Origin of the sequence: Streptomyces sp. NPDC047981 (assembly GCF_040653315.1) — a bacterium.
Classification (GTDB): domain Bacteria; phylum Actinomycetota; class Actinomycetes; order Streptomycetales; family Streptomycetaceae; genus Streptomyces.
On record NZ_JBEZNQ010000017.1, the window covers coordinates 57,672 to 113,831 of the forward strand.

General features: G+C 71.7%; 56 protein-coding genes and 1 riboswitch (2 of these 57 running past the window's edge). Of the genes, 15 read left to right on the top strand and 41 right to left on the bottom strand.

Annotation, left to right across the window (positions count from 1 at the left end; all coding sequences use genetic code 11):
- On the bottom strand, window positions 1–588 hold the 5' portion of the coding sequence (locus AB0E14_RS12995) for a gamma-aminobutyraldehyde dehydrogenase (RefSeq protein WP_362415644.1). Its footprint begins 927 nt before the window's first position; 588 of the gene's 1,515 nt are visible here — the first part of the coding sequence; its start codon is at window positions 586–588; its stop codon lies off the left edge, out of view.
- 175 nt (window positions 589–763) lie between these two features.
- Between AB0E14_RS12995 and AB0E14_RS13000 the strand changes: the two genes are divergently transcribed.
- A complete protein-coding gene (locus tag AB0E14_RS13000; RefSeq protein ID WP_362415646.1) occupies window positions 764–1,312 on the top strand; it encodes an NADAR family protein in 549 nt (182 codons plus the stop codon).
- Between the two features lie 104 nt (window positions 1,313–1,416).
- Here AB0E14_RS13000 and AB0E14_RS13005 read toward each other — a convergent pair whose 3' ends face one another.
- The gene (locus AB0E14_RS13005) at window positions 1,417–2,070 is read right to left on the bottom strand and encodes a DUF4190 domain-containing protein (protein WP_362415648.1); all 654 of its coding nucleotides are present in this window, start codon (window positions 2,068–2,070) and stop codon (window positions 1,417–1,419) included.
- A 75-nt stretch (window positions 2,071–2,145) separates the two neighbouring features.
- On the opposite strand from AB0E14_RS13005, the gene AB0E14_RS13010 reads away from it, so the two are divergent.
- From AB0E14_RS13010 to AB0E14_RS13035, 6 genes are all read left to right on the top strand, one after another.
- Window positions 2,146–3,174 (top strand): adenosine deaminase, encoded by a 1,029-nt coding sequence (locus AB0E14_RS13010; RefSeq protein ID WP_362415650.1) that lies wholly within the window; start codon window positions 2,146–2,148, stop codon window positions 3,172–3,174.
- Window positions 3,175–3,190: 16 nt separating this feature from the next.
- Window positions 3,191–3,883, top strand: a complete 693-nt coding sequence (locus AB0E14_RS13015) for a glycerophosphodiester phosphodiesterase (protein WP_362415652.1) — start codon at window positions 3,191–3,193, stop codon at window positions 3,881–3,883.
- On the top strand, window positions 3,880–4,665 hold the full coding sequence (locus tag AB0E14_RS13020; RefSeq protein ID WP_362415654.1) for an SAM-dependent methyltransferase: 786 nt from the start codon (window positions 3,880–3,882) through the stop codon (window positions 4,663–4,665). Before AB0E14_RS13015 ends, AB0E14_RS13020 begins: the two co-directional genes overlap by 4 nt.
- Window positions 4,665–5,849: a histidine kinase gene (locus AB0E14_RS13025; protein ID WP_362415656.1), complete on the top strand. Its 1,185-nt coding sequence runs from the start codon at window positions 4,665–4,667 to the stop codon at window positions 5,847–5,849. The genes AB0E14_RS13020 and AB0E14_RS13025 overlap by 1 nt, the downstream gene beginning before the upstream one ends.
- Window positions 5,846–6,523 (top strand): response regulator transcription factor, encoded by a 678-nt coding sequence (locus tag AB0E14_RS13030; RefSeq protein WP_362415658.1) that lies wholly within the window; start codon window positions 5,846–5,848, stop codon window positions 6,521–6,523. The genes AB0E14_RS13025 and AB0E14_RS13030 overlap by 4 nt, the downstream gene beginning before the upstream one ends.
- A gap of 103 nt (window positions 6,524–6,626) precedes the next feature.
- Window positions 6,627–7,790, top strand: a complete 1,164-nt coding sequence (locus AB0E14_RS13035; protein ID WP_362415660.1) for a serine hydrolase domain-containing protein — start codon at window positions 6,627–6,629, stop codon at window positions 7,788–7,790.
- On the opposite strand, the gene AB0E14_RS13040 is transcribed toward AB0E14_RS13035, so the two are convergent.
- Together AB0E14_RS13040 and AB0E14_RS13045 are read right to left on the bottom strand one after the other, a co-directional pair.
- Entirely contained in the window at window positions 7,769–8,338 is a 570-nt protein-coding gene (locus tag AB0E14_RS13040) for a hypothetical protein (protein ID WP_362415662.1), read from the bottom strand. The two genes, AB0E14_RS13035 and AB0E14_RS13040, sit on opposite strands and share 22 nt — an antisense overlap.
- A gap of 59 nt (window positions 8,339–8,397) precedes the next feature.
- Window positions 8,398–9,561: an extracellular solute-binding protein gene (locus tag AB0E14_RS13045; protein ID WP_362415744.1), complete on the bottom strand. Its 1,164-nt coding sequence runs from the start codon at window positions 9,559–9,561 to the stop codon at window positions 8,398–8,400.
- 194 nt (window positions 9,562–9,755) lie between these two features.
- Between AB0E14_RS13045 and AB0E14_RS13050 the strand changes: the two genes are divergently transcribed.
- Window positions 9,756–10,628, top strand: coding sequence for an AraC family transcriptional regulator (locus AB0E14_RS13050; protein WP_362415664.1), 873 nt, complete (start codon window positions 9,756–9,758; stop codon window positions 10,626–10,628).
- Between the two features lie 83 nt (window positions 10,629–10,711).
- Here AB0E14_RS13050 and AB0E14_RS13055 read toward each other — a convergent pair whose 3' ends face one another.
- Window positions 10,712–12,148 (bottom strand): gamma-aminobutyraldehyde dehydrogenase, encoded by a 1,437-nt coding sequence (locus tag AB0E14_RS13055; protein WP_362415666.1) that lies wholly within the window; start codon window positions 12,146–12,148, stop codon window positions 10,712–10,714.
- A 190-nt stretch (window positions 12,149–12,338) separates the two neighbouring features.
- Here AB0E14_RS13055 and AB0E14_RS13060 point away from each other — a divergent pair, with 190 nt between their 5' ends.
- From AB0E14_RS13060 to AB0E14_RS13080, 5 genes are all read left to right on the top strand, one after another.
- The gene (locus AB0E14_RS13060) at window positions 12,339–12,845 is read left to right on the top strand and encodes an Lrp/AsnC family transcriptional regulator (protein ID WP_362415668.1); all 507 of its coding nucleotides are present in this window, start codon (window positions 12,339–12,341) and stop codon (window positions 12,843–12,845) included.
- Entirely contained in the window at window positions 12,830–14,209 is a 1,380-nt protein-coding gene (locus tag AB0E14_RS13065; RefSeq protein WP_352191864.1) for an aspartate aminotransferase family protein, read from the top strand. The genes AB0E14_RS13060 and AB0E14_RS13065 overlap by 16 nt, the downstream gene beginning before the upstream one ends.
- Before the next feature lie 233 nt (window positions 14,210–14,442).
- Window positions 14,443–15,171 carry an ATP-binding cassette domain-containing protein gene (locus AB0E14_RS13070; RefSeq protein WP_362415671.1) on the top strand — a complete coding sequence of 243 codons (729 nt, stop codon included), beginning with the start codon at window positions 14,443–14,445 and terminating at the stop codon, window positions 15,169–15,171.
- Window positions 15,153–16,298 (top strand): hypothetical protein, encoded by a 1,146-nt coding sequence (locus AB0E14_RS13075; RefSeq protein WP_362415673.1) that lies wholly within the window; start codon window positions 15,153–15,155, stop codon window positions 16,296–16,298. The genes AB0E14_RS13070 and AB0E14_RS13075 overlap by 19 nt, the downstream gene beginning before the upstream one ends.
- A 46-nt stretch (window positions 16,299–16,344) precedes the next feature.
- Entirely contained in the window at window positions 16,345–17,448 is a 1,104-nt protein-coding gene (locus tag AB0E14_RS13080) for an LOG family protein (protein WP_362415675.1), read from the top strand.
- Here AB0E14_RS13080 and AB0E14_RS13085 read toward each other — a convergent pair.
- The 13 genes from AB0E14_RS13085 to rpsB all read right to left on the bottom strand — a co-directional run bounded on the left by AB0E14_RS13085 (window position 17,445) and on the right by rpsB (window position 32,103).
- Entirely contained in the window at window positions 17,445–18,773 is a 1,329-nt protein-coding gene (locus AB0E14_RS13085; RefSeq protein ID WP_362415677.1) for a HAMP domain-containing sensor histidine kinase, read from the bottom strand. The two genes, AB0E14_RS13080 and AB0E14_RS13085, sit on opposite strands and share 4 nt — an antisense overlap.
- Window positions 18,774–18,808: 35 nt before the next feature.
- The gene (gene cseB / locus AB0E14_RS13090; RefSeq protein WP_362415679.1) at window positions 18,809–19,504 is read right to left on the bottom strand and encodes a two-component system response regulator CseB; all 696 of its coding nucleotides are present in this window, start codon (window positions 19,502–19,504) and stop codon (window positions 18,809–18,811) included.
- 127 nt (window positions 19,505–19,631) lie between these two features.
- Window positions 19,632–20,528: an endonuclease/exonuclease/phosphatase family protein gene (locus AB0E14_RS13095; protein WP_362415746.1), complete on the bottom strand. Its 897-nt coding sequence runs from the start codon at window positions 20,526–20,528 to the stop codon at window positions 19,632–19,634.
- A 280-nt stretch (window positions 20,529–20,808) separates the two neighbouring features.
- Window positions 20,809–21,915 (bottom strand): hypothetical protein, encoded by a 1,107-nt coding sequence (locus AB0E14_RS13100; protein WP_362415681.1) that lies wholly within the window; start codon window positions 21,913–21,915, stop codon window positions 20,809–20,811.
- Window positions 21,916–21,955: 40 nt separating this feature from the next.
- The gene (locus AB0E14_RS13105) at window positions 21,956–22,993 is read right to left on the bottom strand and encodes an ABC transporter ATP-binding protein (RefSeq protein ID WP_362415683.1); all 1,038 of its coding nucleotides are present in this window, start codon (window positions 22,991–22,993) and stop codon (window positions 21,956–21,958) included.
- Complete coding sequence (locus tag AB0E14_RS13110) at window positions 22,993–24,615, bottom strand: iron ABC transporter permease (protein ID WP_362415748.1); 1,623 nt, start codon at window positions 24,613–24,615, stop codon at window positions 22,993–22,995. The genes AB0E14_RS13105 and AB0E14_RS13110 overlap by 1 nt, the downstream gene beginning before the upstream one ends.
- A 38-nt stretch (window positions 24,616–24,653) precedes the next feature.
- Window positions 24,654–25,733 carry a thiamine ABC transporter substrate-binding protein gene (locus tag AB0E14_RS13115; RefSeq protein WP_362415750.1) on the bottom strand — a complete coding sequence of 360 codons (1,080 nt, stop codon included), beginning with the start codon at window positions 25,731–25,733 and terminating at the stop codon, window positions 24,654–24,656.
- 86 nt (window positions 25,734–25,819) lie between these two features.
- A riboswitch (TPP riboswitch) is annotated at window positions 25,820–25,926 on the bottom strand.
- Window positions 25,927–25,955: 29 nt separating this feature from the next.
- Complete coding sequence (gene rlmN, locus AB0E14_RS13120) at window positions 25,956–27,062, bottom strand: 23S rRNA (adenine(2503)-C(2))-methyltransferase RlmN (protein ID WP_362415685.1); 1,107 nt, start codon at window positions 27,060–27,062, stop codon at window positions 25,956–25,958.
- A gap of 526 nt (window positions 27,063–27,588) precedes the next feature.
- Window positions 27,589–28,674, bottom strand: a complete 1,086-nt coding sequence (locus AB0E14_RS13125) for a phosphatidate cytidylyltransferase (RefSeq protein ID WP_362415687.1) — start codon at window positions 28,672–28,674, stop codon at window positions 27,589–27,591.
- Window positions 28,674–29,231 (bottom strand): ribosome recycling factor, encoded by a 558-nt coding sequence (gene frr, locus AB0E14_RS13130; protein WP_158990977.1) that lies wholly within the window; start codon window positions 29,229–29,231, stop codon window positions 28,674–28,676. Before frr ends, AB0E14_RS13125 begins: the two co-directional genes overlap by 1 nt.
- A 102-nt stretch (window positions 29,232–29,333) precedes the next feature.
- Window positions 29,334–30,098: a UMP kinase gene (pyrH, locus tag AB0E14_RS13135; RefSeq protein WP_362415689.1), complete on the bottom strand. Its 765-nt coding sequence runs from the start codon at window positions 30,096–30,098 to the stop codon at window positions 29,334–29,336.
- Window positions 30,099–30,256: 158 nt separating this feature from the next.
- Window positions 30,257–31,093, bottom strand: coding sequence for a translation elongation factor Ts (gene tsf / locus AB0E14_RS13140; protein ID WP_362415692.1), 837 nt, complete (start codon window positions 31,091–31,093; stop codon window positions 30,257–30,259).
- Window positions 31,094–31,215: 122 nt separating this feature from the next.
- Window positions 31,216–32,103, bottom strand: a complete 888-nt coding sequence (rpsB, locus tag AB0E14_RS13145) for a 30S ribosomal protein S2 (protein ID WP_362415694.1) — start codon at window positions 32,101–32,103, stop codon at window positions 31,216–31,218.
- Window positions 32,104–32,358: 255 nt separating this feature from the next.
- Between rpsB and AB0E14_RS13150 the strand changes: the two genes are divergently transcribed.
- Window positions 32,359–32,919 (top strand): peptidoglycan DD-metalloendopeptidase family protein, encoded by a 561-nt coding sequence (locus AB0E14_RS13150; RefSeq protein ID WP_362415696.1) that lies wholly within the window; start codon window positions 32,359–32,361, stop codon window positions 32,917–32,919.
- Here the strand turns inward: AB0E14_RS13150 and AB0E14_RS13155 are convergent.
- The 17 genes from AB0E14_RS13155 to AB0E14_RS13235 form a co-directional block, all read right to left on the bottom strand.
- Window positions 32,909–33,466 carry a helix-turn-helix domain-containing protein gene (locus tag AB0E14_RS13155; protein WP_362415752.1) on the bottom strand — a complete coding sequence of 186 codons (558 nt, stop codon included), beginning with the start codon at window positions 33,464–33,466 and terminating at the stop codon, window positions 32,909–32,911. The two genes, AB0E14_RS13150 and AB0E14_RS13155, sit on opposite strands and share 11 nt — an antisense overlap.
- A 53-nt stretch (window positions 33,467–33,519) precedes the next feature.
- A complete protein-coding gene (whiG, locus tag AB0E14_RS13160; RefSeq protein ID WP_362415698.1) occupies window positions 33,520–34,356 on the bottom strand; it encodes an RNA polymerase sigma factor WhiG in 837 nt (278 codons plus the stop codon).
- Between the two features lie 239 nt (window positions 34,357–34,595).
- Window positions 34,596–35,753, bottom strand: a complete 1,158-nt coding sequence (gene dprA / locus AB0E14_RS13165) for a DNA-processing protein DprA (protein ID WP_362415700.1) — start codon at window positions 35,751–35,753, stop codon at window positions 34,596–34,598.
- Window positions 35,750–37,363 (bottom strand): YifB family Mg chelatase-like AAA ATPase, encoded by a 1,614-nt coding sequence (locus tag AB0E14_RS13170; RefSeq protein WP_362415702.1) that lies wholly within the window; start codon window positions 37,361–37,363, stop codon window positions 35,750–35,752. Before AB0E14_RS13170 ends, dprA begins: the two co-directional genes overlap by 4 nt.
- A gap of 1 nt (window position 37,364) precedes the next feature.
- Complete coding sequence (locus tag AB0E14_RS13175; RefSeq protein WP_362415704.1) at window positions 37,365–37,730, bottom strand: YraN family protein; 366 nt, start codon at window positions 37,728–37,730, stop codon at window positions 37,365–37,367.
- A 105-nt stretch (window positions 37,731–37,835) separates the two neighbouring features.
- Complete coding sequence (locus AB0E14_RS13180) at window positions 37,836–38,144, bottom strand: DUF2469 domain-containing protein (protein ID WP_005311352.1); 309 nt, start codon at window positions 38,142–38,144, stop codon at window positions 37,836–37,838.
- Between the two features lie 55 nt (window positions 38,145–38,199).
- Window positions 38,200–38,667: an NUDIX hydrolase gene (locus tag AB0E14_RS13185; protein ID WP_362415754.1), complete on the bottom strand. Its 468-nt coding sequence runs from the start codon at window positions 38,665–38,667 to the stop codon at window positions 38,200–38,202.
- An 86-nt stretch (window positions 38,668–38,753) separates the two neighbouring features.
- Complete coding sequence (gene lepB, locus AB0E14_RS13190) at window positions 38,754–39,503, bottom strand: signal peptidase I (protein WP_362415706.1); 750 nt, start codon at window positions 39,501–39,503, stop codon at window positions 38,754–38,756.
- A gap of 63 nt (window positions 39,504–39,566) precedes the next feature.
- Window positions 39,567–40,535 (bottom strand): signal peptidase I, encoded by a 969-nt coding sequence (gene lepB, locus AB0E14_RS13195; RefSeq protein WP_362415756.1) that lies wholly within the window; start codon window positions 40,533–40,535, stop codon window positions 39,567–39,569.
- Window positions 40,450–41,511 (bottom strand): signal peptidase I, encoded by a 1,062-nt coding sequence (lepB, locus tag AB0E14_RS13200; protein WP_362415758.1) that lies wholly within the window; start codon window positions 41,509–41,511, stop codon window positions 40,450–40,452. Before lepB (AB0E14_RS13200) ends, lepB (AB0E14_RS13195) begins: the two co-directional genes overlap by 86 nt.
- On the bottom strand, window positions 41,504–42,352 hold the full coding sequence (gene lepB / locus AB0E14_RS13205; RefSeq protein WP_362415708.1) for a signal peptidase I: 849 nt from the start codon (window positions 42,350–42,352) through the stop codon (window positions 41,504–41,506). Before lepB (AB0E14_RS13205) ends, lepB (AB0E14_RS13200) begins: the two co-directional genes overlap by 8 nt.
- 71 nt (window positions 42,353–42,423) lie before the next feature.
- Window positions 42,424–42,774: a 50S ribosomal protein L19 gene (gene rplS, locus AB0E14_RS13210; RefSeq protein WP_362415710.1), complete on the bottom strand. Its 351-nt coding sequence runs from the start codon at window positions 42,772–42,774 to the stop codon at window positions 42,424–42,426.
- 129 nt (window positions 42,775–42,903) lie between these two features.
- Window positions 42,904–43,725: a tRNA (guanosine(37)-N1)-methyltransferase TrmD gene (gene trmD / locus AB0E14_RS13215; RefSeq protein WP_362415712.1), complete on the bottom strand. Its 822-nt coding sequence runs from the start codon at window positions 43,723–43,725 to the stop codon at window positions 42,904–42,906.
- Window positions 43,725–44,342, bottom strand: coding sequence for a ribosome maturation factor RimM (gene rimM, locus AB0E14_RS13220; protein ID WP_362415714.1), 618 nt, complete (start codon window positions 44,340–44,342; stop codon window positions 43,725–43,727). The genes trmD and rimM overlap by 1 nt, the downstream gene beginning before the upstream one ends.
- A gap of 85 nt (window positions 44,343–44,427) precedes the next feature.
- Entirely contained in the window at window positions 44,428–44,667 is a 240-nt protein-coding gene (locus AB0E14_RS13225) for an RNA-binding protein (RefSeq protein WP_005311361.1), read from the bottom strand.
- 2 nt (window positions 44,668–44,669) lie between these two features.
- Window positions 44,670–45,113 carry a 30S ribosomal protein S16 gene (rpsP, locus tag AB0E14_RS13230; protein WP_362415716.1) on the bottom strand — a complete coding sequence of 148 codons (444 nt, stop codon included), beginning with the start codon at window positions 45,111–45,113 and terminating at the stop codon, window positions 44,670–44,672.
- Between the two features lie 179 nt (window positions 45,114–45,292).
- Entirely contained in the window at window positions 45,293–45,886 is a 594-nt protein-coding gene (locus tag AB0E14_RS13235; RefSeq protein ID WP_362415718.1) for a hypothetical protein, read from the bottom strand.
- A gap of 385 nt (window positions 45,887–46,271) precedes the next feature.
- Between AB0E14_RS13235 and AB0E14_RS13240 the strand changes: the two genes are divergently transcribed.
- Window positions 46,272–47,021, top strand: coding sequence for a methyltransferase domain-containing protein (locus tag AB0E14_RS13240; protein WP_362415720.1), 750 nt, complete (start codon window positions 46,272–46,274; stop codon window positions 47,019–47,021).
- Window positions 47,022–47,054: 33 nt separating this feature from the next.
- Here AB0E14_RS13240 and ftsH read toward each other — a convergent pair whose 3' ends face one another.
- The 6 genes from ftsH to AB0E14_RS13270 form a co-directional block, all read right to left on the bottom strand.
- Window positions 47,055–48,980: an ATP-dependent zinc metalloprotease FtsH gene (ftsH, locus tag AB0E14_RS13245; protein WP_362415722.1), complete on the bottom strand. Its 1,926-nt coding sequence runs from the start codon at window positions 48,978–48,980 to the stop codon at window positions 47,055–47,057.
- A 171-nt stretch (window positions 48,981–49,151) separates the two neighbouring features.
- Window positions 49,152–50,705 (bottom strand): signal recognition particle protein, encoded by a 1,554-nt coding sequence (ffh, locus tag AB0E14_RS13250; RefSeq protein WP_362415724.1) that lies wholly within the window; start codon window positions 50,703–50,705, stop codon window positions 49,152–49,154.
- Between the two features lie 123 nt (window positions 50,706–50,828).
- The gene (locus AB0E14_RS13255; protein ID WP_362415726.1) at window positions 50,829–53,294 is read right to left on the bottom strand and encodes a [protein-PII] uridylyltransferase; all 2,466 of its coding nucleotides are present in this window, start codon (window positions 53,292–53,294) and stop codon (window positions 50,829–50,831) included.
- A 25-nt stretch (window positions 53,295–53,319) separates the two neighbouring features.
- Window positions 53,320–53,658, bottom strand: a complete 339-nt coding sequence (locus AB0E14_RS13260) for a P-II family nitrogen regulator (protein ID WP_101390346.1) — start codon at window positions 53,656–53,658, stop codon at window positions 53,320–53,322.
- A complete protein-coding gene (locus AB0E14_RS13265; RefSeq protein WP_362415728.1) occupies window positions 53,655–55,001 on the bottom strand; it encodes an ammonium transporter in 1,347 nt (448 codons plus the stop codon). Before AB0E14_RS13265 ends, AB0E14_RS13260 begins: the two co-directional genes overlap by 4 nt.
- Before the next feature lie 365 nt (window positions 55,002–55,366).
- On the bottom strand, window positions 55,367–56,160 hold the 3' portion of the coding sequence (locus tag AB0E14_RS13270; protein WP_362415760.1) for a hypothetical protein. It continues 682 nt past the right edge of the window; the window shows 794 of its 1,476 coding nt (coding positions 683–1,476); the start codon falls outside the window, past its right edge; the stop codon is at window positions 55,367–55,369.

Below are 56,160 nucleotides of genomic sequence, written 5' to 3' on the forward strand. Positions count from 1 at the left end.
GAACAGGAGGGAGGTGAGCGGCGTGAGTTCGGCCGGCTTCAGGACGATCGTGTTGCCGGCGGCGATGGCCGGGAGGATCTTCCAGGCGGCCATCTGGAGCGGGTAGTTCCAGGGGGCGATGGAGCCGACGACGCCGATCGGTTCGCGGCGGACGTAGGAGGTGTGGTCGCCGCTGTACTCGCCGGCGGACTGGCCCTGGAGGTGGCGGGCGGCGCCCGCGAAGAAGGCCGTGTTGTCGACGGTGCCCGGGACGTCGAACTCGGTGGACAGCTTGATGGGCTTGCCGCACTGGAGGGACTCGACGCGGGCGAAGTCCTCGGCGCGCTCGGCGAGGACGCCGGCGAAGCGGTGCAGCGCGTCGGAGCGCTCGCCGGGGGTCGCGCCCGCCCACCCGGGGAAGGCCTCGGTGGCGGCGGCGACGGCGTCGTCCACGTCGGCGGTGGACGCGAGCGTGTACGTGTACACGCTCTCCCCCGTGGCCGGATCGACGACACTGTGCTCGTCACCCGAGGTACCGGGGCGCAGTCGCCCGCCGATGTACTGTGCGCCGTCCGCGAAGCGGTCCGTCACCTGGAAGCGGTTGCCCATGACGCTCTCCGTTGTTCCAGCTCGAATTGAGTGCCGATCCTGACAGAGGGATATCGGGCCAACAAGTGATTCCGTTGTTGCCTTTTGGTTACGCGACGGAATCGGTCGACCATGTGTCGAGGACCATGGAAAATCTCCATACGGAATGTCCGTGGCGGCTGCCAGACTGCCATGCATGGGGCAGATCGAGACATTGACGCAGCAGGTCAGACAGGGTGAGAAGGTCAAGTTCCTGCCCTTCTGGGGCCACCGGCCGAGGCCGGACGGGCAGCTCTCGGCGAGCTGTCTCAGCCAGTGGTGGCCCTCACCCTTCGAAGTCGACGGCGTGCGGTACGCGACGGCCGAGCACTGGATGATGGCGGCGAAGGCCCGGCTCTTCGGCGACGCGGAGGCGGAGCGGGCCGCGCTGTCGTCCCGTACGCCCGCGGAGGCGAAGAAGGCCGGGCGTCTGGTGCGCGGCTTCGACGATTCGGTGTGGGAGCGGGAGCGCTTCGGGATCGTGGTGGAGGGCAGCGTCCACAAGTTCGGCTCGGACGAGGCGCTGCGCGCGTTCCTGCTCGGCACGGGAGGCCGGGTCCTGGTGGAGGCGAGCCCGCTGGACCGTGTGTGGGGCATCGGGCTCGCCGCCGACGACCCCCGCGCGTCGGACCCGGAGCGCTGGCGCGGCCTGAACCTGCTGGGCTTCGCGCTGATGGAGGCCAGGGAGCGGCTGCGCGGCGGCTGACGGACCCGGCGTCCCTCGGCAGGGCCCCGGCCCGCGCGAAAGGGCCCCGGAACACAGCGAAAGGGCCCCTCACTCGTCGAGTGCGGGGCCCTGCGCCGTGACGGCTAGCGGTTCTCGATCACCAGGCTCGTCGCGAACGGGTCGTCCGAGTCGTTGCCGTACTCCTCGCCCTGCGCGATGGCCCAGATGATGAAGCCCAGGAAGACCGAGCTGACCACGATGCCTATCGACCCGAGCACGATGCCCGCCGTCGCCATGCCGCCGTTGGTGGCCTCGCCCCGGGTGACCTTCTTGCGGGCGATGACGCCGAAGACCAGCGCCAGGATGCCGAGGATCACGCCGAGCCCGTACAGACAGAAACCGGCCACCGCGATGATGCCGAGCACCATCGCCGCCGTGCCCATGCCGTTGGACGGCTGCTGCTGCCAGCCGCCGGGCTGGCCGTAGCCGCCGCCCGTCCCGTAGCCCGGGTAGCCGGGGTAGCCGTACGACGGCGTCGGCGCGACGGGCGTGACCGGCGGCGCGGTCGGGTAGCCGTACGAGCCCGTCGGCGCGGGCCCGCCGGGGGCCACCGGCGGCGGCGGTACCTCGCCCGCCGGCATCGCCGTCATCGTGGGCTGGTCGTGCACCGGCGGACGGTCCTGCGGCGTGGGCGCGGGCGTCGCCGGCTTGCTCAGTTCCACCCCGTCGCGGTTCGGCGGAGCCCACGGGTCCGCCGGGTCGTACCCGCCCCTCGGCTGGTCGCTGTTCTCAGACATGGGCCTCCCCCATCGTGGTCACGCCATGCTACGACCTACCCCGGGCCGGGGTCCCGCCCGGCCTACGATGACCCGATGACCGATCTTCACACCTTCATCGCGGGGCTGCCCAAGGCCGAGCTGCACGTCCACCACGTCGGCTCCGCCTCCCCCCGGATCGTCGCCGAACTCGCCGCCCGGCACCCGGACTCCAAGGTCCCCACCGACCCCGAGGCGCTCGCCGCCTACTTCACCTTCACCGACTTCGCCCACTTCATCGAGGTCTACCTCTCGGTCGTGGACCTCGTCCGCACCCCCGAGGACGTCCGGCTGCTGACCTTCGAGGTCGCCCGGGACATGGCCCGGCAGAACATCCGGTACGCCGAGCTGACGATCACCCCGTACAGCTCGACCCGCCGGGGCATCGACGCGCACGCCTTCATGGCCGCGATCGAGGACGCCCGCAAGGCAGCCGAGGACGAGCTCGGCGTCGTCCTGCGCTGGTGCTTCGACATCCCCGGCGAGGCAGGTCTGGACGCCGCGGAGGAGACCGCCCGGCTCGCGGTCGAGCTGCGTCCTGAGGGCCTGGTCTCGTTCGGGCTCGGCGGCCCGGAGATCGGTGTGCCGCGCCCCCAGTTCAAGCCGTACTTCGACCGGGCCATCGAGGCCGGTCTGCGCTCCGTCCCGCACGCGGGCGAGACGACAGGGCCGGAAACCGTCTGGGACGCCCTGAAGGACCTGCGCGCCGAGCGCATCGGCCACGGCACCAGCTCCGTACAGGACCCGGAGCTGCTCGCGTACCTGGCGGAGCACCGGATCGCCCTGGAGGTCTGCCCGACGTCCAACATCGCCACCCGTGCGGTCGCCGACCTGGACCGGCACCCCCTCAAGGAGATGGTGGCGGCCGGAGTCCTGGTGACCATCAACAGCGACGACCCGCCGATGTTCGGCACGGACCTCAACAACGAGTACGCGGTCGCCGCCCGCCTCCTGGAACTCGACGAGCGCGGCATCGCCGCCCTCGCGAAGAACGCCGTCGAGGCCTCCTTCCTCGACCCGGCCGGCAAGGCCCGTATCGCGGCCGAGATCGACACCTACACGGAGAAGTGGCTGGCGGGCCGGTAGCCGAGACAATGGCCCCATGGACTCTGTCACTGTCGTAGGCCACCGCGGCGACCCGTACCGCGTCCGGGAGAACACCGTCCCCTCGATCGTCTCGGCGATCGAGGGCGGCGCGGACGCCGTCGAGATCGATGTACGGCTCACCCGCGACGGCGTCCCCGTCCTGCTCCACGACGACACGCTGAAGCGGCTGTGGGGGCACGACCGGCCGCTCTCCGCGCTCACCCTCGCGCAGGTGCGGGAGCTGACGTACGACGGCGTACCCACCCTCCGCGAGGCGCTGATCGCGGCCGGACCGCACCGGCTGATGCTCGATCTGCCCGGCGGGAACGAGGAGTCGGTCCGCCGGATCGTCGGCACGGTCCGCGAGTGCGGGGCGGCCGAGCGCGTCTACTACTGCGCGGGCGGTGTCGCGATGCTCCAGGTACGGGCCGCCGATCCGTCCGCCGAGATCGCGCTGACCTGGAACTCGCTCGCCCCGCCGCGGGCCGCGCTGCTCGACGCGGTCCGGCCGCGCTGGCTCAACTACCGCTTCGGCGTGCTCAGTCGGGATCTCGTGGAGCGGGTGCACCGGGACGGCCACCTCGTCTCGGCCTGGACCGCGGACACCCGGCGCACCATGCGTAAGCTCCTGTCCCACGGGGTGGATTCGATCACCACCAACCGTGTGGACGCGCTCGCCGCCGAACTGCGAAGGGGTACGCCGAGGTGACTGGGGACGACCGGATCCGGACCGACATCGCGCACAACGCCCGTGTCTGGAACTACTGGTTGGGCGGCAAGGACTACTACCCGGTGGACCGCGAGGTCGGCGACCAGGTCACCGGTTTCTACCCGAGCATCGGTGAAGTGGCGCGCGCGGACCGGGCGTTCCTCGGCCGCGTGGTGACGCATCTGGCGGGTGAGGCCGGCGTGCGGCAGTTCCTGGACATCGGTACGGGCCTGCCGACGGCCGACAACACGCACGAGGTCGCCCAGCGCGTCGCCCCCGAGGCGCGGATCGTCTACGTCGACAACGACCCGATCGTGCTGACCCACGCCCGCGCGCTGCTGACCAGCGCCCCGGAGGGCGTCACCGAGTACGTCGACGCGGACGCGCGGGACCCGCGGCGGATCCTGGAGGCGGCGACCCGCACGCTCGACCTGTCGCGGCCGGTCGCGGTGATGATGCTCGGCATCCTCAACTTCGTCCTCGACACCGCCGAGGCGCGGGAGATCGTCCGGACGCTGATGGCCGCCGTCCCCTCCGGTTCGTATCTGGTGCTGACGCATCCGACCCTCGAACCGGAGCTGGGCGGCGAGGGGAACGTGGCGGCGATGGCGTTCTGGAACGAGAACGCGACCCCGCCGATCACGGCCCGCACCCGCGCCGAGTTCGCCTCCTTCCTGGACGGCCTCGACGTCCTGGAGCCGGGGATCGTCTCGTGCGCGAGCTGGCGGTTCGCCCCGGCGAGCGAGGTGGCGCAGTTCGGCGCGGTGGGCCGGAAACCGTAGTGGGCATACGGGGGCGGCTGAGCGACTGGAGTGGACGTGCCCGGGAGTTCGCGGGCACGCATCCGCTCGCCGTGGACGTCGGGCTCGCGCTGCTCGTGCAGGCCGCGATGACGATGCCGTTCGTGGTGCCGCGCGCGCCCGAGCTGCCGCCCGCGACCTGGACGGCGTACGGCCTGACGACCCTCACCGTGCTCCCGCTGGTCTGGCGGCGGCGCGCGCCGCTGGCCGTCCTGCTCGCGATCCTGGCGACCAGCACGCTCTACGAGCTGGCCGTCGAAGGGCCCGGGCAGCCGCTGCCGTACACCGGGCTCGTCATCGTGCACACGATCGCCGCGCTCGCGCCGCCCTGGCAGCGGCGCGCGACCGTGCTGCTGCTGGCGGTCGCGGTGCCCGTGTCGGTGTGGCTCAACACCGGCTCGGCGCGCGAACTGACCTTCTCCCTCTTCGTGTTCGGCGCGGCGTACGTCTTCGGCCGGCTCACCGACACCCGGCAGCGGGCCCATCGCGTCGAGGCCGAACAGGCGGCGGCGCGCGAACGGGCCCGGATCGCACGGGAGATGCACGACATCCTCTCCCACGCGGTGAGCCTGATGGTGGTGCAGGCGGAGGCGGGCCCGGTGGCGGTGCGGGCGGCTCCGGAGCGGGCGGAGGCGGCCTTCGACGCGATCTCGGCGACGGGCCGGGACGCGATGGAGCAGCTGCGTCGGATGCTGGGGGTGCTGCGGGACGGCACGGACGGCGCGGCGCCGCCCCGGGAGCCGCAGCCGGACCTCGGCGGGCTGCCCACGCTCGTGGAACGGGTGCGGGCGAGCGGCCTGGACGTGACGTACCGGACGGCCGGCGGGGTCCGGGCCCTTCCGGCGGCCGTGGGGGCGACGGTCCACCGGATCGTGCAGGAGGCGCTGACGAACGTGGTGAAGCACGCGGGGGCGCGGAAGGCCGCCGTACGGCTGGCGTACGAGGACGGCGTCCTCGAGGTCGTGGTGACGGACGACGGGCGGGGCCCGAGGCGCGGCGGGCGCCCGGAGGGCGCGGGGCACGGGCTCGTCGGGATCCGCGAGCGGGCGGCGGCGCACGGCGGTACGGCGGCGACGGGTCCCGGTCCGGACGGGCGGGGCTTCGAGGTACGGGTGGAGCTCCCCGTGCCTCCCGTCGGGTCTTCGACGGAAGGGGTGGCACGGTGACGATCCGGGTGGTGGTAGCCGACGACCAGGAGCTGGTCCGGAGCGGTTTCTCGATGATCCTCGACGTGCAGCCGGACATCGAGGTGGTCGCGGAGGCCGGTGACGGCGCGGAGGCGGTGGAGGCGGTGCGCCGCCTCTCCCCCGACGTGGCGCTGCTCGACATCCGGATGCCGCGGCTGGACGGCATCGAGGCGTGCCGGGCGATCAGCGCGGAGACCGGGTGCCGGTCCGTGATGCTGACGACCTTCGACTCGGACGCGTACGTCTACGAGGCGCTGCACGCGGGCGCCAGCGGGTTCCTCCTGAAGGACGTGCGCCGGGACGATCTGGTGCACGCGGTACGGGTGGTGGCGCGGGGCGACTCGCTGCTGGCCCCGTCGGTGGCGCGCCGCCTGGTGGAGGAGTACACCCGCCCGACGCGACGCGAGACTCCCCGGCGGCCCGATCCGCGGCTCGACGCGCTGACGGCCCGCGAGCGCGAGACGTTGCTGCTCCTCGCGCGGGGGCTTTCGAACGCGGAGATCGCGGCGGAGCTGGTCGTGAGCGACCACACGGTGAAGACCCATGTGGGCAACGTGCTGGCGAAGCTGGGGCTGCGGGACCGGATCCAGGCCGTCATCTGCGCGTACGAGAGCGGTCTTGTCACGGCGGGCTCTCCCCCGCTCGGGGGATGAGCGGGGCGGGGGAAGATCCCCCGCTCCGGCGATCCGTGGATCGCCGCAGGTCGGCAGGGTGTGAGTCGTAACGGAACGACGGCTCACACCCACGGAGTTGACCATGAACGCACGCACCCGCGCCCTGCTCGCCACGACCCTCGTCCTGGGCGTCGCGGCCGGCCCGGGGATCCTGCCCGCGACCGCGGCCCAGGCCCCGGCCGTCGCGGCCGCCTCGGACCCCGCCCTGGAGGCGGCGATCGCCGGCCTTCCCTCGAAGGACGCGACGGCCGCGCTGGTACGGATCGGGGGGCGCGAGGGAACCTGGCGGGGCACCTCCGGCGTGCACGACCTGGAGTCGATGCGCCCGGCCGATCCGGACGCCCGCTTCCGCGCCGGTTCGGTGACCAAGGTGTTCACGGCGGCGGTCGCCCTCCAGCTGGCGGGCGAGGGGCGGCTCGACCTGGACCGTACGGCCCGCTCGTACCTGCCGGAGCTGATCCCGGCCCGGTACGGGACGGTGACGGTCCGCCAGCTGCTGAACCACACGCACGGGATCCCGGCACCGGACTTCGCCGGTGCGACGGTCGAGGAGTGGTACGCGAACCGCTTCGAGGTGCACGACCCGCGCGCGATGGTCCGCTCGGCGACGGCGAAGGAGCCGGAGTTCGCCCCCGGGACCCGGCAGCACTACCTCAACATCGGCTACACGATCGCGGGGCTGCTGATCGAGCGGGTGACGGGCGATGCGTACGAGCACCAGGTCCGGGCGCGCGTCCTGGCCCCGCTCGGGCTGCGCGGCACGTACCTGCCCGGGAGCGACCCGCGGATCAGGGGCCCGCACAACCACGGCTACCAGTCGATGCGGCTCGACGACGGCACGACCGGGCTGCGGGACGTGTCGGTGTGGGGTGCCTCGGACGGCTGGGCGGCGGGCGACCTGATCTCCACGACGGCCGATCTGGAGCGTTTCACCCGGGCGCTGTTCCAGGGCCGGGTGGTGCGCGGGCCACTCCTTGAGGAGATGTTCACGCTGCCCCGGGTGCCGGACTTCAAGAGCGGCAAGGACGCCGCGTTCTCCGTGGGGCTCTCGATGAAGAAGCTCGGCGGGCGGGAGGTGTGGGGGAAGACCGGTGGCCGCTGGGGCTACAACGCGGCGATCGCCTCGACCCGCGGCGGCGAGCGCACGCTGGTGTACAGCGTCAACTCCACGGACGCGAAGGGCCAGGACATGAACAGCGTCGCCCTGGCCCTGATGGTCGCGGCCTACGGGCCGCCGACGGCCTGAGGGGCCGGGGCACCCACGGGCACCTGCGCGGTCCCGAGCGCCTGCGCCGCCTCGAGGCGCTTGATCATCCGCCGTACGACGAGCAGCGGGACGATCCCGAAGGCCCCGAACGACATGTCGATGACCGACCACCAGAAGGGGATGTCGCGGATCGGCCCGCAGATCAGGGCGAGCGGGATGATCCCGGCGCAGGCGATCATCCCGAACTCGATCACCCAGATGTTGCGGACGGGGTCGCGGTAGGGCCCGTAGAAGGCGACGGCGATGACGAGGTGCGCGAAGGCGAGCCAGTCGGTGCCGTACAGCAGGAACGGGTACTGCGCGTCGGCGACGTCGAGTCCGGCGCGCACCCGCGCGATCCACTCCAGGAGGCCGGGGAACAGCTCCGCGACGGGCGCGGCCCAGGACGTCAACGCGTCTTCGAGGAGGTGGAGTTCGGTGACGAGCGGGAAGGCGGTCAGCCCGCTCAGCACCAGGCAGACGATGAAGAAGACCAGCCAGACACGGATACGCCGAAGAAGGGCCACGGGCCCGTTCGCCTCGTTCATGACAGCAGACTACGCCCCTCATGAACGTGTTCAAAAATGGGGTCGGGCGGTTCCGCGGCTCACAGCCCGACGATCGCGTTCCACCTCTTCGCGAACTCCGTCCGCTCCTCCGCGGTGGTGTCTCGGGCGATCGCGAGCCGCCCGCGCATCGCGTCGTCGGGGAAGATCAGCGGGTCCTCGGCGAGGGCGGCCAGCTCCTCGTCGTCGGAGTCGGCGAGGACGTCACGGGCGGCCGGGACCGGGCAGACGTAGTTGACCCAGGCGGCCAGCTCGGCGGCCACCTCGGGCTCGTAGTAGTAGTCGACCAGCTTCTCGGCGTTCGTCTTGTGCTGCGCCAGGTTGGGGATCATCAGCGACTCGGCCCACAGCTCGGCGCCCTCCTCGGGGACGACGAACTCGATGTCGGGGTTGTCGGCCTGGAGCTGGATGACGTCGCCCGAGTACGCCTGACAGGCCAGCACGTCGCCCGTCGACAGGTCCTTGATGTAGTCGTTGCCGGTGAAGCGGCGGATGTGCCGCTTCGCGACCAGCGCCTCGATCTGCTCGCACACCGTGTGGAAGTCGTCGGCGGTCCACCGCGTCACGTCGACCCCGTTGCCCTGCATGAGCAGGGCGAAGGACTCGTCGAGCCCGGAGAGCAGGGTGACCTTGCCGCGCAGGTCGGCGTCCCACAGCTGCTTCACCGAACGGAGCTCCCGGCCGAGCTTCTTGCGGTTGTACGCGATGCCCGTGATCCCGGACTGCCAGGGCACGGTGTGCAGCCGGCCCTCGTCGAAGGCGGGCGAGCGCAGCTGCGGGTCGAGGTACCGGCCGATGTTCGGCTGCGCGGCGCGGTCCATCTCCTGGACCCAGCCGAGCCGGACGAACCGGGCGGCCATCCAGTCGCTCATGACGATGAGGTCCCGGCCGGTCTCCTGGTGGTTCATCAGCGCCGGGCTGATCTTGCCGAAGAACTCGTCGTTGTCGTTGATCTCCTCGGTGTACCGCACGGAGATCCCTGATCGCTCCGCGAACGCGTCCAGGGTGGGCCGCTTCGAGGTGTCCTCGTCGTCGGTGTCGATGTAGAGCGGCCAGTTGGCGAAGTCGAGCACGCGGTCGCGCGCGGACAGGTCCCGGCCGGCCCGGCGCCCCGGCTCCACGTAGGCGGCCGGCACCCCGCAGCCGGCGAGCAGCGCCACGGCCCCGGCACCCCCGACCCCGCGCAGCAGGGACCGCCGGGACATGTTCTTCCTCGCTGTCGCTCTCATCCGAGCAGCATCCCGGCCGCGCCGAAGGCGGAGCAATGGACGGTCCGTGCGCCGGAGGGACCACGCCCACGACACCTTGTCGATCACCCGACACCTTCGGGCACAGGATGTCGGGTCCGGCACCCTGGGTGCTCCCTAGCGTGGTGGTCGTCAAGAGGAAGGAACCGGGCGTGCTGGAGAGGCTCAACCAGGCGATGGAGCACATCGAGCTCCACCTGGACCGGCCCGTCGACGTGGCGGAGCTGGCACGGATCGCGGCCACGTCGGAGTACCACCTGCGCCGGATGTTCTCCGCACTCGCGGGCATGCCGCTGTCGGAGTACGTACGGCGCCGGCGGCTCACCCTCGCGGGCGCGGAGGTGCTCGCGGGGCGGGAGACGCTCCTGGAGATCGCCGTGCGGTACGGGTACGGCTCGGGCGAGGCGTTCGCCCGGGCGTTCCGCGCCATGCACGGGGTCGGTCCCGGCGAGGCCCGGCGGACCGGCGCCGCGCTCAGCTCGCAGCCCCGGATGGCCTTCCGACTCGTCGTCGAAGGGAGCAGTGCGATGCGTCACCGCATCAAGGAGAAGCCGGCGTTCACGGTCGTCGGCCCGAAGGCCCGGGTGCCGCTGGTGCACCAGGGGCCGAACCAGGCGATCATGGACTTCGTCCGGGGTCTCGACAAGCCGACCCTGGAGCGCCTGGAGGCGCTGTCGGACCAGGAGCCGCAGGGCATCGTCGCGGTCTGCGACGACCTGGACCCGAGCCGCGCCGAGGGCACGGAACTCGACTACTACCACGGGGTGATCACGGACGCGGCGCCGCCGGAGGGCGTGTCCGTGCTGGCCGTCCCCGCCGGCACCTGGGCCGTCTTCACCACCTCGGGACCGGCCCCGCAGGCCATCCAGGAGCTGTGGCGGGACATCTACACGCAGTGGTTCCCGTCGAACCCGTACCGCGGCCGCCCCGGGCCCGAGATCGCCCGCATCCGGCTCTCGGCGGACGGCACCGAGGCCGACGCCGAGCTGTGGCTGCCGGTGGAGGCGGAGGGGCCGAGGGGTTAGACGGGGCCCCGGACACGACGATCGCGGTCCCGTCGCCCGAGGCGACGGCACCGCGATCGAGGCTCCGTGCGGAGCGAGGGCTCCTAGCCGAGCGAGGTCATGACGTGCTTGATGCGCGTGTAGTCGTCGAAGCCGTAGGCCGAGAGGTCCTTGCCGTAGCCGGACTTCTTGAAGCCGCCGTGGGGCATCTCGGCGACCAGCGGGATGTGGGTGTTGATCCACACGCAGCCGAAGTCCAGGGTCTTCGACATGCGCATCGCGCGGGCATGGTCCTTCGTCCAGACCGAGGAGGCGAGCGCGAACTCGACGCCGTTGGCGTACTCCAGCGCCTGCTCCTCGTCACGGAACGACTGAACCGTGATGACCGGGCCGAAGACCTCGTTCTGGATGATCTCGTCGTCCTGCTTGAGGCCGGAGACGACGGTCGGGGCGTAGAAGTAGCCCTTGTCGCCGACGCGGTGGCCGCCCGCCTCGACCTTGGCGTGGGCCGGGAGGCGCTCGATGAAGCCGGAGACCTGCTTCAGCTGGTTGGCGTTGTTCAGCGGGCCGAAGAGCACGTCCTCGTCGTCCGGCAGGCCGGTCTTGGTGTCGGTGGCGGCCTTGGCCAGCTGCGCGACGAACTCGTCGTGGATGGACTCGTGCACGAGGACACGGGTCGCGGCCGTACAGTCCTGGCCGGCGTTGAAGAAGCCCGCCACGGAGATGTCCTCGACGGCCTTGGCGATGTCGGTGTCCTCGAAGACCACGACCGGGGCCTTGCCGCCCAGCTCCAGGTGGACGCGCTTGACGTCCTTGGCCGCCGACTCGGCGACCTGCATGCCCGCGCGGACCGAGCCGGTGATGGAGGCCATCGCCGGGGTCGGGTGCTCGACCATGGCGCGGCCGGTCTCGCGGTCACCGCAGATGACGTTGAAGACGCCCTTGGGGACGATCGCGCCGATGATCTCGGCCATCAGGACGGTCGAGGCGGGGGTCGTGTCCGAGGGCTTCAGGACCACGGTGTTGCCCGCGGCGAGCGCCGGGGCGAACTTCCACACGGCCATCATCATCGGGTAGTTCCACGGCGCGACCTGGGCGCAGACACCGACGGGCTCGCGGCGGATGATGGAGGTCATGCCCTCCATGTACTCGCCGGCCGAGCGGCCCTCGAGCATCCGGGCGGCACCCGCGAAGAAGCGGATCTGGTCCACCATCGGGGGGATCTCTTCGCTCGCGGTGAGGGCGATCGGCTTGCCGGTGTTCTCGACCTCGGCGGCGATCAGCTCCTCGGCGCGCTCCTCGAAGGCGTCCGCGATCTTCAGCAGGACCTTCTGGCGCTCGGCCGGCGTGGTGTCGCGCCAGGCCGGGAAGGCGGCCGCGGCCGCGTCCATGGCGGCGTCGACGTCCGCCTGGCCGGAGAGCGGAGACGTGGCGAAGACCTCGCCCGTGGCCGGGTTGACCACATCGATGGTCCGTCCGTCCGTGGCGTCCCGGAACTCCCCGTTGATGTAGTTACGCAGCCGGCGCAGCTCGGTGGTCACTTTGCCACCCCTCCTGTCACGTTCGGTCGCACGTCCTCGTGCGGTGTCCCATTTGCCGAGACACCCCAAGCGTAGTCGGTTCCCTGACGCTTTCGACAGGTCCAGCACGCGCCAACTTCGGATTCAGTGAGATTCGAGCATCCAAACAACGAATTTCATCGCTCCGGGGTTGCAAGACCGACGAGTCTCGGTGCACAGTGAGTGCGTGGCCAGTCAAAGCACGAACTCCAGAACCGGTTCCGGTTCGTCCCCGACGATCGATGCCGTCTCCCTGGCGATCATCGAACAGCTCCAGGAGGACGGCCGCCGTCCGTACGCCGCGATCGGCAAGGCCGTGGGGCTGTCCGAGGCAGCCGTACGGCAGCGCGTCCAGAAGCTGCTCGACCAGGGCGTCATGCAGATCGTCGCCGTCACCGACCCGCTCACCGTGGGACTCCGGCGCCAGGCGATGGTCGGCATCAACGTCGAGGGTGACCTGGATCCGGTGGCGGACGCGCTGACTGCCATGTCGGAATGTGAGTACGTGGTGATGACCGCGGGCTCGTTCGACCTGATGGTGGAGGTCGTCTGCGAGGACGACGACCACCTTCTGGATGTGATCAACAAGCGCATCCGCACCCTCCCCGGCGTGCGCTCCACCGAGAGCTTCGTCTACCTCAAGCTCAAGAAGCAGACCTATATGTGGGGAACTCGATAATCGTGACCCAGGACCTGTCCAAGACCGCGTACGACCACCTGTGGATGCACTTCACGCGCATGTCGTCGTACGAGAACTCTCCCGTGCCCACCATCGTGCGTGGCGAGGGCACCTACATCTTCGACGACAAGGGCAAGCGGTACCTCGACGGACTCGCGGGTCTCTTCGTGGTCAACGCCGGTCACGGCCGCAAGGAACTGGCCGAGGTCGCGTACAAGCAGGCCCAGGAGCTCGCGTTCTTCCCCGTGTGGTCGTACGCGCACCCCAAGGCCGTGGAGCTCGCCGAGCGCCTCGCCGACTACGCCCCGGGCGACCTGAACAAGGTCTTCTTCACCACCGGTGGCGGCGAGGCCGTCGAGACCGCCTGGAAGCTCGCCAAGCAGTACTTCAAGCTGCAGGGCAAGCACACCAAGTACAAGGTCATCTCGCGCGCGGTCGCCTACCACGGCACCCCGCAGGGCGCCCTGTCCATCACCGGTCTGCCGGCCCTGAAGGCCCCCTTCGAGCCGCTGGTCCCCGGCGCGCACAAGGTGCCGAACACCAACATCTACCGCGCCCCGATCCACGGCGACGACCCCGAGGCCTTCGGCCGCTGGGCCGCCGACCAGATCGAGCAGCAGATCCTCTTCGAGGGCCCCGAGACCGTCGCGGCCGTCTTCCTCGAGCCGGTGCAGAACGCCGGTGGCTGCTTCCCGCCGCCGCCCGGGTACTTCCAGCGGGTCCGCGAGATCTGCGACCAGTACGACGTGCTGCTCGTCTCCGACGAGACGATCTGCGCCTTCGGCCGCCTCGGCACGATGTTCGCCTGTGACAAGTTCGGCTACGTGCCGGACATGATCACCTGCGCCAAGGGCATGACCTCGGGCTACTCCCCGATCGGTGCCTGCATCGTCTCGGACCGCATCGCCGAGCCGTTCTACAAGGGCGACAACACCTTCCTGCACGGCTACACCTTCGGTGGCCACCCGGTGTCGTCGGCGGTCGCCATCGCCAACCTCGACATCTTCGACAAGGAAGGCCTCAACCAGCACGTGCTGGACAACGAGGGCGCCTTCTTCTCGACGCTGCAGAAGCTGCACGACCTGCCGATCGTCGGCGACGTCCGCGGCAACGGCTACTTCTACGGCATCGAGCTCGTCAAGGACAAGGTCACCAAGGAGTCCTTCACGGACGAGGAGACCGAGCGCGTGCTCTACGGCTTCCTCTCGAAGGCGCTCTTCGAGAACGGCCTGTACTGCCGTGCCGACGACCGTGGCGACCCGGTCATCCAGCTGGCCCCGCCGCTGATCGCCGACCAGGGCACCTTCGACGAGATCGAAGGCATCCTGCGCTCGGTGCTCACCGAGGCGTGGACCAAGCTCTGACGGTTCCGCCCCGGGGAGGCACGGCCCTCCCCGGCACAGGACCTCACGCCGCCCTCACGGCGTGACCCCGGCCCGGGTGTGCGGCCATCCGAGTGGATGGCGGCCGCCCGGGCCGTGTGCTGTCCGTACAAACGGATCTGAATCCTTACGGTGCCCAGTGACCGACAGGCCCGTCCCTTCGTTCCCTCGGACGGGGGAACGCAAGTATCGGATCCGACATCGAGGTGTACGCGATGGCCCCACCGGACAACGACGTGCTCTGGGCGCGTTCCCTGCACTGCACCCTGGAGGGCTCCGACGTCCTGACCGGCGTCTCCCTCGGCGTGCGCGAGGGAGAGATCCTCGCCCTGGTCGGCCCGCGGGGCAGCGGCAAGACCACGCTGATGCGCTGCCTTTCCGGACAGACGGTGGCCCAGCAGGGCGAGGTCTGGTTCAACAGCAGCCCCGTCCACACCCTCAGCCCCGTCCAGCGCGAGCGGCTGCGCCGGGACCGGTTCGGCTGGATCGACCCCGAGCCCGGACTCGTACCGGAGCTGACCGCCTGGGAGAACGCGGCCCTGCCCCTCCTGCTGCGCGGGGTCTCGCACCGGGCCGCGAAGGCCTCCGCCCTGGAGTGGCTGGAGCGCCTCGACATCGGCGGGTGCACCCGCAAGCGCCCGCACGCGCTGACCCAGTCGCAGCGGCAGCGGATCGCCATCGCCCGGGCCCTGGTCACCACCCCGTCCGTGCTCTTCGCCGACGAGCCGACCGCCTCCCTGCACCGCGCGGACGGCGCCCAGGTCCTGCGGACGCTCACCGCCGCCGCCCGCTCGCACCGGATCACCGTGCTGCTCGCCACCCACGACACGGAGGTCGCCGCCCTAGCCGACCGCTCCGTCGCCCTGCTCGACGGACGCCGGGTCGGCGCCGGAGCACCGACCACCGGGGCGGAGGGCGTCGCCGCGTGCTCGCTCTCCGTCTAGTCCGCGGGACCCACCCCCTCGTCCTGCTGCGGCGCCTCCTGGTCGCCGCGGCGGCCGCGGGGGTCGGCTTTCTGCTGCTGTGCACGCTGGGGTACGCCGTGGGCCACCCGGACCGGTCCTCCGCCGCGACCCTGCGGCTGCTGTGGTGCCTGATCCCGATGGCCGCCACCGTGCACTTCGCGGTGGCCGTGGCCCGTACGGATCCCAGCACCCGGCCGCGCCCCGGGCTCTCGGCGATCGGACTCGGCCCGGCCCGGCTCACCGCGATCGCCGCGGCCTCGACGGCCGTCGCCTGCACGCTCGGCTCGATGGTCGCGCTGCTGTTCTACCTGCACCTGCGCGGCGACATCACGGGCCTGCCGTTCGACGGAGCGGCCGCAGAACTGCTCGCGGCCGGCCGGCCGATCCCGCTGGCGGGCGCGCTCACCCTCCTCGCGATCCTCCCGGTGGCCGCCTCCACCGCCGCCGCCCTCGCCCTGCGCCCCCGCAAGGCGCCGGCGCCCCCCGAGGGCGCGGAGCGGACGGCCCCCTCGGGTCTCCCCTGGGGCGTGGCGCTCCTCGCGGTCGGCCTCGCCGTCGAGACGTACGCGGGCCAGGGCGGCGCGGACGGCGGCCTGCCGCTCCCCGGCCGCTTCGACGGCAACCCGGCCGGGGTGCTCGCGGGCTGGATCCTCACCGCCATCGGCCTCGCCATGGCGGGTCCCGGCATCACCCACTGGTGCGGCCGGCTGCTCCAGGCCGTCCGGCCCGGCGCGACGCGGCTCCTCGCGGGCCGGGTGCTGATGGACGAGTCCCGCCGCATCGGACGCCCGCTCGGCGTGGTGTGCGCGGTGGCGTCGGGCGCGGTCGCGGCGGCGACCCTGTACGACGCGGGGACCGGCGACTTCGGCCCGCTGACCGGCCTGGGCGCGGCCCTGGTGATGGCCTGTACTACGGCGACGCTCCTGACGGCGGCCCTGGAGTCCAAGCAGTGCCGGGCCCACACCACGGAGGCCCTCGTCCGGCTCGGCGCACCGCCCACGGTCCTGCGCACCGCGGCGCTGATGCGCGCGGGCGCGCTGCTCGCGGTGTTCCTGCCGCTGACCTGGCTGGTGGGCACGCTGGCCGCCGTGCCGCTCGGCGGCTGAGCGACACCGGAAGGCCCGGTGCCCCCCGGGGCCCTACGCTGGCCCCATGACCCGCCGTGACGCACGCGAGATCCACACCGCCGCCGAGTTCGACGAGGTCATCGCCCGAGGCTCCCTCCACGGCTTCCGGGTCCAGTCGGTGGACCTCACCGACCGGACCTTCGCCCTGCTCGCCACCTCCACGGACGGCGCCGTCTTCCTCGGCTGCGAGCTCCAGCCAGAGGCCGCCGCCAAGGTCCGCGCGGACGGGGCGCTGGTCTTCCCACCCGTACCGGAGCTGCCGTTCGACCCGTACCGCGCGCATCTGTACTCCCCCGAGGAACTGTTCGACCGGGTCGGGGACGCGGGGTACGAGGCGACGCCCGACTTCCTCGCGTACGACTGGTTCCGGCGGACCAGGGCCGACGGGGACGTCTTCGCGTCGATGCTCCGGTCCGTCCACGACGACGCGATCTCCGACGCCCTCGACGAACTCCTCGCCGGCGCCCGGGTCGTCGGCGTCATGGGCGGGCACGCGATGGGCCGCGGCACGGACGCGTACGCCGGGGCGGCCCGGCTCGGCCGCACGCTCGCCCGCGCCGGGCTGACCGTGGCGACCGGCGGCGGACCCGGCGCGATGGAGGCGGCGAACCTCGGCGCGTACACCGCGCCGCTCGCCGACGACGTTCTCGACGAGGCGCTCGAACTCCTCGCCAAGGCACCCTCCTTCACCCCCTCGGTCACCGACTGGGCGCGGGCCGCCTTCGAGGTGCGGGCCCGCTGGCCGAAGGGCGGCGACTCGGTGGGCATCCCCACCTGGTTCTACGGCCACGAGCCGCCGAACGCCTTCGCGGGCCACCTCGCCAAGTACTTCGCCAACGCCACCCGGGAGGACGGTCTGCTCGCCCGCTGCGACGCGGGCGTGATCTTCCTGCCGGGCGCGGCCGGCACGGTCCAGGAGATCTTCGACAACGCGACGCCGAACTACTACGAGTCGCGGGGAGAGCCCACCCCCATGGTCCTCGTCGACCGGGCCCACTGGACGGACCGCCTCCCCGCCTGGCCGCTGCTCCGGTCCCTGGCCGCCGAGCGCCCGATGGCGGCGAGGATCGCCCTGGTCGACTCCGTCGACGAGGCCCCGGAAGCCCTCCGCCGACTGGCCGCTCTCTAGGGCTCGTCGTTCCGGTCCGGCAGGGTGAGGGTCGCGACGGCACCGCCCGAGTCGGCGTCGGAGCCCGCGTCGGCATCGGCATCGGCATCGGCGAAGGTCAGGCGGGCTCCGATCACCTGGGCCTGGCCGACCGCGATCGTCAGGCCCAGACCGTGGCCGCGGCCTCGTTCGGCGGCGCCGGTGCGGAAGCGCTGCGGGCCTTCGGCGAGCAGCTCCGCGGGGAAGCCCGGCCCGTGGTCGCGTACGACGACGGTCGCGCCGTCGACCGTGACCTCCACGGGCGGTGCGCCGTGACGGTGGGCGTTGACGACGAGGTTGGTGACGATCCGGTCGACGCGGCGCGGGTCGGTCTCGACCACCGCGCGGGCGGTGACGGTGATCGCGGTGTCGAGCCCCGTGCGCCGTACGGACTCCTCGACCAGCTCGTCCAGCGGCACCGGCTGCGGGTCGGCCCGCTCCGCGCCCGCGTCGAGGCGGGAGATCTCCAGCAGGTCGTCGACCAGGCCGTGCAGCACCTTCACCCGGTCGCGTACGAGATCGGTGGCCTCGCCCTCCGGGAGCAGCGAGGCGGAGGCGACCAGGCCCGCGAGCGGGGTGCGCAGTTCATGGGCGACGTCGGCGGTGAAGCGCTGCTCCGCGTGGAGCCGGCTCTGCAGCGCGTCGGCCATGTGGTCGACGGCCGAGGAGATCTCGCCGATCTCGTCGTGCCCCCGGCCCGCGCTGCGCGCGTCGAGGTCGCCGTGGCGGATGCGGCGGGCGGTTCCGGCGACCCGGCGCAGCCGGCGCACCACGAGTTCGGCGGCGAGCAGGGTGACGGGGACGACGACGGCGAGGGTGGCGAGGGCCGCGTACCGCATGTGCCGGTCGAGGGCCTCGCGGCCGTACTGGTCGGCGACCATGTTGACGCTCACGGCCAGCGGGGTGCCGTCGACCTCCGTGGCCGCCCACATGGACGGGCCCTGGGCCGGTCTGCTGGTGTCGTACCAGGTGACCGGCGCCGGTCCGGCGGCGAGCAGGTCGAGGAGCCGGTCCGGCACCTCGCCACCGGTCCGGTAGGCCGGCCTCGGGTCCCCGTCCTGAGGGGCGCGGCCTTGCCGCGCGTCGCGGAACTCGGCCTGGGCCGCGTCCAGTTCGCGCAGGGCGTCGGCGCGCCCGATGTTCATCGAGCGGGTCTCGGTGGTGCGGTGGACCAGGACGCCGATGCCCAGGGCCATCGCGCAGGCCGCCGCGGCGACCCCGGCGGCGATCTTCCAGCGCAGGGACCTCGGGTCGGCCAGGCGCCACAGGGACCGGCGGGTGTCGCCGGGCGGGGTCGCGGGATCCATCACTCGCTCTCGTTCTCTCTCGGCCCGCCCGGTGGTCAGCGGCGGAACTTGTAGCCGAAGCCGCGCACGGTCTCGATGTGGTCGGCGCCGATCTTCTTGCGCAGCCGCTGCACGGCAAGGTCGACGACCCGGATGTCGCCGTCCCAGCCGTAGTCCCACACCTCGCGCAGCAGGGTCGCGCGCTGCAGGGCGACGCCGGGCGCGGCCACGAACTCCAGGAGCAGGCGCAGTTCGGTGGGGGTCAGGGCGAGGGGCGTGCCGTCCTTGTGGACCTCCAGGCCCCGGGTGTCCACGGTCAGGTCCCGGAAGGAGAGCACCCCCGTGTCGTCGTCGGCGGGCATGGGGGCGGTGAAGGTGGCGCGCCGCAGCAGGGTGCGGATCCGGGCGAGGAGCACGGTGGTGTCGACCGGTTTGACGACGTAGTCGTCGGCGCCCGCCTCGAGGCCCGCGACGACGTCCAGGGCGTCGCCGCGCGCCGACATCATCAGGACGGGCGCCTGGCTGGTCTCGCGGATCCTGCGGCAGAGCCCGATCCCGTCGAGCTGGGGCAGCATGACGTCGAGGAGCAGCAGGTCGTGCTCCGTCTCCCGGAACATCTCCAGACCGGTCAGGCCGTCGGGCGCCGACGAGACCCGGTAGCCGTAGCGCTCCAGGGACAGGCCCACGGATCTGCGGATCGTGTCGTCGTCCTCGACGAGGAGGATGTGGACGGAGGAGGGCTGGTCGCGCATGTGGTCGCCTGGGGCCGTTTCGTAGGAGCCTGTCGTGGGTGTGCGTCTGGTCCCGACGGTAACCGCCGGGACCTGACGGCAGCCGTCGGCCCGACAGGGCGAGGACCGTCGATCCGTCCGCCCACCGTCACCACCGCAAGGTCGCCGCGACCGGCAGATGGTCGCTCGCCGTTCGGGGCAGCGTCCAGGCGGAGACGGCGGTGACTCCCTTGACCAGGATCTGGTCGATCCGGGTCACCGGGAACGAAGCGGGCCAGCTGAACCCGAACCCCGCCCCGGCCTCCTCCTGCGCCGAGCGCAGCCCGGCGGTGACCGGGGCGAGGGCGCTGTCGTCGGTGGTGCCGTTGAAGTCGCCGACCACGACGACCCGGTCCAGCGGCTCGGCCCGTACGGCGGCGGCGAGGGCGACCGCCGCTTCGTTGCGGCGCGCGGTGTTGAACCCCTTGGCCAGGCTGACCCGCACCGAGGCGAGATGCGCGGTGTACACGGCGAGTGGCCCCTTCGGGGTGTCGGCGGTGGCGCGCAGGGCGCGGGTCCACGGCATGATCGCGAGGGGCCGCACGTCGCGCAGCGGGTAGGTGCTCCAGAGCCCGACCGTGCCCTGCACGGAGTGGTACGGGTGGGACTCCGCCAGCGCCCGTTCGTAGGCGGGGGCGGTGCGGGGCGAGAGTTCCTCCAGGGCGATCACCTGGGCGCCGGAGGCGGTGAGGGAGCGGGCGGTGCCCGCCGGGTCGGGGTTCCCGTCGTGCACGTTGTGGCTGACGACGGTGAGGTCCCCGCCGGCCGCGCCGGCTCCGCGCTTGTCGACGAGCATCCCGCCGAACAGGGAGCACCACACCACCGCCGGGACCAGCACGGCCACGGCGGTGACCGCCGACCGCCGCAGCGCGGCCAGGGCGAGCAGCACGAGCACGCCCACGCCCGACCAGGGCAGGAAGGTCTGCAGCAGGCTCCCGAAGCTGCCGAGGACGTCGACGGGCGGACGCGCGGCGACGAGCATGCCGACGCCGACGAGGACGGCCACGACGACAGCCGGACGGCCGCCCCGGAGCAGCAGGAGAAGGGCGCGGCGCGGCCGGGGCCCGCCGGGGGCGCTGCCGCCCCGATCATCGCCCGGGGAGTCCACACGGGCCGTGCGTGTCCAAAGGTCCGTCACCGGCGATCCCCTCATCGGGCCGAGATGCACGCGACGCCCGCGCACGGCTCAACCCTGGGTGAGGAGCACATCCACGCGATCATGGCGGTGCGTCCGGGAACGCGCGGAATTGTGTCGACGACGTATCGGCCGGGCGGCGCGGCCTCGGTCAGAGCCTCCGTACCGCCTGCGCCTCCGCCCGCTCCACCGACGCCCGGCCGTGCACATGGACGAGGGCCAGGTGGAACAGCGCCGGCGCGAGCGGCGCCCAGCGGTGGATCCGGTCGGGCCGCAACAGGTACCGGGTCACGTCGGCCGACCGGAACGGCACGTACTCCACGGTCTGGTGCTCCCAGCGGTCGGCGACGCCCCTGCTCATCCGCGACTGGAGCTGATCGCCCGTCATGTCCTTGAGCCGGGCGTAGAAGTGGGCGCTCCACTGCCGCCGTTCGACGTCGAGGACGAAGGCGAGGAGCGCGAGGGTGTACTCGTGCGGCTCCAGGGCCATCTCCTCGCGCATCCCACGCCGGGCGACGGCGTGCAGGTCGGGGGCGCCGAGCGCCGTCGCGTCGATGTTCCGGGCCAGGCCCTCGTTGACCGAGGAGTTCCACAGCCCGGGCGCCGAGCGGACCCGGTCGCCGCGCCGGCTGACCGCGAGGAGATGGTCGGCGGTGACGACGGCGATGTTGACGGCGAAGCTGCACTGGAGGAACGCGGGTGCCTCCAGCGGCCGTTCGGTGTCGAGGTACCGGCTTCGGGGCGTCGATCCGTCCGGCATCCTGCGGTCGAGCTGCTGGGCGGCGAGGAAGGTGTAGTAGTCCGTGGGCCGCAGCCGCAGATGCACCTCGGGCTGTTCGTCCAGCGGGGTACGGGTGGTCTCCAGGCCCTCGACGGCGTACCGGGCCCCGTTCCAGACGGGCGCGCGGTCCCCCGCGGTCTCCGCGCGGCTCTCCTCCGCCTCGATCTCGGCGCGCCAGCCCGCCATGTCGGCGGGCAGTTCGATCTCCTCGGCGCCGACCCGGACGTGCACGGACTCCGGCGCGATGGCGCGGTCGCCGTCGCCCTCCACGACGAGTGCGCTGGTGTGCAGGGGGCCGAGGGAGAAGGTGGACCAGGCCCTCCCCGCCCCCTCGCGGTAGGTGAGGCTGCGGACCACGCCCGCCGAGCGGCGCCGGATCCTGAACCACACGTCCTGCGTCCACTGCTGGAAGAGGGTCGCGAACACCACTCCGAGGATGGCGCCGAGCACTCCGTTGCCCACGTCTATTCCGCTCACTCGCAGCAGCGTAGGCGAGTTGATCACGGTTGACGATCCGTCACCCGGCGGCGGGAGCGTCCCCCGTGAGCACGACGACCTCGTCGGCGGCGAAGCTCACGCCCACCTCCGCGCCCACCTCGGGGGCGTCACGGAGGGCGCACTCGGCCTCCAGGGGCGGGCCTTCGGCCGGCTGCAGGAGCACGGCGACATGCGTCCCCCGGAAGGTTCGGGAGGCGACGGCGCAGCGCATGCCGTCCTTCGGGGCGACGAGCCGGACGCCCGCCGGGCGCACCAGGACCTCCCGCGCGCCCTGGGGCGAGCCGTCGGGTACCGGGACCTTGCCCCACGGGGTCTCGGCGGCGGCGCCGCTCACCGTCCCGGGCACGATGTTGTCGAAGCCGAGGAACCGGGCCACGAACGGGGAGGCGGGGTGCCGCCAGACGTCCAGCGGCGTCCCGGACTGGGCGATCCGGCCGTCGCGCATCACCACGACCCGGTCGGCGAGCGCGAACGCCTCGCCCTGGTCGTGTGTGACGGCCAGCACGGTCGTACCCAACTGCCGGAAGAGGGAGCGCAGTTCGACCACGAGCCGTTCCCGCAGGCCCCGGTCGAGTTGCCCGAGGGGCTCGTCCAGCATCAGCAGCCGAGGGCGGGGTGCGAGGGCGCGGGCGAGCGCCACGCGCTGCTGCTCGCCGCCGGAGAGCGCGGCGACGGCCCGGCGCTCGGCCCCGGGGAGCCCGACCAGCTCCAGCAACTCCCGTACCCGGGCGTCCCGTTCGGCCTTCGCCACACCGCGCATCCGGAGCCCGAAGGCGACGTTGGCGCCGACGTCCCGCTGCGGGAAGAGCTGGTGGTCCTGGAACATCAGACCAACCCCGCGCCGGTGCGCGGGCACGCCCGCCTGGTCGGCGCCGTCCAGCCGGACCCGCCCGCCGTGGAGCGCCTGGAGTCCGGCGACGGCCCGCAGGAGCGTGGACTTGCCGCTGCCGCTGGGGCCGAGCACGCACACGATCTCGTGGTCGGCGACCTCCAGGTCCACGGAGTCGACCACGGCCCGCTCCCCGAACCGTACGGTCACGTCCTCGAAGCGCAGCATCAGAACTCCCCTGAGCCGGAGGCGGCCCGGTCGACGCGGAGCCGTTCGAGGAGCAGCAGGGACACCGCGCACACCACCATCAGAATCGTCGAAAGGGCCATGGCCTGGCCGTAGTTGAGCTCACCCGGCCGGCCGAGGAGCCGGGCGACGGCGACCGGCAGCGTCGGGTTGTCGGGCCGGGCGATGAAGACGGTCGCGCCGAACTCGCCGAGCGAGACGGCGAAGGCGAACCCGGCCGCGATGAGCAGCGCCCGCCGCACCAGCGGCAGGTCGACCTCGCGCCAGGCACGCAGCGGCGAGGCCCCGAGGACGGCCGCCGCCTCCCGCAGCCGCTCGTCCACCGCGCGCAGGACGGGCAGCATGGTCCGCACGACGAAGGGGACACCGACCAGGGCCTGCGCGAGCGGCACGAGGATCCAGCTCGCCCGCAGGTCGAACGGCGGCTCGTCCAGGGTGATCAGGAAGCCGAAGCCGACCGTCACCGCCGACACCCCGAGCGGCAGCATCAGCAGCGCGTCGAAGCCGCGCACGAGCCGCCCTGCCCGCCGGGTGAGCGCGGCGGCGGCGAGTCCCCCGATCACCAGGGCGATCGCGGTGGCGACGACGGCGTACCGCAGGGAGTTCCCGATCGTGTCGACCAGGGGCACGAGGAACGTGCCGGAGGGGTCGGTGGACTGCAGGGCCCGGTAGTAGTCGAGCCCGTACCCGTCGGGGGTGGCGAAGGAGCGCTCGATCAGCACGGCGAGCGGAAGGACGAGCAGCAGGACGATCGAGACGAGGACACCCCCGAAGAGGGCCCACTGGCCGATCCCGGTGATCCGGCGGGCGGTCTGCTCGGGCGGTACGAGCTTCAGGGCCGTCTCCCGCCGCCGTACCGTCCGGGCGTGCACGGCGAGGACGACGCCGACGGCGACGAACTGGACGATCGTGAGCACGGCGGCCGTCGTCAGGTCGAAGCGGTCGACCGTCTGCCGGTAGATCTCGGTCTCCAGGGTGGAGTACGCCGGTCCGCCGAGGATCTGGACGACGGCGAAGGAGCCGGCGGTGAAGAGGAAGACCATCAGCGCCGCCGCTCCGACGGCGGGGGCGAGCGCGGGCAGCGTCACCGTCCGCCAGGCGGTGAAACGGGAGGCGCCGAGGACGCGGGCGGCCTCCTCCTGGCGGGGGTCGAGCTGCGCCCACAGTCCGCCGACGGTCCTGACGACGACGGCGTAGTTGAAGAAGACGTGGGCGAGGAGGATGGCCCAGACGGTGGTGTCGAGGCGGACGCCCCACAGTTCGTCGAGCAGCCCGCCGCGGCCGACGAGGGCGAGGAAGGCCGTACCGACCATGACGGTCGGCATCACGAAGGGGACGGTGACGACGGCGCGCAGCAGCCCCTTGCCGGGGAAGTCGAAGCGCGCGAAGACGTACGCCCCGGGCAGGGCTATCAGCAGGGTCAGCGCGGTGGAGGCGAGCGCCTGCCAGAGGGTGAACCAGAGGACGTCGAGGATCTCCGGCCGGGTCAGCGTCTCGCCGAACCGGCCGAACTCCCACGCCCCGTCGACGCGCAGCCCGCGCTCGACGATCGAGGCGACGGGCCACGCGAAGAAGAGCGCGAAGAAGGCGACGGGCACGACCATCAGGCCGAGCCGCGCCGCGCTTCCCCGGCGGTCGGGGACTACTTCAGAACGGTCGAGGACCACGACTGGATCCACTGGTCACGCTTCTCGGCGATCTTCTCGGGCGCCATGGTCTGCGGCTTGTCGATCACCACACCGTGCTTCGTGAACAGCTCGGGCAGCTGGGCTTCCTTCGTCACCGGGTTGACGAACATCTGCAGCGGCATGTCCTCCTGGAACTTCTTGGAGATCAGGAAGTCGATCAGCGCCTTGCCGCCCTCGGGGTTCTTCGCCCCGTTCAGCAGCCCGGCGAACTCGATCTGCCGGAAGCAGGTGCCGGTGGAGACGCCGGTGGGCGCTTCCTTCGGCTGCGGGTCGGCGTAGAGGACCTCGACCGGCGGGCTGGAGGCGTAGCTGACGACCAGCGGCCGGTCGCCCTTGGCCTGCTTGCCGCCGGCGGAGCCGGAGAACTCCTGGTTGTAGGCGAGCTCCCAGCTGTCGACGACCTTCACGCCGTTGGCCTTGAGCTTCGTCCAGTAGTCCTGCCAGCCGTCGTCGCCGTACTGGGCGGCGGTGCCGAGCAGGAAACCGAGGCCCGGGGAGGACTTCTCGGGGTTCTCGACCACGAGCAGGTTCTTGTACTCCGGCTTGGCCAGGTCGTCGAAGGTCTGCGGGGGCGCGAGCTTCTTGTCGGCGAAGTACTTCTTGTCGTAGTTGACGCAGATGTCGCCGGTGTCGATCGGGGTGACGCGGTGCTCCTTGTCGAGCCGCGTCTCGGGCGCGACCGCGTCCAGACCCTTCGCCTCGTACGGGACGAAGATCCCGTTGTCGAGCGCACGGGAGAGCAGGGTGTTGTCGACGCCGAAGAAGACGTCTCCCTGCGGGGAGCCCTTGGTGAGGATCTCCTTGTTGACGGCGACGCCCGCGTCACCGCTCTTGAGGACCTTGACGGTGAAGCCGGTCTGCTTGGTGAACTCCGCCAGGACCTCCTTGGAGGCGTTGAAGGAGTCGTGGCTGACGAGGGTCACGGTCTTCGGCGTGGGCTCACCGCTCTTGCCGGCCGCGTCCCTGATGTCCTCGGTGCCGCAGGCGGCGAGGGTGGTGACGCCCAGCGCCGCGGCGATCGCGGCGGCGGCCATCTTCTTGGTGCTCACGGAAATTCCTCCTGGGTGTGACCAGGAAGAGACGCGGCCCTGCCCACCGGAGGGTGGGCAGGGCGCAACAGCTTGAGTTGCGACCGAACTTCCTACCCAGAATGACCTGGGCGAGGTTCAGAGGGTCTGCGGTCCGTGACCGCACTCTCAGCGCTGTGGCGCTCCCCTGTCGGAATATGGAGATGTGTTCGAGCACAGACTACAAGGTCAGCGCTCCGAGGCCGCCAGCTGTCCACAGGCACCGTCGATCTCCTGACCACGGGTGTCACGGACGGTGACGGGCACGCCATGGGACGCGATGGCCTCGACGAAGGCCTTCTCGTCCTCGGGCCGGGACGCGGTCCACTTGGACCCGGGCGTCGGGTTCAGCGGAATCAGGTTCACATGGACCCGCTTGCCCTTGAGCAGCCGCCCGAGCAGGTCGCCCCGCCACGCCTGGTCGTTGATGTCGCGGATGAGCGCGTACTCGATGGAGATCCGGCGCCCGGACTTCTCGGCGTACTCCCACGCGGCGTCGAGGACCTCGCGGACCTTCCAGCGCGTGTTGACGGGCACGAGGGTGTCGCGCAGCTCGTCGTCGGGGGCGTGCAGCGAGACGGCGAGCCGGCACTTGAAGCCCTCGTCGGCGAAGCGCAGCATCGCCGGGACGAGGCCCACGGTGGAGACGGTGATCCCGCGCTGCGAGAGCCCGAGCCCGTCCGGCTCGGGGTCGGTGAGCCGGCGGATGGCGCCGACGACCCGCTTGTAGTTGGCGAGCGGCTCGCCCATGCCCATGAAGACGATGTTGCTGAGCCGCGCCGGCCCACCGGGCACTTCCCCGTCACGCAGGGCACGCATGCCGTCGACGATCTGGTGCACGATCTCGGCCGTCGACAGGTTCCGGTCGAGCCCGGCCTGCCCGGTGGCACAGAACGGGCAGTTCATCCCGCAGCCGGCCTGGGAGGAGATGCACATGGTGACCCGGTCCGGGTACCGCATCAGCACGGACTCGACGAGCGTGCCGTCGTGCAGCTTCCACAGGGTCTTACGGGTGGTGTCGTCGTCGCACGAGATGTGCCGGACCACCGACATCAGGTCGGGCAGCAGCTCCCCCTGCAGCTTCTCGCGCGAGGCGGCGGGGATGTCGGTCCACTCGGCGGGGTCGTGGGCGTACCGCGCGAAGTAGTGCGTGGACAGCTGCTTGGCGCGGAACGGCTTCTCGCCGATCGCGGCGACGGCCTCCTTGCGCTCGGCGGGCGTGAGGTCGGCAAGGTGCCGCGGCGGCTTCTTGGCTCCGCGCGGGGCGACGAAAGTGAGTTCTCCGGGCTTGGGCATGGTGGTACCAGTGTCGCAGACGGAACCCACTGTCCCTGGGCCGTCGCGCTGCCGGGTGGTGACCGGTGGTGGCCGTCGGTGCCCGATGGCGGCCCCGGGACGGCCCGGAACAGCAGCTCACCCTGTGGACCGGGCTCGTTCGGGCACCGTCTGCGTGATGCGCCACAGTCCGCGCGGCCGGGCCGATGTCGGAGGTGGCCGCTAGAGTCACCGGCCATGGGGGATCAGAGCAAGCGTACGAAGCCGTGCAAGTGGTGCGGGCGACAGCTGGTGTACCGGTCGTGGTGGCGCTCTCGCCGGTACTGCAACCGGTGGCATCAGGTGCGGAAGTGGGTCTCGCGGATCGTCGACGTGGTCGGAGAGGCCGCAAGCGCCTGACCAGCCCGCTCAGGTGCGGCATGACGCGACGCGCGGCCCACGCCCGGTGGGTTCTCCGAGCGTGGGCATGGTGGCACGGGTGCCGTGGAGGAACGGCGAAGGGCCCGCAGCCTGTGGGCAACGGGCCCTTCACCTCAGAACGCGCAGGTCAGGTGGTGCCGACGAAGAGCACCAGGAGCAGCCAGACCACCGGGGCCGTCGGCAGCAGGGAGTCCAGGCGGTCCATGATGCCGCCGTGGCCGGGCAGCAGCGTGCCCATGTCCTTGATGCCGAGGTCACGCTTGATCATCGACTCGCCGAGGTCGCCGAGCGTCGCGCTCGCCGCCACCGCGAGGCCGAGCAGCAGGCCCTGCCACCACGTGCCGTCGTCGATCAGGAACTCCATGCACAGCGCGCCCGCCGCCATCGCGAACGCCACCGCTCCGAGCAGGCCCTCGCGGGTCTTGCCGGGGCTGATGCGCGGTGCCAGCTTGTGCTTGCCGAAGCGCCAGCCGATCGCGTACGCGCCGGTGTCGCTGACGACCGTGAGCAGCAGGAACGTGAGGACCCGCTCCGGGCCGTCGTCGGCCGTGAGCATCAGCGCCACGAACGTGGCCAGGAACGGCACGTAGAACGCGGCGAAGACGCCCGCCGTGACGTCCTTCAGATAGCCCTCGGGCGGCTCCGTCATGCGCCACACGAGGACCGCGAGGGCGGTCAGGGCCATGGCGACCCAGGCCCCCTCCGCACCGCGGACATAGCCGGCCACGACCATCGCCGCGCCACCGACCGCCAGCGGGACGAGCGGGGCCTTGATGCCCTTGCGTTCCTGGAGGCGGGAGGTGAGCTCCCAGAGACCGACCACGACGGCGACGGCGATGACGCCGACGAACGCGGCCTTCCAGATGAAGAGGGACGCGATGATGACGGCGCCGAGCCCGACCCCGACCCCTATGGCCGCGCCCAGGTCGCGCCCCGCGCTCTTCTTCTGCGGGGTCGCGGGCCGGTTCGGGCTGGACATGGGCTCCTGCGGGTGCTCGTTCGGCGTCTCGTCACGGAACAGGGGACCGCTCGGCTGAGCGGCCCCCCGGCCGTGCTCGTCCTGGTGATCGCCGGCGGGGACGTCGGGCACGATGGGCATGGGCCGAGTCTGCGCCGCCTGCAGCCCATCGTATGCGGGACCCGCCGGGGCAGGCCCCTGGTCGGGCCCCCAGTAGCCGGAACCGGCCGGGGCCCCCCAGGAAGAGTCGTTCATCAGACCTCGAGCAGCTCGGCTTCCTTGTGCTTCAGCAGCTCGTCCACCTGCGCGACGTACTTCGCGGTGGTGTCGTCGAGCTCCTTCTCGCCGCGGCGGCCCTCGTCCTCGCCGACCTCGCCGTCCTTGACCAGCTTGTCGATGGTCTCCTTGGCCTTGCGGCGCACGGAACGGATGGAGATCTTGGAGTCCTCGGCCTTGCCCTTGGCCACCTTGATGTACTCGCGGCGGCGCTCCTCGGTGAGCTCGGGGAACACCACACGGATGATGTTGCCGTCGTTGCTCGGGTTGACGCCGAGGTCCGAGTCACGGATGGCCTGCTCGATGTTGCGCAGCGCGCTCTTGTCGAACGGAGTCACGACCGCCATGCGCGGCTCGGGAACCGAGAACGAGGCCAGCTGATTGATCGGCGTGATCGCACCGTAGTAGTCGGCCACGATCTTGTTGAACATCGCCGGGTGCGCACGCCCGGTGCGGATCGCGGCGAAGTCCTCCTTGGCGACCACGACGGCCTTCTCCATCTTCTCCTCGGCCTCGAGGAGGGTCTCTTCGATCACCACTTGCTCCTGCGTGTCGTCGCGTCTTGTCCTGCACGGTGATACGACCGGCAGGGCTCTGGTCCGTCCCCTCGAGGGGAGGTACCCGGTTCGAGCCGAGGCTCAGGCCCGGGTGCCCTGGTCGCTCACGAGAGTGCCGATCTTCTCACCCTTCACCGCGCGCGCGATATTGCCCTCGGCGAGCAGTTCGAAGACGAGGATCGGGAGAGTGTTGTCGCGGCACAGGGTGATGGCGGTGGCGTCGGCGACCTTGAGGTCGCGGGAGAGCACCTCGCCGTACTCCAGCGCGTCGAACTTGACCGCGTCGGGGTTGGTCTTCGGGTCGGAGTCGTAGACCCCGTCCACGCCGTTCTTGCCCATGAGCAGGGCCTCGGCGTCGATCTCCAGGGCGCGCTGGGCGGCCGTGGTGTCGGTGGAGAAGTACGGCATGCCCATACCGGCGCCGAAGATGACCACGCGGCCCTTCTCCAGGTGGCGCACGGCCCGCAGCGGGATGTACGGCTCCGCGACCTGACCCATGGTGATGGCGGTCTGGACGCGGGAGTCGATGCCCTCCTTCTCCAGGAAGTCCTGGAGGGCGAGGCAGTTCATGACGGTGCCGAGCATGCCCATGTAGTCGGAGCGGGCCCGGTCCATGCCGCGTACCTGCAGTTCGGCGCCGCGGAAGAAGTTGCCGCCGCCGATGACGACGGCGATCTCCGCGCCGTCGCGGACGACTGCGGCGATCTCGCGTGCGATCTTGTGCACGACGTCGGGGTCGACGCCGAGACCGCCGCCTCCGGCGAATGCCTCGCCGGACAGCTTCAGCATGAAGCGGCTGGCCTTTTTGCCGTGGTTGTCGTCGCCCTGTACGGCGCTCTGGTTCATGGAGATCTCCTCGTGCACATACGACGAAGGCCATTGCCGGTGGGTCCTTGCGGTTTCCCGTACGGCAATGGCCTCCTCGTCAGATCTGCGGTCGTCCTGCGCGAGCGCGGACGACTGCTTCAGACCCTACCGGGGTCCGGTGTCCGTCGCGTACGGACTCAGATGCCGACCTTGATGCGCGTGAAGCGCTTCAGGGTGACACCGGCTTCCTTCAGGATCTGCTCGACGGACTTCTTGTTGTCGAGCGCGTACGGCTGACCGAGCAGCGTGGCGTCCTTGAAGAAGCCGTTGACGCGACCCTCGACGATCTTCGGGAGCGCGGCCTCGGGCTTGCCCTCGGCGCGGGTGGTCTCCTCGGCGACGCGACGCTCGGTCTCGACGACCTCGGCCGGGACGTCCTCACGGGTGAGGTACTTCGGCGCGAAGGCGGCGATGTGCTGCGCGACGCCCTTGGCGACCTCGGCGTTCGGCTTGTCCAGCTCGACGAGGACACCGATCTGCGGGGGCAGGTCGGGCATCGTGCGGTGCATGTAGGCGTAGACGGAGCCGTCGGCGTACTGCGCGAAGCGGTCGAGGACGATCTTCTCGCCGAGGTTGGCGTTGGCCTCGTCCACGAAGGCCTGCACGGTCTTGCCGGCCTCGATCTCGGAGGCGAGCAGCGCCTCCAGGTCGGCCGGGGAGGTGGCGGCGACGTGGGCGGCCAGCTGGTTGGCGACGGCCTGGAACTTGTCACCCTTGGCGACGAAGTCCGTCTCGCACTTCAGCTCGACGAGGACACCGGAGGTGTTGTCGTCGGCGATGAGGGAGACGACGGCGCCGTTCTCGGCAGAGCGGCCCTCGCGCTTGGCGACGCCCTTCTGGCCCTTGATGCGCAGCGCCTCGACGGCCTTGTCGACGTTGCCGTCGGCCTCGTCCAGGGCCTTCTTGCAGTCCATCATGCCGGCGCCGGTGAGCTCACGGAGCTTCTTGACGTCAGCGGCGGTGTAGTTCGCCATGAGTCTGAGTTTCTCTCTCGAAGTCTGAAAGATCTACGGGTGGACGGCGGGGGCTTTGTGGGCCCCCGCCGTCGACATCCGAAACAACCAACCGGACCTGACCTGTGCGGTCAGGACGTGGGTCAGGCCTGCTCGGCCTCGGCGGCCGGAGCCTCGGCGACCTCGGCGGCCTCCGCGTCGGCGACCTTCTCGGTCTCGGCAGAGGTCTGGACCTCGGCCTCGTCAGCCTTCTTCTCACCCTCGAGCAGGTCGCGCTCCCACTCGGCGAGGGGCTCGCCCGCGGCCTTCTCGCCCGGCTTGGAGTCGCCGGTCGCGGCGCCGGAGCGGGCGATGAGGCCCTCGGCGACGGCGTCGGCGATCACGCGGGTGAGCAGCGTGACGGAGCGGATCGCGTCGTCGTTGCCGGGGATCTTGTAGTCGACCTCGTCGGGGTCGCAGTTGGTGTCGAGGATCGCGACGACCGGGATGTGGAGCTTGCGCGCCTCACCGACGGCGATGTGCTCCTTCTTGGTGTCGACGATCCAGACGGCGCTCGGCACCTTCTGCATCTCGCGGATACCACCGAGGGTCTTCTCCAGCTTGGCCTTCTCGCGGGAGAGGACCAGGAGCTCCTTCTTGGTGAGGCCGGAGGCGGCCACGTCCTCGAAGTCGATCTGCTCGAGCTCCTTGAGGCGCTGCAGACGCTTGTAGACGGTGGAGAAGTTGGTGAGCATGCCACCGAGCCAACGCTGGTTGACGTACGGCATGCCGACACGCGTCGCCTGCTCGGCGATGGCCTCCTGGGCCTGCTTCTTCGTACCGACGAACATGATGGAGCCGCCGTGGGCGACGGTCTCCTTGACGAACTCGTAGGCGCGGTCGATGTACGACAGCGACTGGAGCAGGTCGATGATGTAGATGCCGTTGCGCTCCGTGAAGATGAAGCGCTTCATCTTCGGGTTCCAACGACGGGTCTGGTGACCGAAGTGGACGCCGCTCTCCAGCAGCTCCCGCATCGTGACGACGGCCATGGCCGTATCTCCTTGTGTTTCTCGGTTATGTCCTGACGCCCCGACGCGCCGTGCCACGAGGGACCGAAAGGCGCTGCCACGGCCGATGAGGGCTGTGTGGCGGGGCGTGCGAAGTCGACCCGGTGACCCGGATCGCCATAGGAAGTGTACGGGACCCCAGGGGTGCCGGGTGACGGCGCTGTCCACAACCAGCGGGTTGTCCACAGATACCGGCCATGATCGGCACGAATCGGGCGACTGCGGGACGGTGTCGCCATGCGACTGACGATTCTGCTTCTCGCCCTGGCCCTGCTGTGGCCCGTGAGCGGGCCCGTGGGGGCCCCGAGCGTGCCGCCCACGGCCCTGACCTGGCCCCTCGGCCCACCACGCCCCGAGATCGTGCGGAGCTGGGAGCCTCCGGCCGGTCCGTACGCCGCGGGCCATCGCGGTCTCGACCTGGCGGCCCCGGTGGGCACCCCGGTGCGCGCGGCGGCGTCGGGCGTGGTCACCTTCGCGGGCCGGGTGGCGGGCCGGGGCGTCCTCACGCTCACCCTTCCGGGCACCGGGGACCCTCCCCTCCGCACCACCTACGAACCGGTGGAACCGCTGGTCGGCGCGGGAGCGAGGGTCGAAAGGGGCGACCCGGTCGCCACGCTGGCTCCCCCGCCGGCCGGCGCGTCCGGGGCGGCGGCGCACTGCCGGGACTCCTGCCTGCACTGGGGCCTGCTGCGGGGCGAGACCTATCTGAACCCCTTGTCGCTCCTGCGCCAGGGCCCGTCGAGACTGCTCCCGGTGGCGCCGGAGCCCGGCCCGCCGGTGCCGGGAATCAGCCGCTGACGCCGCGGAGGGCCATGGAGACGGCGGCCTCGGCGACGGTGGCCGGGTCCTCGGCGGCGCCGAGTTCGATCCGGCGGACGGCGGCGTCCACGACGCCCTGGAGCAGCATGGCACCGAGGCGGGGCTGGGGTTGGCCGAGGTCGTCGAGGGCCTCGACGATCATGGTGACGAGGCCGCCGTGGGCGGCGCGGATCTTCTCGCGGGCACCGTCGTCGAGCTCGCTCGCGGAGATCGCGACGACCGCCCGGTGGCGCCGGTCCCCCACCAGCTCCAGCTGCGTGCGGACGTACGCCTCGACCTTGCCCTCGGCCGTGTCGGCCCGGGCCATCGCCGTCTCGACCTCGGCCGCCCAGACGGGGAAGTCGACGGCGCACAGCTCCTCGACCACGGCCGCCCGCGAGCGGAAGTACTCGTAGACCGAGGAACGGGCCAGGCCCGTGCGCTCGGCGAGGGCGGGGAAGGTCAGCGCCTCCGTACCGCCCTCGGACAGCAGGGAGCGCGCGGCGTCCAGCAGGGCGCCGCGCTGCATCGTCCGGTGCTCGGCCACGGAGGCCGCTCGAATCCTGGGCACGGCTCCACCATACGACCGGTCGCCCGCCGTCAGCGCCCTACATCGGCCAGCTTCGCGCGCAGCTGCAGGACGGACTTGGTGTGGATCTGACTGACCCGGCTCTCGGTGACGCCCAGGACATGGCCGATCTCGGCCAGGGTGAGGCCCTCGTAGTAGTAGAGCGTGACGACGGTCTTCTCCCGCTCGGGGAGGGTGTTGATGGCGCGGGCGAGCAGCCTGCGCAGCTCGCGGTCCTCGGCGACCTCGACCGGGTTGTCGGCGGCGGTGTCCTCCAGGGTGTCCATCAGCGACAGCCGGTCGCCGCCCTCTCCGCCGACGTGCAGCAGCTCCTCCAGGGCCACGACGTTCGCCAGGGACAACTGGCTGAAAACGGCGTGCAGTTCCTCCAACCCGACGCCCATCTCCGCCGCGACCTCGCTCTCGCTCGGGGTGCGGCGGAGCTTGGCCTCCAGGGTGGCGTACGCGCGCTCGACGTTGCGGGCCTTCTGGCGCACCGAGCGGGGGATCCAGTCGAGGGCGCGGAGTTCGTCGATCATCGCGCCCCTGATCCGGGTGATCGCGTATGTCTCGAACTTGATCGACCGCTCGACGTCGAACTTCTCGATGGCGTCGATCAGGCCGAAGACCCCGGAGGAGACGAAGTCGGCCTGTTCCACATTGGACGGCAGGCCGACGCTGACACGGCCGGCGACGTACTTCACGAGCGGGGAGTAGTGCAGGATCAGCTGCTCGCGCAGGCGCTCGTCGCCCGTGTCCTTGTAGGACCGCCACAGCTCGTCGAGCGATGTCGGTGCGGGTGGCCGCGCGGTGCCCCGGGCTGCTGGGGGCACCGCAGCGCGGTCAGACCCGGAGGTGTGCTGGGGCATGCGTTGCCTTGAGCCGTTCTGCTGGCGGGTTGGTCGGGACGGATGTCCTTCGGGGAACCCTGGCGAGCGTAGCGTGACTGGACGGTCGCGGTCTGCGAACCTCTGCGGATCGCACCACTCCGAGTGGACGGCCTCGGCCACATCTTCGAACCCGGGCCGTGGCGCGTGTCGGCCCCTCGGGTGCGGCCGAGACAGCTGGGGTGTTCATCACCCTCACCATTTCACCCGAATGCTCCAGGTCAAGTACCGCCTCGCCGCGCATTCGCCCCTTCCGTGGCGGTCTTCGTCAACCGCCAGTCGTCGCCTTGCCGTTCGACGAACCCCAGGGAGTGCAGTTCGTACAGTCTGACGAGGGTGTCGTCGGGGGTGGCGCCGGACCGGTCGGCGATCTCGGAGACGGGCGTGGGGCGGCCCGCGGGCATCGCTTCGAGGATGCGGGCGGTGTCGGGGGCGAGCAGGTCTCTCGCCAGGACCGGGCCGCGCCGCTCGGGGGCGAGCCGGCCCATGTCCCCGACGAGTTCGATCACTTCGGCGGCCTCGGTGACGAGGGTCGCCTCACCGCGCAGGAGTTCGTGGACGCCCGCGGAGAGCCCGCTGGTGACGGGTCCTGGCACGCCCATGGTGTACCGGCCGAGGCGGGCGGCGGCGCGGGCGGTGACGAGGGAGCCGCTGCGGTACTCGGCCTCGACGACGACCGTGCCTCGGGTGAGGGCGGCGATGACCCGGTTGCGGAGGATGAACCTGCTCGGGGTGGGGTGGCTGCCGGGCGGCAACTCCCCGATGACGACTCCCTGTTGCGCGACGCGGCCGATGAGTTCGGCATGGCCGCGCGGGTACGGGATGTCGACGCCGCAGGCGAGGACGGCGACGGTGGCTCCGCGGGCGGCGAGGGCCCCTCGGTGGGCGGCGCCGTCGATCCCGAACGCGGCGCCGGAGACGACGACCCAGCCCTCTTCGGCGAGGCCCGAGGCGAGCGTGGTCGCCATGTGCGCGCCGTACGGGGTGCAGGCGCGGGCGCCGACGACGGCGACGGAGCGCAGCGCCCAGGTCCGCAGGTCGGCGGGGCCGCGCGCCCAGAGGCCGACCGGGCGGGTGTCGCCGAGGTCGTCGAGCTGCCGTGGCCACTCGGCGTCGCCGGGGACGACGAACCGGCCGCCGTCCCCGCCGATGGTGTCGAGATCCCGCCGCGGCTCGGCACGCGCGGCCCGCAGGCGCCACCCCGCGACCCGTTTCGCCCCGGTGCCGTCGAAGACCTCCGGGTCGTCGGCCGGGTCCCTCAAGCGCTGGAGGAAGCCCTCGGCTCCGTACCGCCGCAGCACGCGGCCCGCGTGGACGTCACCGGGCTCGACGACCCGGGTGAGCGCGGCCCGCGCGAGCCGTTCCTCGTACGTGATCATGCGCGCTCCCCCGCTCCCACCGGCACGCCCCGGGCGATGCCGGTCCGCAGTTCGAGGGCGAGGTCCACGTCCTGGGCGTCGGGGCGGTCGTGGCCCGCGAGGTCGGCGACGGTCCAGGCGACGCGCAGCACCCGGTCGAGACCGCGCGCGGTCAGCATGCCGCGCTCGATGTCCCGCTCCGCCGCGGCGAGGGCTCCGGGGGCGACGACGAAGCGGGTCCGCAGCTCATGGCCGGGGACTTCGCTGTTGACGGTCCAGGGGGTGCCGGTCAGGCGGGCGGCCGCGCGGGCCCGTGCCTCGCGGACCCGATCGGCGACGGCTGCCGTGGACTCCCCGCGCCCGCCCTGGCCGAGCAGGTCGGAGCGGGTGACGGGCTCGGCCTCGACGCGCAGGTCGACCCGGTCCAGGAGCGGCCCGGAGAGCCGCGCCTGGTAGCGGCGGATGAGCGAGGCGGGACACTCGCATCCCGCGCCGTGCAGGGTGTGCCGCCCGCACGGGCAGGGGTTGGCGGCCAGGGCCAGCAGGAACCGCGCGGGGAGCCGGACGACCCCGGCGGCCCGGGCGATGACCACGTGCCCGGATTCCAGCGGCTGGCGCAGGGCGTCGAGCGCCTTGCCCGAGAACTCGGGCGCCTCGTCGAGGAAGAGGATGCCGCGGTGCGCCAGGGAGACCGCACCGGGGCGCGGGAGTCCGTTGCCGCCGCCGACGAGGGACTGCATGGTCGCGGAGTGGTGGGGCGCGCAGTAGGGGGCGCGGCGCACGAGGGGTTCGCCGGGCGGGAGGATGCCGGCCACCGAGTGGATGGCGGTGACTTCGAGGGACTCCTGACGGGTGAGCGGGGGCAGGATGCCCGGGAGGCGTTCGGCGAGCATGGTCTTGCCCGCTCCCGGTGGCCCGGAGAGCAGGAGGTGGTGGCTGCCCGCTGCGGCGACCTCCAGGGCGCGACGGGCTCCGTGCTGGCCGGCGACGTCGGCGAGGTCCGGCCCGTCGAGGGGGTCGGCGGTGAGGCCGGTGCCGACGCCCGCGCCGGGGACCAGGAGCCCGGCGAGCATGGCGTCCGGGCGGCCCTCTTCGGCGGGCTCCTCCGCGGGGACCGGTTCGTCGGAGAGGACGGCGATGAGCTGGCGCAGGCTGCGGACGCCGAGGACGGAGACCCCGGGCACGAGCGCGGCCTCACCGGCGGTCTGCTCGGGGACGACGACCTGGCGGTAGCCGGCCTCGGCGGCGGCGAGGACGGCGGGCAGGACGCCCCGCACGGGCCGGACGCGCCCGTCGAGTCCGAGTTCGCCGATCAGGACGAGGTCGGCGATGCCCCGGGGGTCGATCCGCTCGGCGGCACCGAGGACGGCGGCGGCGACGGCCAGGTCGAATCCGGAGCCGCCCTTGGGGACGGAGGCCGGACTGAGTCCGACGGTGAGCTTCTTCTGGGGCCACTCGGCGTCGGAGTTGACGATGGCGGCGCGGACCCGGTCGCGGCTCTCGCTGAGGCTCTTGTCCGGGAGTCCGACGAGGGTGAAGGCGGCGACGCCGGCCTCCAGGTCGGCCTGGACCTCGACGACGACGCCCTCCACGCCGACGAGGGCGACGGAGCAGGTGCGGGCGAACCCCATCTCAGACCACCCCCTGCACGTGGGTGACGACGGGGGCGCCCCGGCGGGGCAGGACGACGCCGACGAGGTCGATCCGGACACCGCCGTCGGGCGGTGGTCCTCCGTGGCGGTCGAGCCAGCAGGCCGCGAGCCGTTTCAGCCGGTCGGCCTTGGCCGGGGTGACGGCGGCCATGGGGTGCTCGAAGGCTCCGGCGCGCCGGGTCTTCACCTCGCAGACCACGACGGCGTCCCCGTCCCGGGCGACGATGTCGATCTCTCCGGTCCGCCCGCAGCGCCAGTTGCGCGCGAGGACGACCATCCCCGCGGCCGTGAGCCTGCGGACCGCCAGCTGTTCTCCGTACTGTCCGAGAGCGCTCGTTGCGTTCATTCGGCACCACCTCCGGCACCGACTGTGACGCGTCGCGACGTTCCGTGTGCGGGCCGGTGGACAAGCTCCGGCCTGTGGAGAACCTCGTCACCCGCGGGGGTGGTTTCAGCTGCCGGGGAGCTCCAGGTCGCTCTTGTTGAGCTCCTCGATGTTCACGTCCTTGAAGGTGAGCACCCGGACCTGCTTGACGAACCTGGCCGGCCGATACATGTCCCAGACCCAGGCGTCGGCCATGGACACCTCGAAGAACACCTCGCCCTGGACCGAGTGCACCTGCATCTCGTAGTCGTTGGTGAGGTAGAACCGACGCTCGGTCTCGATCACGTATTTGAACAGCCCGACGACATCGCGGTACTCCCGGTAGAGCTTCAGCTCCATCTCGGTCTCGTACTTCTCGAGGTCCTCGGCGCTCATGGCATGTTCCCCTTCAGCCGTGCGTCCACCCATTGTGCGCCAGTCGCTCGCACCGTTAAGCGATTTCCGTGGCGAGCACCAGCGGCGCACTCGGCGGTCCCTCGTCGAGCAGCCTGTGCAGCAGCTCGGCGAGTCTGGTCGGGTACACCGTCTCACGCGCCGCCGACAGTTCGGCGGAGGTCCACCACCTCAGCCCCGCGACACTGCGTTCCTCCAACTCCGTGAGGCCCCCGGGGGCGGTCACGGTCTGACTGGTTCGTGCCAGGTAGTACCACTCGTCCTGGTCCCACCGACGCCCGTCGAACGGGAACGAGCAGATCCGCTGCCACAGAACCGGTCCGAGTTCGACGTCCGTGATCCCGGTCTCCTCGGCCAGCTCGCGCAGAGCCGCCTGCTCACGGGTCTCGTCGCCCTCAAGGCCGCCACCGGGCGTGAACCACCATGTCCGGTCCGGGTCGTCGGGCTCGTAACCGTGCATGAGGAGGATGCGGTCGTCCGGGTCGAGCAGGACGACCCGGGCCACCCGCCGAAGCGCGGGCCCGCCGGCCCCGGCCTCAGCCCCGGCCCCGGTCCCGGTCGCTTCCGAGTCCGCGGAGCCCGTCGTACCCGTCACGCGTCCACCGTCTCTCTGCCGTTCGCCCGGGCGCCCCGGCGGCGGCCCGCGAGCCGCGCGAGCGGCCCGTACGCCGCCCCGCCCAGGATCAGTACACACCCGCCGAGGATCGCGTAGAAGAGCGGCTCCACGGGCCCGGGGACGGAGACCCCACCGGGCAGGGCCGCGAAGGCGGCGGGACGCTCCACGATCTGCGCGTCGGGCCAGGCGACCGCGTCGACCCGGGCGGTGACCGCGGAGCGCGGCACCGAGCCCTGACCGGCCTCTTCCAGGTGCGTGCGGGAGTCCAGGGAGGTGTGCCGCTCGTCGCCGAGGAGGAAGAGTTTCCCCTCCGGGACGGTCGCCGAGAACTCCTGGCCCGACGCGGGGGCACCGGCCCGCGTGTAGGGCTCGACGACGGCCTTGCCGTCGATCGTGAGGCGGCCGTCCTTGTCGCAGCAGGCGACCGTGTCGCCGCCGACGCCGACGACCCGCTTCACCATGGTCGAGCCTCCCCAGAGCGGATCCTCGAAGATCACGATGTCGCCGCGTCGCACCTCGTCCCCGTCGATCCGCTCGGCGAGGACCTTGGAGCCGACGGCCAGGGCCGGGGTCATCGAGTCGGTGGGCACGCTGTACGGCTGGTACAGCACGGCACCCCAGGCGAAGCCGCCGAGGAAGAGCACACAGCCGACGGCCACGGCCAGCCCCGACAGCACGCTGCCGAGGCGGCCGCGGCCGCCTTCCGTACGTATGGTCCCGCTCATCCCAGCGCTCCCCGCCTCGAAGGTCGGTACGACGATCTGGGACGGCACCCTACCCGCGCGTCACTACTCGGCGGTATGCCGAGCGGCGACCCTCTTCCTGCGCCAGAGGACCAGCGGCACCGCGCCGACCAGGCCGATGCCCGCGAGACCGGCCGCGCCCGGGGCGACGGCGAGGGCCTTGTTCAGCCCCGGCTGCTCGAAGGTCTCCGGCACGGGCAGCGTCGCCCAGCGGGTGACCGGCCAGGCCACGAAGACCGCGCGGCCGACGACCTGGTCGTTCGGGACGGTGCCGCCGCCCGCCAGGTTCATGTGGTAGCGGGAGTCCAGCGAGTTCTGCCGGTTGTCGCCCATGACCCAGATGCTGCCCTTGGGGACGGTGAGCGGCCCGAACGGCTTGTCACCGCAGGGCGAGGAGCCGGGGTAGATGTACGAGGTCTCGTCCAGCGCCTTGCCGTTCAGGATGACCTTGCCGCCCTCCTTGCAGGAGACCGTGTCGCCACCCACCGCGATGACCCGCTTGATCAGGTCCTTCTCCTCGGCCGACGGCATCAGGCCGATGAAGGAGAGGAACTCCTGGAGCACGTTCGGGTCCGGTGTGGGCTCGTTCTCCAGCCAGCCGCCCGGGTCGTGGAAGACGACGACCTCGCCGCGCTCCGGCTCCGAGCCGAACCACGGGGTGAGCTTGTCGACGAGGACGCGGTCGCCGCGCTGCAGCGTGTTCATCATCGAGTCGGAGGGGATCGAGAACGCCTGCACCAGGAACGTCTTGATCACCAGGGCGAGCACCAGGGCGATGCCGATCAGCAGCGGCAGTTCCTTCCAGAAGGAACGCGGCCGCCTCGCGGCGCCGTCGCCCTCCGCGGCCTCGCCGTCCTGCCCGCCGTCACCGGCGCCGTCAGAGTCGTCGGAGCGGTCCGCGGGGTCGGCGTCCCGCCCGCCGGCGGAGTCATCCCTCATGGCCACCGACGACTCGGCGAGCTGCTCGGGCCGCTCCTCGGGCTCGTCGTGTCCGGGTCGTGCGCCGACGGCCACATCCCCCACATCCACTCCTCAGTCCGTGCACATGCCCGCCCCAGAACAGGGACAGGCCCATCACTCCCATAACGAGCGGGAGTTCCGCAGGAGTCGGGAGCCAGGGCAATCCGTTCAGATTCCGCGAGGACACACTATGCGACACGCCGCGCGCGGACACAGCGCCCGAACGACCGTCCGGTACGGCGGCGAACGTGTCCGGCTCCTCGAGGCGGCGCCAGTGGCCCACCGGCCAGATGATGCCGACCGCCCGGCCGACGACGTCGTCCACGGAGATCGTCCCCTGATCCTTCTCGTCCAGGTGGTAGCGCGAGTCTGCGGAGTCCGAGCGATGGTCGCCCAGGACGAAGATCCGGCCCTCGGGCACCTTCACCTTGAACTTGATCTTCGAGGGCTCGTTCCCGGGGTGCAGATACGGTTCCTCCAACGGTACGCCGTTGACCGTGATCTTCCCGTCCGTGCCGCAGCAGGCGACGGTGTCGCCGCCCACCGCCACCACCCTCTTGATCAGGTCCTGGTCGTCGGCGGACGGCAGCAGCCCGATGAAGGTCAGGGCCTGCTTGACCTGCTTGACGCCGATGGGGTCCTCGGCCGCGGGCGGGGCGTCCTGGAGCCAGTTTCCGGGGTCCTTGAAGACGACGACGTCGCCGCGCGCGGGCGTGGCACCGAACCAGGGCGTGAGCTTGTCGACCGCGACCCGGTCGTCGATCCGGATCGTCTGCTCCATCGAGCCGGAGGGGATGACGAAGGCCTGGACGAGGAAGGTCTTCAGGACGAGCGCGATCAGCACGGCGACGGTGATCAGGAGCGGTATCTCCTTGATCGCCGAGCGCTGCCGCCGCCGCTTGACCTTGCGGGCGAGCCTGCGCCGGTCGGCCCGGCCCGGCAGCTGACGCGCGCCGTCGGCGGTCCGTGTCCCGGTGGGCAGCCGGTGGTCGGCGGCCCGGTGTCCGCCGGGCCTGCCCCGGTTACCCATGGCCGCCCGCCGAGGGGGCCGGTACGGCGTCGAAGGCATCGGTCTCCTGCACCGCCGCCCAGCGCCCGAAGGGCCAGCCGATCCAGTCCGCGCGCCCGATCACCCGCTCGACGGGCACCATGCCGCCGCCCGGCTGTCCGAGGTGGTCGCGGGAGTCGCTCGACTGACTGCGGTGGTCGCCCATCACCCACAGAGTGCCCTGCGGCACCACGATGTCGAAAGGAACCTTGGAGGGCGCGTCACCCAACTGGACGTACCACTCCTCGACCGGGACTCCGTTGACGGTCAGCCGGCCGTTCTTGTCGCAACAGACGACCCGGTCGCCGCCGACGCCCACGACTCGTTTCACGAAGTCCGTCTCGGCGGGCTCGGCGAGCCCGAGGGCCGCCGCGGCGCCGTGCAGGAGCCCGGTGACCGGGTTCGCCTCGGGGGGCTCCCGCACGAAGGACCCGGTGCCGTCGAAGACCACGACGTCGCCCCTGCGGGGCTCGTCGCCGAACCCGTACGCGAGCTTGTTCACCAGGATCCGGTCCCCGACCCGGAGCGTCGGCTCCATCGAGCTGCTGGGGATCAGGAAGGGCTGCAGCACGAAGTGGCTCAGGAGCAGCACGAAGACCACGCAGACGGCGCCGATGACCCCGGTGCGCCGCCAGGACCAGCCGAAGCCGTCGTCGGCGCGACCCCGGGACTCGTCCGGGTCCGCGGACTCGTCCGGGTCGGCGATCCCGTCGGCCGGCTCGGCCGGTGGCCGCTCGTCCCGGCCGGATATACGCACGGAGCGCGACCGCTCCTCCGTGGCGGAGGAGCGGTCGCGCTCCGTGTGCTGTGCTTCGGTGTCCATCGGGGGCAGAGCCTATCCGGCCGCCCTGTGAGTCAGTGCTCCGAAGCCGCGCGCGATCGGTGAGCCGGAGCTCACTTGTCGCGCTTCTCCTTGATCTTGGCAGCCTTGCCGCGCAGCTCACGCAGGTAGTAGAGCTTGGCGCGACGGACGTCACCGCGGCTGACGAGCTCGATCTTCTCGAAGATCGGGCTGTTCACCGGGAAGGTGCGCTCGACGCCGACGGAGAACGAGACCTTGCGGACCGTGAAGGTCTCGCTGACGCCCGAGCCCTGGCGGCGGATGACGACACCCTTGAACTGCTGGATACGGGAGCGGTTGCCCTCGATGACGCGCACGTGGACGTTCACGGTGTCGCCGGGACGGAAGGCGGGGAGGTCGGAGCGGAGCGAAGCCGCGTTGACCGAGTCGAGCAGGGAGGCCATGGTGGTCTCTTTCCTCGCTGATGCCACAGGTCATCAGCGGAACATCGAAAAAGGTGATGGAGCGTCGTGCGCACCGGGCGGGCGTCGTCCCCCTGTGGCAGGGGCGCTCGTCGGGCACACAACAGCGGCCTATTCTTCCACGGCCCCCGGCCTGCGCCAAAATCGGCCGCCGGGCTCGGGGGCCCAGCCGAGCATGGAGAGGATCTCGCGGTCCTTCTTGTCGAAGGCGGCCGGGTCGCAGCGCTCGATCAGGTCCGGCCGGTTCAGCGCCGTGCGCCGGAAGGCCTCGTCGCGGCGCCAGCGCGCGATCTTCCCGTGGTGCCCGCTGACGAGGACGTCGGGGATGGCGCGGCCGCGCCACTCGGGGGGCTTCGTGTAGACGGGGCCTTCGAGCAGGTTGGCCATGGCGCCGGGGGCGAAGGAGTCGTCGCGGTGGGACTCGGCGTTGCCGAGGACGCCGGGCAGCAGCCGGGCCACGGCCTCGGTGACCACGAGGACGGCGGCCTCCCCGCCGGCCAGTACGTAGTCGCCGATGGAGACCTCGTAGACCGGCATGCGGGTCGCGTACTCGTCCATGACGCGGCGGTCGATGCCCTCGTAGCGGGCGGGCGTGAAGACCAGCCAGGGGCGCTCGGAGAGCTCGACGGCGAGTTCCTGGGTGAACGGGCGTCCGCTGGGGGTGGGCACCACGAGGACGGGGCCGTGGGCGCCCGCCTCGAAGCCGTCGGCGAGGGTCTGGTCGAGGGCCTCGCCCCAGGGCTCGGTCTTCATGACCATGCCCGGGCCGCCGCCGTACGGGGTGTCGTCGACCGTGTTGTGCCGGTCGTACGTCCAGCCGCGGAGGTCGTGGACGTGCACGTCGAGCTGCCCACGCGCGCGTGCCTTGCCGACCAGGGAGACGTTCAGCGGCTCCAGGTACTCGGGGAAGATCGTGACGACGTCGAGCCGCATCAGGACGCGTCCTCGCGGGGCTCGCCGGACGCGTCGGAGGCATCGGACGCTCCGGACTCGCCGGACGCGTCGGGCCCTTCCGCGTCCCGGGCGGAGGCGATCTCGGCGCGGTCGTCGATGAGCCCGGGCGGCGGGTCGATGACCGCGCGCTGCTCCTCCAGGTCGATCTCCGTGACGATGTCCTCGACGAACGGGATCATCAGCTCGGTGCCGTCGGGCCGCTCGACGATGAAGAGGTCCTGGGACGGCAGGTGCGAGATCTCGGTGATCCGGCCGATCTCGGTGCCGTCGGCGAGGACGACGTCCAGGTCCATGAGCTGGTGGTCGTAGTACTCGTCCTCCTCCGCCGGCAGCTCGTCGGGGTCGACGTCGGCGATGAGCAGGGTGTTGCGGAGGGCCTCGGCCGCGGTGCGGTCGCGCACGCCCTCGAAGCGGAGCAGGAGGCGGCCGCTGTGCACGCGCCCGGCCTCGATGGTCAGGGGGCCCGTGCCGGCCGGATCGGTGAGCAGGACCGCTCCGGGACTGAGCCTCAGCTCGGGCTCGTCCGTCCGTACCTCGACGGTGACCTCGCCCTTGATGCCGTGGGCGCGGCCGACCCGCGCGACTACCAGCTGCACGTCTTCATTCTCTCCTGATCCGACGACGACGGGCCGGGGCGGGCCCGAAGGCCCTCCCCGGCCCGTGCCGGTGTGTCCAACTTGCTCAGCGGACCTGGTCCACGTCGACGAGGTCGACCCGGATGCCACGGCCGCCGATGGCGCCCACGACGGTACGCAGCGCACGCGCGGTGCGGCCGTTGCGGCCGATCACCTTGCCGAGGTCGTCGGGGTGGACCCGGACCTCCAGCACGCGACCGCGACGCAGGTTGCGCGAGGCGACCTGCACGTCGTCGGGGTTGTCGACGATGCCCTTCACGAGGTGCTCGAGAGCCTCCTCGAGCATGCTCAGGCCTCGGTCGACTCGGTGGACGCGGCCGCCTCGGCCTCGTCCGCCTTCTTGTCGGCCTTCTTCGCCTTCGGGGTGATGGCCTCACCCTTGGCGTCGTCGCCCTCGAGGGCCTTGGCGAACGCGTCGAAGGAGGCGCGCTTGTCCTCCTTGGTCGCCGGCTGCAGCAGCGGCGCCGGGGCCGGCAGGCCCTTGTGCTTCTGCCAGTCGCCGGTGAGCTTCAGGATGGCGAGGACCGGCTCGGTCGGCTGGGCGCCGACGGACAGCCAGTACTGCGCGCGGTCCGAGTCGACCTCGATCTTCGACGGGTTGTACGTCGGGTGGTACAGACCGATCTCCTCGATCGCACGACCGTCCCGGCGGGTGCGGGAGTCGGCGACGACGATGCGGTAGTGCGGCTGGCGAATCTTGCCGAGGCGCTTGAGCTTGATCTTGACTGCCACTGGAGTGGTGTCTCCTGGTCTTGACGTGGTTGGGCACATGAGATGCCACGTGGGGTTGCGGTACTCGGGTGCCCGATGGACGCGTCAGCCGGAGGAGAGAGGGGTCCTATGCGACTGTCGAGTACAGCTAGCCATTGTGCCACACGACCGCGACACCCCTGACCCGGGCCGGGCGGGGGTCAGCCCGCCACGCCCGCCGTTTCCGGGATGCGGAAGGGCTTGCCGCAGCCGCCGCAGACGATGGGCGCCTGGGCGAGCACCGAGGGGACCACGCGCACGTTCCGGCCGCAGTCGCAGACGGCCTTCACGCGCACGCCGCCGCCGGAGGAGCCGTGGCGGGCGGCGGGGCCGCGGAAGGAGCGCTTGGTGTCCGCGGCCGTCGCGACGGTGTGGGCCTTCAGGGCGCGCTGCAGCCGCTCCATCGTGGGCCTGTACCGGCGCTTCGCCTCGGGGTTGAGCGTGACCAGGGAGAAGCCGCTGCTGGCGTGCGGCTCCTCGGGGTGGTCCAGGCCCATCTCCTCGGCGATCGCAAGGAATCTGCGGTTGTGGTACCGACCGGCGCGTGAGGTGTCGCGGACTCCTCGGGCGGCGGCGATGCCGTGGACTGCCTCGTGGAGCAGTCGCTCGAAGGAGAGCTCGGCGCCACAGGCGGACGAGGACTCTCCGATCAGGGACTCGGGGGCGGCAAGATCCGGCAGTTCGGGGTGGTGCCGCTGAATGTCGGCCCACGCCTGCGCCAGCTCTGCGGCGAGAACAGGGGGTGTCGTGCTCACGTCGCGTACAACGAGCCGACGTGCCGCCGGGTTCCATTCCGGGGCATCCCAAATAATTTGCACGTACCCGTCAGTTGCCCTTGATGCGTCCGGACGAGGGTCAGTGCGCAGATCTGCGGAGAAGTCGCGACAGCCCGCGCCAAGCTGGTGCGTAGCGGCGCATACGCCCCGGCGCGCGGAGAGGCCCCGTACGCGCCCCTGGGGGTCGACGCAGGGACAGTACCGGGTCGAGGGTCAAGACGGCGCACCGGCCCCACCCGGACGGCCGAAGTGGTCCGGCGCGAGCACTGGACGCGGGCACGGATCGGCAGTTCCCTGACATACGGGGGGATGCGGGCGCACGTACACGGGGGCTGTCGACCAGGCACTGATTGGGGCGCTTTCCATGACACCTACGCTCGTCCCGTACCACCCCGCGCGCGACTGGGCCGAGATCCAGGAACGCATGCTCGTTCCGCTCTACGAGGCGGTGTACGACCGTCTCGACGTGGGCCCCGGCACCCGGGTCCTGGGGCTCGGCTGCGGCTCGGGGCTCGCGCTGCTGATGGCGGCCTCGCGGGGGGCGCGGGTGACCGGCGTGGACCGGGACCACGCGCGCGTGGAGCTGGCCCGGGAGCGGATTCCGCAGGGGGCGGGGCACGCGCTGGTGGAGGGCGGCCCCGAGGCCGCGGGCGATCCCTCGCGCACGCCGTACGACCTCGTCACGGCGTTCCACACCTCGACCGGTCTGGGGCGGGCGCTCGCGGCCGTCACTCCGATGGCCCAACCGGGCGCGGCGGTCGTGCTGGCCGGCTGGGGGCCGCCTGAGCGGTGCGCGACCTCGTCCGTCCTGCGGGTCGCCGCGCGTCTCGCGGGGAGCAGGCCCGGCTTCGGGGAGGACCTGGAGGACGTGGTGGCGCGGGCCGGTCTGAAGCCGGACGGCTCGGGGCGGGTGTCGTGCCCGTTCGGGTACGCGGACCAGGACAGCGCGGTGCGAGGGCTGATGTCGACGGGCGACTTCGACGCGGCGGTCCGCGCGACGGACCCGTCCCAGGTCGAGAAGGAGATCGCGGAGGCCCTGCACCCGTACGTCCGCGGCGACGGCACGGTGTGGATGCCGAACGTCTTCCGCTACCAGATCGCCCGCGTGCCGTAGGTCGCCCGGGTGCCGTAGGCGGCGAAGGACGCCTCAGGCGTCCTTGGTGAGGCGGGTGATGCCCGCCGCGCGGTACGCGGCGTCCTCCTCCAGGGTCTCGTCGGCCAGCAGGGCGGTCGCGAGGGCGTCGAGCCGCTCGCGGTTCTCGCGGAGCTGGCGGACCGCGCTCTCGTAGCACTCGTCGACGATGCGGCGCATCTCCTCCGCGACCATGTCGAGGGTGGCCGGAGCCGCGGAGAGCCCGTACGCCTGCTGGGCGTCGCCCGGGATGGCGGTGAGGCGGCCGACGCGTTCGCTCATGCCCCAGCGGCCCGCCATGCCGCGGGCGATGTTGGTGACCTGCTCCAGGTCGCTCTCGGAACCGGTGGTCACGACCCCGTAGACGACCTGTTCGGCGGCCATCCCGCCGAGCGCGCCGATGATCCGGCCGCGCAGGTACTCCTCGGTGTACGCGTACTTGTCGGCGTCCGGCGTCGAGAGGGTGACGCCGAGGGCCCGGCCGCGCGGGACGATGGTGATCTTGCGGACCGGGTCGGCGCCGGGCTGGAGCATGCCGAGCAGGGCGTGGCCACTCTCGTGGTACGCGGTACGGCGCCGCTCCTCCTCCGGCATCACCAGCGGCCGTTCCGCCCCGAGCTGGACCTTCTCCAGGGCGTCGGACAGGTCGGAGCGGGTCACCTCCTTCTGCCGCCGCTTGACGGCGAGGAGAGCGGCCTCGTTGGCGAGGTTGGCCAGTTCGGCTCCGGTCATGCCGGGGGTCGTCCGGGCGACCTGGACCAGGTCGACGTCCTGGGCGAGCGGGATGTCCCGGGTGTGGATGCGCAGGATCGCCTCGCGGCCCCCGCGGTCGGGCGGGTTGACGTGCACGATCCGGTCGAAGCGGCCGGGCCTGGTCAGCGCCGGGTCGAGGACGTCGGCCCGGTTGGTGGCGGCGAGGACGATGACGCCCTCGGAGCCGGTGAAGCCGTCCATCTCGGTCAGGATCTGGTTGAGCGTCTGCTCGCGCTCGTCGTGGCCGCCCATGCCCGAGCCGCCGCCACGCGCCCGGCCGATGGTGTCGATCTCGTCGATGAAGATGATCGCGGGGGCCACCTTGCGGGCCTCGGCGAAGAGTTCCCGCACCCGGGAGGCGCCGACGCCGACGATCATCTCGATGAACTCCGAGGCCGAGGCGGAGAAGAACGGCACCCCCGCCTCGCCGGCGACCGCTCGCGCGAGCAGGGTCTTGCCGGTGCCGGGCGGACCGGCAAGGAGCACGCCGCGCGGCATCCTGGCGCCCATGTCGCGATAGGCCGAGGGGTTCTTCAGGAAGTCGACGACGTCGTTGAGTTCGCCCTCGACCTCGTCGATGCCGGCCACGTCCTCGAAGGTGGTGCGCTTCTCCCCCGCCACCAGCTCCACCGGCTTGGGCGGGGCCTTGCGGCCGAGCATGCCGCCCCCGCCTCCCATGCCGGCGCTCATCCGCCGGGCGATGAAGATCCACAGCACCACGAGGAGCAGCATCGGGGCGAGCGAGATGAGCAGGTTGGCGAGGAAGCTGCGCTCCTGGACCACCGGCTCCGCGGTGACGGTGACGCCCTTCGCGGTCAGCTCGGCCCAGAGGTCGTCGTCGGCGAAGGCGGGCCGCTGGGTGACGAACTTGCTGTAGTCGCCCTTGTCGCCGTTGGGCAGGGGCTGCTTGTTCTTCAGCTCGCCCTGGATGGCGTCGCCCTTGGAGTAGATCTTGGTGACGTTGCCGGCGTTCACCTGCTTGCTGAACTCGGTGTAGGAGATCGTCGGCTCGTCGCCCCGGTTGAAGAAGGACAGCACGAGGTTGGCCAGCAGATAGACGACGAGGGCGGTGAGGATGAGCCCGCCCCAGCCGCCGGGCATCTTCTTCTTCGCGGGCGGGGGCGGCGGGGCACCCTCCGAGCGCCAGGGCTGGTCGGTCCGGTCGCGCGGGGGTACGGAGTTGGGCACGCTGCTCTCCTCATACCGACAGACCGACATACCGACGTCAGGCCCGGTGGCCCGGCCCTCAGTATCGAGAGGGCCGCCGAGACCGGCATGTCGGGCGGCGCGGAGGAGTGAGAAGGGGCCCGGGGCGGTTTCGCACCGCCCCGGGCCCCTTCACGTACCACTCGACGGGCGTCAGCCCATGAACTTCTTGAACTCGTCCGGCAGCTCGAAGTCGCCCGGGCCCTGCCCGGCGGCCGGGAGGCCGAACGCGCCGCCCTGCTGCGCCTGCTCGCGGCGGGCCTGGGCGGCCTCCTCCTCGGCCTTGCGCTTCATCGGGTTGCCGCTCTTGCGCTTGCCCTTGGCCTGCTTGACCTGCTTCTTCTGCCGGCCGGGGCCACCGCCCATGCCCGGGATCCCGGGCATGCCCGGCATGCCGCCGCCCTGGGCCATGCGGGACATCATCTTGCGGGCCTCGAAGAACCGCTCGACGAGCCCCTTCACGGCGCTGACCTCGCTGCCGGAGCCCTTGGCGATACGGGCGCGGCGCGAGCCGTTGATGATCGTCGGGTCCTGGCGCTCGGCCGGGGTCATCGACTTGATGATGGCGGCCGTGCGGTCGACGTCCCGCTCGTCGATGTTGTTGATCTGCTCCTTCATCTGCGCCATGCCGGGGAGCATCCCGAGCAGCTTGGAGATGGAGCCCATCTTGCGGACCTGTTCCATCTGGGCGAGGAAGTCGTCGAGCGTGAACTCCTGGCCCTTCTTGGACGCCAGCTTGGAGGCCATCTTGGCGGCCTCTTCCTGGCTGAAGGTCTGCTCGGCCTTCTCGATGAGCGAGAGCATGTCGCCCATGCCGAGGATGCGGGACGCCATGCGGTCCGGGTGGAACGCGTCGAAGTCGTCCAGCTTCTCGCCGTTGGAGGCGAACATGATCTGGCGGCCGGTGACGTGCGCGATGGAGAGCGCGGCACCGCCTCGGGCGTCGCCGTCGAGCTTGGAGAGCACGACGCCGTCGAAGCCGACGCCGTCCCGGAAGGCCTCGGCGGTGTTGACCGCGTCCTGACCGATCATGGCGTCGACGACGAAGAGGACCTCGTCGGGGCTGACGGCGTCGCGGATGTCCGCGGCCTGCTGCATCAGCTCCTGGTCGATGCCGAGACGGCCGGCGGTGTCGACGATCACGACGTCGTACATCTTGGTCCGCGCGTACTCGATCGAGTCCTTCGCGACCTGGACCGGGTCTCCGACGCCGTTGCCCGGCTGCGGGCCGTAGAACGCCACGCCCGCGCGCTCGGCGACGACACCGAGCTGGGTGACGGCGTTGGGGCGCTGGAGGTCACAGGCGACGAGCAGCGGGGAGTGGCCCTGGCCCTTGAGCCAGAGGCCGAGCTTTCCGGCGAGGGTGGTCTTACCTGCACCCTGGAGACCTGCCAGCATGATCACGGTCGGGGCGGTCTTGGCGAAGCGGAGCCGCCGGGTCTCGCCGCCGAGGATGCCGATGAGCTCCTCGTTGACGATCTTGATGACCTGCTGGGCCGGGTTCAGCGCCTGGGAGACCTCGGCGCCGGTCGCCCGCTCCTTGACCTGCTTGATGAACGCCCGGACGACGGGCAGGGCGACATCGGCCTCGAGCAGGGCGATACGGATCTCGCGCGCGGTGGCGTCGATGTCCGCCTCGGACAGGCGGCCCTTGCCCCGGAGGTTCTTGAATGTCGCTGCGAGGCGGTCGGAGAGGGTATCGAACACGGCGGTCGCGGATCCTCGGTGTCGGGGGCGGGCGGACGGATTGCCCTCAAGGGTATCTGCCCGGTCGAAGTACGTGCCCCCGCCCGTCGAAACGGGCGGGAACCCGGTCCTTCGCGGGGGGCCTCACCGCAGCGCGCCCTCCAGCGCCTTCGCCAGGTCCGCGGCCTCCTCGTCGGAGAGCAGGGACCCGTCCGGACGGGTCACGTACAGCGTGTCCACGGCGTTCGCGCCGAGCGTCGAGACGTGCGCGCTCCTGACCCGGACGTCGGCGCCCTCCAGGGCCCGGCCGATCCGGTGCAGCAGGCCGGGCCCGTCCTGGGCGCGGACCTCGATGACGGTGGCGAGCCGGGAGCCGGCCGGGGCGACGGTGACCCGGGGCGGCGGGGCCGTGACGCCGCGTCGCCTCGGGTGGGCGGCGTCGCGTTCGGCGAGGCGGGCCGGGACGTCGAGGCTGCCGTCCAGGGCGCGGACGAGGTCGGCGCGGAGCCGGGTGGCCTGCGGCAGGGAGCCGTACGCGGCGGCGACCCGCCAGTTCAGGACCAGGACGGCGCCGGGGCCCGCCCCGAGCCCGCTGGGCAGCTCGACGGCGCGCAGGTCGGCGGCGCGGACGGTCAGCCGGTGCAGGGCGAGGACGCCGGCCGCGGCGGGCAGGACGCCGGGCTGGTCGGGCAGGGCGATGAGGAGCTCGACGCCGACCGGTTCCGGCGTGCCGTCCTCGGGGGCGGTCTCCGGCTGGGTGCGCAGGGCGAGGACCGGCTCGCCGGTGCGCAGCGCCTCGACCGCGAGGCGTTCCTGTTCCGCGCTGACCGCGGCCGGCTGCGGTTCGGGCGCGGGCTCACCGGCGAGGACGGCGCCGACGCGCTTGACGAGGTCGGCGACGAGCGAGGCGCGCCAGGTCGACCACGCGGCGGGCCCGGTGGCGAGCGCGTCCGCCTCGGTGAGGGCGTGGAGCAGTTCGAGCGCGCCCTGCGTCCCGACGGCGGCGGCCACGGACCGCACGGTCGCGGGGTCGTCCAGGTCGCGCCGGGTGGCGGTCTCGACCAGCAGCAGATGGTGGCGTACGACGGTGGCGAGGACGGCCGCGTCGGCGCGGTCGAAGCCGATCCGGGCGGCGACGTCGCGGGCGATGGTCTCCCCGGCCACCGAGTGGTCGCCGGGCCAGCCCTTGCCGATGTCGTGCAACAGGGCGGCGACGAGGAGCAGGTCGGGCCGGCCGACCCGGCGGGTCAGCGAGGAGGCCCGGACGGCGGTCTCCACGAGGTGCCGGTCGACGGTCCAGGTGTGGACGGGGTTGCGCTGGGGGCGGCAGCGGACCCGCTCCCAGTCGGGCAGGAGCCGGGAGACGAGGCCTTCGGCCTCCAGGGCCTCCCAGACGGGCACGGTGGACTCGCCCGCGCCGAGCAGGGTGACCAGCTCCTCGCGCGCCTCGGCGGGCCAGGGCACGGTCAGCGGGGCGGCGTCGGCCGCCAGGCGGCGTACGGCGTGCAGGGAGAGCGGGAGGCCCGACTGGGCGGCCGCGGCGGCGGCGCGCAGCGGGAGCACCGGGTCGCGGTCGGGTTTGGCGCTGAGGGCGAGGACGACCTCGCCGTCCATCTCCACGACGCCCTCGGCGAGCGGGGTGCGCTCGATCGGCGGCTTGGCGCCGCCCGTACGGCCGGAGCGGCCGCCGAGGAGGCTACGGAGCCGGGGGCGGGCGGAGCGGGCCTTGAGGACCCGGTTGACCTCGCGCCAGGTGACGTCACCCGCGTACGAGATGACCCGGGCCGCCTCGTAGACCTCCCGCAGCAGGGTGTCGGCGTCCAGGAGGCCCAGCTCCTCGGCGACGGCGTCCTGTTCCTGGAGGGCGAGCCGGTCGGTGGCCCGTCCGGTCGCGAGGTGCAGCGCGTCGCGGGTGTCGAGGAGGCGGCGGCGGGCGGCGTCCAGCCCCTCGCGGGGCGCGTCGGCGAGCCAGGAGGCGGCCACGGCGCGCAGCACCTGGGCGTCGCGGAGCCCTCCCCTGGCCTCCTTCAGATCGGGTTCCAGGAGGAACTGGAGCTCGCCCATCCGCTCGGCCCGCTCGCGGCACAGGGCGTCGAGTTCGGGGAGCCGCTTGGGGGCCTGGTTGCGCCAGTCCGCGAGGACGGCGGTGCGCAGGGCGGAGACGAGCCCGAGGTCGCCCGCGACCGGCCGGGCGTCGAGCAGGCCGAGGTGGACCTTGAGGTCGTCCGCGGCCGTCTTCAGGGCCTCGGCGGGGGTGCGCACGGAGTGGTCGAGGGCGAGGCCCAGGTCCCAGACCGGGTACCAGATGCGGTCGGCGAGCGTGGCGACGGTGCCCGCGTCGGCGCTGCCGTCGTGCAGCAGGACCAGGTCGAGGTCGCTGCGCGGGGAGAGTTCACCGCGCCCGTAGCCGCCGACGGCGACGAGCGCCACCCCTCGTGGCGGCCGGGCGGCGGTGAAGAGGCCGGTCAGCCAGTCGTCGGTGAGCCGGGCCAGGGCGGCACGGCGCGGCGGCCCGGACCGGTCCTTCTCGGTGAGAAGGGCCAGCCGGGCCGCCGCGTAACCGCTGGGTCCCGAGTCTTCCGCTCGTGTACTCGTGTCGACGGTCGTCACCCAGCAGCTCCTTAAGTGCCCGTGCCTACAGTGCGTCCGGACCGCGTTCGCCGGTGCGGACCCGTACGGCCGTCTCGACCGGCACGCTCCACACCTTGCCGTCACCGATCTTGCCGGTTCGGGCGGCCTTGACCACGACATCGATGAGCTGTTCGGCGTCGTCGTCCTCGACCAGGACCTCGATACGGATCTTGGGGACGAGGTCGACCGTGTACTCGGCACCGCGGTAGACCTCGGTGTGGCCGCGCTGGCGGCCGTATCCGCTGGCCTCGGTGACCGTGAGCCCCTGGACGCCGAAGGCCTGGAGGGCCTCCTTGATCTCGTCCAGCCGGTGCGGCTTCACGACTGCGGTGATGAGCTTCATGCGTCCACCTTCTTGTTCTCCGTGACGGCGGGGGCGGGGGCGGCGGTCGAGCGCGAGGACGCACCGCCGCCGGCTCCGCTGAAGTCGTACGCGGTCTCGGCGTGCTCGACCTGGTCGATGCCGGAGATCTCGTCGTCCTCGCTGACCCGCATGCCCATCGTCTTGTCGATGAGGAGCGCGAGGATCGCGGAGGCGATCAGAGAGTAGGCGAGGACCGCGAAGACACCCACGGCCTGCTTGCCGAGCTGCTCCAGGCCGCCGCCGTAGAAGAGGCCCTTGGCGTCGGACTGGACGCCGCCGGTGGCGAAGAAGCCGACGAGCAGGGAGCCGACGACACCGCCGACGAGGTGGACGCCGATGACGTCGAGGGAGTCGTCGTAGCCGAACTTGTACTTCAGGCCGACGGCCATGGCGCAGAGGAGGCCCGCGATGGCTCCGATGGCGATCGCGCCGAGCGGCGAGCAGGAGCCGCCGGACGGGGTGATGGCGACGAGGCCCGCGACGGCGCCGGAGGCGGCGCCCAGGGTGGTGAAGGAGCCGTGGCGGAGCTTCTCGTAGCCGAGCCAGGCGAGCATGGCGGCGGCGGTGGCGACCTGGGTGTTGACGAACATGACCGCGCCGACGCCGTCGTCGTTGCCGAGCCACGAGCCGGCGTTGAAGCCGAACCAGCCGAACCAGAGCAGACCGGCGCCGAGCATCACCAGCGGGAGGCTGTGCGGGCGCATCGGGTCCTTCTTGAAGCCGACCCGCTTGCCGATGACGAGGATGACGCCGAGGGCCGCGGCACCGGCGTTGATGTGGACGGCCGTACCGCCGGCGAAGTCGATGACGCCCATCTCGAAGAGCCAGCCGCCGGCGCCCCAGACCCAGTGCGCGACCGGGAAGTAGACGACGGTGACCCACAGGGCGATGAACAGCGCCCAGGCGGTGAACTTGACGCGGTCGGCGAGCGCGCCGCTGATCAGGGCGGGCGTGAGGATCGCGAACATCAGCTGGAAGACGGCGAAGACGTACACCGGGATGGTGTAGCCGTCCCACAGTTCGGTGACGCCGATGCCGCTGAGGCCGACGTACTCGGAGGACCAGCCGATGATCGATCCGGAGTCGGCGCCGAAGGCCATGGAGAAGCCGTAGAGCACCCAGAGGATCGTGACGATCCCGAGGCTGATGAAGCTCATCATCAGCATGTTCAGGGTGGACTTGACGCGGACCATGCCTCCGTAGAAGAAGGCGAGTGCCGGGGTCATCAGCATGACCAGGGCGGAGCAGATGAGCATGAACCCGGTGTTGGCGGCAGACAGCTCGGGGGCGTCTGCGGCCAGGGTCATGATGGCTGGTGCCATCGGCGTCTCCTCGTCGTCGGTACGGCCTGTGCGGGGCGGGGCCGGAGAGCGGCTTTGGCCATGAGGGGTGGCCGGTTATGCGCCAGAGATTCGCGCAGGGCCGTTTCCGCCGATGCCGCACGATGTTTCGCCGCAGTGACGAAGGAGTGGGACGTGTTACGCGACTGTGAACGTCCGGGTCACGGGAAGGTAACGCGCGTACCCTGCGCGCAGAGCCCCCGGAACGTCTACCGGCCGCGACAGTCGTCCCTGGTGTCCTGGCGGCGGGGGAGCCGAGTCGGGCAGTACGGGAACGCTGTCGCGGCCGGAGTGTGCGAGGCCCTGGTGCGGGCCGGCGGGCGGGACGGGCTCGGCCGTCCGTGGGGTCAGACGGCCTCGGCCGTCTCGGGGAGCAGGGCGGTGAGCCGGTCGGTGAGCTGGACGACCTCGGCGACGTCGCGGAAGTCGCGGGCGGCGGTGTCGACGGTCTTGCGCAGCCGGGTGTTGACCCGCTCGGAGCGGACGCTCCTGGCGACGCCGAGCGCCTTCTCGACCAGGACGGCCGACTGCTCGGGCTCGCGCTTGAGGAGGTGCACCGTGGCCATGCCGATGAGGTTCAGTGCGTACGACCGCTGGTGCTCGCTGTCCTTCTCGAAGAGCTGGACGGCCCGCTCCATGACGGGCTCGGCGAGCGAGGCGTAGGTCGGGGAGCGTCCGGCGACATAGGCCAGGTCGCGGTAGGAGTGCGAGTTCTCGCCGTTGAGCTCGGCCTCGGAGAAGAAGCGGATCCAGTCGGGCTCGGGCTCGCCGTCGAGGCCGACGTCGGCGAAGGTGTCCTCGGCCATCCGGACGGCTCGCTTGCACTTGGAGGGCTGGCCCATGTTGGCGTAGGCGCGGGCCTCCATCGCATACAGCATGGCCTGGGTGCGCGGGGTGGCGCAGTCGCGACTGCCGTACTGGGCGAGGTGGATGAGTTCGAGGGCGTCGTCGGGCCGGCCGAGGTGGATCATCTGCCGGCTCATGGAGGAGAGGATGTACGAGCCGAGCGGCTTGTCCCCGGCCTCCTTGGCGGCGTGCAGGGCGAGCACGAAGTACTTCTGGGCGGTGGGCTGCAGGCCCACGTCGTAGCTCATCCACCCGGCCAGTTCGGCCAGTTCGGCCGCGCACCGGAAGAGGCGCC

Coding starts and splice junctions, on each gene's coding strand:
- AB0E14_RS13170 (WP_362415702.1), bottom strand. CDS start 37,363: ATGGGGTTCGCCCGCACCTGCTCCGTCGCCCTCGTCGGCGTGGAGGGC.
- AB0E14_RS13070 (WP_362415671.1), top strand. CDS start 14,443: ATGGCCCCACCGGACAACGACGTGCTCTGGGCGCGTTCCCTGCACTGC.
- AB0E14_RS13040 (WP_362415662.1), bottom strand. CDS start 8,338: ATGAACGAGGCGAACGGGCCCGTGGCCCTTCTTCGGCGTATCCGTGTC.
- rplS (WP_362415710.1), bottom strand. CDS start 42,774: ATGGCCTCCCTGCTCGACTCGGTCAACGCGGCTTCGCTCCGCTCCGAC.
- AB0E14_RS13005 (WP_362415648.1), bottom strand. CDS start 2,070: ATGTCTGAGAACAGCGACCAGCCGAGGGGCGGGTACGACCCGGCGGAC.
- AB0E14_RS13260 (WP_101390346.1), bottom strand. CDS start 53,658: ATGAAGCTCATCACCGCAGTCGTGAAGCCGCACCGGCTGGACGAGATC.
- AB0E14_RS13080 (WP_362415675.1), top strand. CDS start 16,345: ATGACCCGCCGTGACGCACGCGAGATCCACACCGCCGCCGAGTTCGAC.
- AB0E14_RS13015 (WP_362415652.1), top strand. CDS start 3,191: ATGGACTCTGTCACTGTCGTAGGCCACCGCGGCGACCCGTACCGCGTC.
- tsf (WP_362415692.1), bottom strand. CDS start 31,093: ATGGCGAACTACACCGCCGCTGACGTCAAGAAGCTCCGTGAGCTCACC.
- lepB (WP_362415758.1), bottom strand. CDS start 41,511: ATGGGTAACCGGGGCAGGCCCGGCGGACACCGGGCCGCCGACCACCGG.
- AB0E14_RS13035 (WP_362415660.1), top strand. CDS start 6,627: ATGAACGCACGCACCCGCGCCCTGCTCGCCACGACCCTCGTCCTGGGC.
- AB0E14_RS13150 (WP_362415696.1), top strand. CDS start 32,359: ATGCGACTGACGATTCTGCTTCTCGCCCTGGCCCTGCTGTGGCCCGTG.
- lepB (WP_362415706.1), bottom strand. CDS start 39,503: ATGAGCGGGACCATACGTACGGAAGGCGGCCGCGGCCGCCTCGGCAGC.
- AB0E14_RS13265 (WP_362415728.1), bottom strand. CDS start 55,001: ATGGCACCAGCCATCATGACCCTGGCCGCAGACGCCCCCGAGCTGTCT.
- AB0E14_RS13000 (WP_362415646.1), top strand. CDS start 764: ATGGGGCAGATCGAGACATTGACGCAGCAGGTCAGACAGGGTGAGAAG.
- AB0E14_RS13115 (WP_362415750.1), bottom strand. CDS start 25,733: ATGGCCGCCGCCGCGATCGCCGCGGCGCTGGGCGTCACCACCCTCGCC.
- whiG (WP_362415698.1), bottom strand. CDS start 34,356: ATGCCCCAGCACACCTCCGGGTCTGACCGCGCTGCGGTGCCCCCAGCA.
- lepB (WP_362415708.1), bottom strand. CDS start 42,352: ATGGACACCGAAGCACAGCACACGGAGCGCGACCGCTCCTCCGCCACG.
- cseB (WP_362415679.1), bottom strand. CDS start 19,504: ATGCGCGACCAGCCCTCCTCCGTCCACATCCTCCTCGTCGAGGACGAC.
- AB0E14_RS13010 (WP_362415650.1), top strand. CDS start 2,146: ATGACCGATCTTCACACCTTCATCGCGGGGCTGCCCAAGGCCGAGCTG.
- AB0E14_RS13110 (WP_362415748.1), bottom strand. CDS start 24,615: ATGGTCGTGCCCGTCGCCTTCTTCGCGCTCTTCTTCGCGTGGCCCGTC.
- pyrH (WP_362415689.1), bottom strand. CDS start 30,098: ATGAACCAGAGCGCCGTACAGGGCGACGACAACCACGGCAAAAAGGCC.
- AB0E14_RS13240 (WP_362415720.1), top strand. CDS start 46,272: ATGACACCTACGCTCGTCCCGTACCACCCCGCGCGCGACTGGGCCGAG.
- AB0E14_RS13175 (WP_362415704.1), bottom strand. CDS start 37,730: ATGAACGCAACGAGCGCTCTCGGACAGTACGGAGAACAGCTGGCGGTC.
- rlmN (WP_362415685.1), bottom strand. CDS start 27,062: ATGCCCAAGCCCGGAGAACTCACTTTCGTCGCCCCGCGCGGAGCCAAG.
- dprA (WP_362415700.1), bottom strand. CDS start 35,753: ATGATCACGTACGAGGAACGGCTCGCGCGGGCCGCGCTCACCCGGGTC.
- trmD (WP_362415712.1), bottom strand. CDS start 43,725: ATGCGGCTCGACGTCGTCACGATCTTCCCCGAGTACCTGGAGCCGCTG.
- AB0E14_RS13085 (WP_362415677.1), bottom strand. CDS start 18,773: ATGGATCCCGCGACCCCGCCCGGCGACACCCGCCGGTCCCTGTGGCGC.
- AB0E14_RS13045 (WP_362415744.1), bottom strand. CDS start 9,561: ATGTCCCGGCGGTCCCTGCTGCGCGGGGTCGGGGGTGCCGGGGCCGTG.
- AB0E14_RS13180 (WP_005311352.1), bottom strand. CDS start 38,144: ATGAGCGCCGAGGACCTCGAGAAGTACGAGACCGAGATGGAGCTGAAG.
- rpsB (WP_362415694.1), bottom strand. CDS start 32,103: ATGGCCGTCGTCACGATGCGGGAGCTGCTGGAGAGCGGCGTCCACTTC.
- AB0E14_RS13225 (WP_005311361.1), bottom strand. CDS start 44,667: ATGCTCGAGGAGGCTCTCGAGCACCTCGTGAAGGGCATCGTCGACAAC.
- AB0E14_RS13125 (WP_362415687.1), bottom strand. CDS start 28,674: ATGAACGACTCTTCCTGGGGGGCCCCGGCCGGTTCCGGCTACTGGGGG.
- AB0E14_RS13105 (WP_362415683.1), bottom strand. CDS start 22,993: ATGCTGCGCTTCGAGGACGTGACCGTACGGTTCGGGGAGCGGGCCGTG.